The 57,671-nt window shown below is 65.9% G+C and carries 54 protein-coding genes and 1 pseudogene (2 of these 55 running past the window's edge); 12 read left to right on the top strand and 43 right to left on the bottom strand.

Annotation, left to right across the window (positions count from 1 at the left end; translation table 11 throughout):
* A protein-coding gene (locus WHH00_RS08960) for a M13 family metallopeptidase (protein WP_406638155.1) crosses the window boundary here: on the top strand, positions 1-41 show its end. 1,912 nt of this gene lie to the left of the window's left edge; the window shows 41 of its 1,953 coding nt (coding positions 1,913-1,953); its start codon lies off the left edge, out of view; it ends in the stop codon at positions 39-41.
* A gap of 97 nt (positions 42-138) precedes the next feature.
* Here WHH00_RS08960 and WHH00_RS08955 read toward each other — a convergent pair whose 3' ends face one another.
* The 5 genes from WHH00_RS08955 to WHH00_RS08935 form a co-directional block, all read right to left on the bottom strand.
* Positions 139-1,590 (bottom strand): LCP family protein, encoded by a 1,452-nt coding sequence (locus WHH00_RS08955; protein ID WP_406638536.1) that lies wholly within the window; start codon positions 1,588-1,590, stop codon positions 139-141.
* Positions 1,591-1,806: 216 nt separating this feature from the next.
* Positions 1,807-2,766: a GTPase Era gene (era, locus tag WHH00_RS08950; protein ID WP_400516164.1), complete on the bottom strand. Its 960-nt coding sequence runs from the start codon at positions 2,764-2,766 to the stop codon at positions 1,807-1,809.
* Positions 2,750-4,081, bottom strand: coding sequence for a hemolysin family protein (locus tag WHH00_RS08945; RefSeq protein ID WP_406638152.1), 1,332 nt, complete (start codon positions 4,079-4,081; stop codon positions 2,750-2,752). The genes era and WHH00_RS08945 overlap by 17 nt, the downstream gene beginning before the upstream one ends.
* Positions 4,078-4,551: an rRNA maturation RNase YbeY gene (gene ybeY, locus WHH00_RS08940; protein ID WP_231454280.1), complete on the bottom strand. Its 474-nt coding sequence runs from the start codon at positions 4,549-4,551 to the stop codon at positions 4,078-4,080. The genes WHH00_RS08945 and ybeY overlap by 4 nt, the downstream gene beginning before the upstream one ends.
* Positions 4,548-5,636, bottom strand: a complete 1,089-nt coding sequence (locus tag WHH00_RS08935; RefSeq protein WP_231454279.1) for a PhoH family protein — start codon at positions 5,634-5,636, stop codon at positions 4,548-4,550. Before WHH00_RS08935 ends, ybeY begins: the two co-directional genes overlap by 4 nt.
* 367 nt (positions 5,637-6,003) lie before the next feature.
* Here WHH00_RS08935 and WHH00_RS08930 point away from each other — a divergent pair, with 367 nt between their 5' ends.
* Positions 6,004-6,948, top strand: a complete 945-nt coding sequence (locus WHH00_RS08930; RefSeq protein ID WP_406638150.1) for a GerMN domain-containing protein — start codon at positions 6,004-6,006, stop codon at positions 6,946-6,948.
* 27 nt (positions 6,949-6,975) lie between these two features.
* Here WHH00_RS08930 and WHH00_RS08925 read toward each other — a convergent pair whose 3' ends face one another.
* The 3 genes from WHH00_RS08925 to hrcA all read right to left on the bottom strand — a co-directional run bounded on the left by WHH00_RS08925 (position 6,976) and on the right by hrcA (position 9,980).
* On the bottom strand, positions 6,976-7,755 hold the full coding sequence (locus WHH00_RS08925) for a 16S rRNA (uracil(1498)-N(3))-methyltransferase (RefSeq protein ID WP_406638148.1): 780 nt from the start codon (positions 7,753-7,755) through the stop codon (positions 6,976-6,978).
* Between the two features lie 2 nt (positions 7,756-7,757).
* Positions 7,758-8,885: a molecular chaperone DnaJ gene (gene dnaJ, locus WHH00_RS08920; protein ID WP_406638146.1), complete on the bottom strand. Its 1,128-nt coding sequence runs from the start codon at positions 8,883-8,885 to the stop codon at positions 7,758-7,760.
* Positions 8,886-8,966: 81 nt separating this feature from the next.
* Positions 8,967-9,980: a heat-inducible transcriptional repressor HrcA gene (gene hrcA / locus WHH00_RS08915; protein ID WP_406638144.1), complete on the bottom strand. Its 1,014-nt coding sequence runs from the start codon at positions 9,978-9,980 to the stop codon at positions 8,967-8,969.
* Positions 9,981-10,155: 175 nt separating this feature from the next.
* Here hrcA and WHH00_RS08910 point away from each other — a divergent pair, with 175 nt between their 5' ends.
* Together WHH00_RS08910 and WHH00_RS08905 are read left to right on the top strand one after the other, a co-directional pair.
* Positions 10,156-11,001: a DUF3097 domain-containing protein gene (locus WHH00_RS08910; protein ID WP_231454274.1), complete on the top strand. Its 846-nt coding sequence runs from the start codon at positions 10,156-10,158 to the stop codon at positions 10,999-11,001.
* Positions 11,002-11,153: 152 nt separating this feature from the next.
* A complete protein-coding gene (locus WHH00_RS08905; protein WP_350003213.1) occupies positions 11,154-11,573 on the top strand; it encodes a DUF4870 domain-containing protein in 420 nt (139 codons plus the stop codon).
* An 85-nt stretch (positions 11,574-11,658) separates the two neighbouring features.
* On the opposite strand, the gene hemW is transcribed toward WHH00_RS08905, so the two are convergent.
* Both hemW and lepA read right to left on the bottom strand, forming a co-directional pair.
* Positions 11,659-12,888, bottom strand: coding sequence for a radical SAM family heme chaperone HemW (gene hemW, locus WHH00_RS08900; RefSeq protein ID WP_231454272.1), 1,230 nt, complete (start codon positions 12,886-12,888; stop codon positions 11,659-11,661).
* Between the two features lie 36 nt (positions 12,889-12,924).
* Entirely contained in the window at positions 12,925-14,778 is a 1,854-nt protein-coding gene (gene lepA / locus WHH00_RS08895) for a translation elongation factor 4 (protein ID WP_231454271.1), read from the bottom strand.
* 177 nt (positions 14,779-14,955) lie between these two features.
* Here lepA and WHH00_RS08890 point away from each other — a divergent pair, with 177 nt between their 5' ends.
* The gene (locus tag WHH00_RS08890) at positions 14,956-15,510 is read left to right on the top strand and encodes a type II toxin-antitoxin system PemK/MazF family toxin (protein ID WP_231454270.1); all 555 of its coding nucleotides are present in this window, start codon (positions 14,956-14,958) and stop codon (positions 15,508-15,510) included.
* A 170-nt stretch (positions 15,511-15,680) separates the two neighbouring features.
* Positions 15,681-15,941 (top strand): 30S ribosomal protein S20, encoded by a 261-nt coding sequence (gene rpsT / locus WHH00_RS08885; RefSeq protein ID WP_011692086.1) that lies wholly within the window; start codon positions 15,681-15,683, stop codon positions 15,939-15,941.
* Between the two features lie 196 nt (positions 15,942-16,137).
* Here rpsT and holA read toward each other — a convergent pair whose 3' ends face one another.
* The 7 genes and pseudogenes from holA to WHH00_RS08850 form a co-directional block, all read right to left on the bottom strand.
* Positions 16,138-17,154, bottom strand: a complete 1,017-nt coding sequence (gene holA, locus WHH00_RS08880) for a DNA polymerase III subunit delta (protein ID WP_406638140.1) — start codon at positions 17,152-17,154, stop codon at positions 16,138-16,140.
* Positions 17,088-18,725 carry a ComEC/Rec2 family competence protein gene (locus WHH00_RS08875; RefSeq protein ID WP_406638138.1) on the bottom strand — a complete coding sequence of 546 codons (1,638 nt, stop codon included), beginning with the start codon at positions 18,723-18,725 and terminating at the stop codon, positions 17,088-17,090. The genes holA and WHH00_RS08875 overlap by 67 nt, the downstream gene beginning before the upstream one ends.
* Positions 18,726-19,203: 478 nt before the next feature.
* On the bottom strand, positions 19,204-20,133 hold the full coding sequence (locus WHH00_RS08870; RefSeq protein ID WP_406638136.1) for a ComEA family DNA-binding protein: 930 nt from the start codon (positions 20,131-20,133) through the stop codon (positions 19,204-19,206).
* A gap of 189 nt (positions 20,134-20,322) precedes the next feature.
* A pseudogene (locus tag WHH00_RS08865) lies at positions 20,323-20,412 on the bottom strand (DUF4193 family protein); the annotation flags it as partial.
* Between the two features lie 16 nt (positions 20,413-20,428).
* The gene (locus WHH00_RS08860; protein ID WP_406638134.1) at positions 20,429-20,755 is read right to left on the bottom strand and encodes a hypothetical protein; all 327 of its coding nucleotides are present in this window, start codon (positions 20,753-20,755) and stop codon (positions 20,429-20,431) included.
* 70 nt (positions 20,756-20,825) lie between these two features.
* Complete coding sequence (locus tag WHH00_RS08855; RefSeq protein ID WP_406638132.1) at positions 20,826-21,104, bottom strand: putative quinol monooxygenase; 279 nt, start codon at positions 21,102-21,104, stop codon at positions 20,826-20,828.
* 50 nt (positions 21,105-21,154) lie between these two features.
* Positions 21,155-21,526: a hypothetical protein gene (locus WHH00_RS08850; protein ID WP_231454264.1), complete on the bottom strand. Its 372-nt coding sequence runs from the start codon at positions 21,524-21,526 to the stop codon at positions 21,155-21,157.
* Between the two features lie 77 nt (positions 21,527-21,603).
* Here WHH00_RS08850 and WHH00_RS08845 point away from each other — a divergent pair, with 77 nt between their 5' ends.
* On the top strand, positions 21,604-22,368 hold the full coding sequence (locus WHH00_RS08845) for a nucleotidyltransferase domain-containing protein (protein ID WP_406638130.1): 765 nt from the start codon (positions 21,604-21,606) through the stop codon (positions 22,366-22,368).
* 52 nt (positions 22,369-22,420) lie between these two features.
* Here the strand turns inward: WHH00_RS08845 and WHH00_RS08840 are convergent, their stop codons facing one another.
* From WHH00_RS08840 to WHH00_RS08820, 5 genes are all read right to left on the bottom strand, one after another.
* On the bottom strand, positions 22,421-23,416 hold the full coding sequence (locus WHH00_RS08840) for a DegV family protein (RefSeq protein WP_406638128.1): 996 nt from the start codon (positions 23,414-23,416) through the stop codon (positions 22,421-22,423).
* Between the two features lie 55 nt (positions 23,417-23,471).
* Positions 23,472-26,000 (bottom strand): leucine--tRNA ligase, encoded by a 2,529-nt coding sequence (gene leuS / locus WHH00_RS08835; RefSeq protein WP_406638126.1) that lies wholly within the window; start codon positions 25,998-26,000, stop codon positions 23,472-23,474.
* A 389-nt stretch (positions 26,001-26,389) separates the two neighbouring features.
* Complete coding sequence (glpK, locus tag WHH00_RS08830; protein WP_350003192.1) at positions 26,390-27,904, bottom strand: glycerol kinase GlpK; 1,515 nt, start codon at positions 27,902-27,904, stop codon at positions 26,390-26,392.
* A gap of 53 nt (positions 27,905-27,957) precedes the next feature.
* Entirely contained in the window at positions 27,958-28,707 is a 750-nt protein-coding gene (locus WHH00_RS08825; RefSeq protein ID WP_406638124.1) for an MIP/aquaporin family protein, read from the bottom strand.
* Positions 28,708-28,797: 90 nt separating this feature from the next.
* Positions 28,798-30,627, bottom strand: a complete 1,830-nt coding sequence (locus tag WHH00_RS08820; RefSeq protein WP_406638122.1) for a glycerol-3-phosphate dehydrogenase/oxidase — start codon at positions 30,625-30,627, stop codon at positions 28,798-28,800.
* Positions 30,628-30,754: 127 nt separating this feature from the next.
* Here WHH00_RS08820 and WHH00_RS08815 point away from each other — a divergent pair, with 127 nt between their 5' ends.
* From WHH00_RS08815 to WHH00_RS08800, 4 genes are read left to right on the top strand one after another with little or no spacing between them, the layout of a single operon-like run.
* The gene (locus tag WHH00_RS08815; protein ID WP_231454257.1) at positions 30,755-31,729 is read left to right on the top strand and encodes a sugar-binding transcriptional regulator; all 975 of its coding nucleotides are present in this window, start codon (positions 30,755-30,757) and stop codon (positions 31,727-31,729) included.
* 10 nt (positions 31,730-31,739) lie between these two features.
* On the top strand, positions 31,740-32,609 hold the full coding sequence (locus tag WHH00_RS08810) for an aldo/keto reductase (protein ID WP_406638120.1): 870 nt from the start codon (positions 31,740-31,742) through the stop codon (positions 32,607-32,609).
* A 10-nt stretch (positions 32,610-32,619) separates the two neighbouring features.
* Positions 32,620-33,546, top strand: a complete 927-nt coding sequence (locus WHH00_RS08805; protein ID WP_406638118.1) for an alpha/beta fold hydrolase — start codon at positions 32,620-32,622, stop codon at positions 33,544-33,546.
* The gene (locus tag WHH00_RS08800) at positions 33,543-34,625 is read left to right on the top strand and encodes a glycosyltransferase family 4 protein (RefSeq protein WP_406638116.1); all 1,083 of its coding nucleotides are present in this window, start codon (positions 33,543-33,545) and stop codon (positions 34,623-34,625) included. The genes WHH00_RS08805 and WHH00_RS08800 overlap by 4 nt, the downstream gene beginning before the upstream one ends.
* Before the next feature lie 9 nt (positions 34,626-34,634).
* Here the strand turns inward: WHH00_RS08800 and WHH00_RS08795 are convergent, their stop codons facing one another.
* The 13 genes from WHH00_RS08795 to pyrR all read right to left on the bottom strand — a co-directional run bounded on the left by WHH00_RS08795 (position 34,635) and on the right by pyrR (position 49,815).
* Entirely contained in the window at positions 34,635-36,743 is a 2,109-nt protein-coding gene (locus WHH00_RS08795; protein ID WP_406638114.1) for a primosomal protein N', read from the bottom strand.
* Positions 36,744-36,910: 167 nt separating this feature from the next.
* On the bottom strand, positions 36,911-38,146 hold the full coding sequence (gene metK, locus WHH00_RS08790) for a methionine adenosyltransferase (RefSeq protein WP_406638112.1): 1,236 nt from the start codon (positions 38,144-38,146) through the stop codon (positions 36,911-36,913).
* A gap of 87 nt (positions 38,147-38,233) precedes the next feature.
* Positions 38,234-39,475: a bifunctional phosphopantothenoylcysteine decarboxylase/phosphopantothenate--cysteine ligase CoaBC gene (gene coaBC / locus WHH00_RS08785; RefSeq protein WP_406638110.1), complete on the bottom strand. Its 1,242-nt coding sequence runs from the start codon at positions 39,473-39,475 to the stop codon at positions 38,234-38,236.
* Positions 39,476-39,512: 37 nt separating this feature from the next.
* Positions 39,513-39,773 (bottom strand): DNA-directed RNA polymerase subunit omega, encoded by a 261-nt coding sequence (gene rpoZ / locus WHH00_RS08780; protein WP_139029262.1) that lies wholly within the window; start codon positions 39,771-39,773, stop codon positions 39,513-39,515.
* A gap of 15 nt (positions 39,774-39,788) precedes the next feature.
* Positions 39,789-40,385: a guanylate kinase gene (gene gmk / locus WHH00_RS08775; protein ID WP_350003174.1), complete on the bottom strand. Its 597-nt coding sequence runs from the start codon at positions 40,383-40,385 to the stop codon at positions 39,789-39,791.
* Positions 40,386-40,431: 46 nt separating this feature from the next.
* Positions 40,432-40,749: an integration host factor, actinobacterial type gene (gene mihF / locus WHH00_RS08770; protein ID WP_174174766.1), complete on the bottom strand. Its 318-nt coding sequence runs from the start codon at positions 40,747-40,749 to the stop codon at positions 40,432-40,434.
* A gap of 110 nt (positions 40,750-40,859) precedes the next feature.
* Positions 40,860-41,732 carry an orotidine-5'-phosphate decarboxylase gene (pyrF, locus tag WHH00_RS08765; RefSeq protein WP_231454249.1) on the bottom strand — a complete coding sequence of 291 codons (873 nt, stop codon included), beginning with the start codon at positions 41,730-41,732 and terminating at the stop codon, positions 40,860-40,862.
* Complete coding sequence (gene carB / locus WHH00_RS08760) at positions 41,725-45,039, bottom strand: carbamoyl-phosphate synthase large subunit (RefSeq protein ID WP_406638107.1); 3,315 nt, start codon at positions 45,037-45,039, stop codon at positions 41,725-41,727. The genes pyrF and carB overlap by 8 nt, the downstream gene beginning before the upstream one ends.
* Positions 45,039-46,346: a glutamine-hydrolyzing carbamoyl-phosphate synthase small subunit gene (gene carA, locus WHH00_RS08755; protein WP_406638106.1), complete on the bottom strand. Its 1,308-nt coding sequence runs from the start codon at positions 46,344-46,346 to the stop codon at positions 45,039-45,041. The genes carB and carA overlap by 1 nt, the downstream gene beginning before the upstream one ends.
* A gap of 4 nt (positions 46,347-46,350) precedes the next feature.
* Positions 46,351-46,869, bottom strand: coding sequence for a hypothetical protein (locus tag WHH00_RS08750; protein WP_350003166.1), 519 nt, complete (start codon positions 46,867-46,869; stop codon positions 46,351-46,353).
* Positions 46,869-48,206, bottom strand: a complete 1,338-nt coding sequence (locus tag WHH00_RS08745) for a dihydroorotase (protein WP_406638104.1) — start codon at positions 48,204-48,206, stop codon at positions 46,869-46,871. Before WHH00_RS08745 ends, WHH00_RS08750 begins: the two co-directional genes overlap by 1 nt.
* A complete protein-coding gene (locus WHH00_RS08740) occupies positions 48,206-49,231 on the bottom strand; it encodes an aspartate carbamoyltransferase catalytic subunit (RefSeq protein WP_406638102.1) in 1,026 nt (341 codons plus the stop codon). The genes WHH00_RS08745 and WHH00_RS08740 overlap by 1 nt, the downstream gene beginning before the upstream one ends.
* Positions 49,228-49,815 carry a bifunctional pyr operon transcriptional regulator/uracil phosphoribosyltransferase PyrR gene (gene pyrR / locus WHH00_RS08735; protein WP_406638100.1) on the bottom strand — a complete coding sequence of 196 codons (588 nt, stop codon included), beginning with the start codon at positions 49,813-49,815 and terminating at the stop codon, positions 49,228-49,230. Before pyrR ends, WHH00_RS08740 begins: the two co-directional genes overlap by 4 nt.
* 177 nt (positions 49,816-49,992) lie before the next feature.
* Between pyrR and WHH00_RS08730 the strand changes: the two genes are divergently transcribed.
* The gene (locus tag WHH00_RS08730; RefSeq protein WP_406638098.1) at positions 49,993-51,270 is read left to right on the top strand and encodes a PrsW family intramembrane metalloprotease; all 1,278 of its coding nucleotides are present in this window, start codon (positions 49,993-49,995) and stop codon (positions 51,268-51,270) included.
* 106 nt (positions 51,271-51,376) lie between these two features.
* On the opposite strand, the gene nusB is transcribed toward WHH00_RS08730, so the two are convergent.
* From nusB to mltG, 8 genes are all read right to left on the bottom strand, one after another.
* Positions 51,377-51,787 carry a transcription antitermination factor NusB gene (nusB, locus tag WHH00_RS08725; RefSeq protein WP_231456291.1) on the bottom strand — a complete coding sequence of 137 codons (411 nt, stop codon included), beginning with the start codon at positions 51,785-51,787 and terminating at the stop codon, positions 51,377-51,379.
* Positions 51,787-52,350, bottom strand: coding sequence for an elongation factor P (gene efp / locus WHH00_RS08720; protein WP_050054941.1), 564 nt, complete (start codon positions 52,348-52,350; stop codon positions 51,787-51,789). The genes nusB and efp overlap by 1 nt, the downstream gene beginning before the upstream one ends.
* A 180-nt stretch (positions 52,351-52,530) precedes the next feature.
* A complete protein-coding gene (locus tag WHH00_RS08715; RefSeq protein WP_350003155.1) occupies positions 52,531-53,049 on the bottom strand; it encodes a tetratricopeptide repeat protein in 519 nt (172 codons plus the stop codon).
* Positions 53,049-54,140, bottom strand: a complete 1,092-nt coding sequence (aroB, locus tag WHH00_RS08710; RefSeq protein WP_231456293.1) for a 3-dehydroquinate synthase — start codon at positions 54,138-54,140, stop codon at positions 53,049-53,051. Before aroB ends, WHH00_RS08715 begins: the two co-directional genes overlap by 1 nt.
* On the bottom strand, positions 54,137-54,703 hold the full coding sequence (locus tag WHH00_RS08705) for a shikimate kinase (protein ID WP_400516131.1): 567 nt from the start codon (positions 54,701-54,703) through the stop codon (positions 54,137-54,139). The genes aroB and WHH00_RS08705 overlap by 4 nt, the downstream gene beginning before the upstream one ends.
* A complete protein-coding gene (gene aroC, locus WHH00_RS08700) occupies positions 54,704-55,903 on the bottom strand; it encodes a chorismate synthase (RefSeq protein WP_350003149.1) in 1,200 nt (399 codons plus the stop codon).
* Positions 55,904-55,929: 26 nt separating this feature from the next.
* A complete protein-coding gene (locus WHH00_RS08695) occupies positions 55,930-56,790 on the bottom strand; it encodes a shikimate dehydrogenase (protein WP_406638094.1) in 861 nt (286 codons plus the stop codon).
* Positions 56,787-57,671 carry the 3' portion of an endolytic transglycosylase MltG gene (mltG, locus tag WHH00_RS08690; protein WP_406638092.1) on the bottom strand. Its footprint extends 762 nt past the window's final position, so 885 of the gene's 1,647 nt are visible here — the last part of the coding sequence; its start codon lies beyond the right edge, outside the window — the gene reads right to left on this strand; it ends in the stop codon at positions 56,787-56,789. Before mltG ends, WHH00_RS08695 begins: the two co-directional genes overlap by 4 nt.

The following is a 57,671-nucleotide window of genomic DNA, read 5'->3' as shown; positions in this document are numbered from 1 at the left end:
GCATGTGGATGCCGCCGGAGGAACGCGTCAGCATCTGGTAGCAGGACGTAAAGCGGGGCCCACCGGATTGAACTGGTGGGCCCCGCTTGATTCATTAACCGACGCTCTCCTGGCGCCGTTTCCGCTCCGTGCCGGCGGCTAATCCTGGACGATGAGCGCCGGGTTGGCCTGCTGGCAGGACGCATCCTTCGCCGTCTGGTTGACTATGTCCTCCGGGAGCGCGGCCGGAGCCCCGTACGTCACTCCCGTGGTGAAGTCTGTGCCCAGGTACACCTGGACGCCCGCGACGTTGGGGGCCGGAAGCATCTGCGCGGCAGGGATTCCCAGCACTGCGGCGACGTCCGCAGCCACGTCCGCGAAGTCCGTGCCGTAATAGACCACTGACTGTTCCACCGCTGTGGCCTCGAACTGGCCGGCCTGGGAGAAGCCGCCCGAGACCAGTGCCTGCACGATTTCCTGGGCGCGTCCGGGCACGCCGCTTCCGTTGGCCACGGTGACCGGCTGCAGGGATTTGTCGTAGGGCGGCAGCTGGGGTGCGGTCTCGGTTGGCGTGGCTGTGGGGGGTGCAGGCGACTCAGTGGGCGACTGTGTCGGTGCCGTGGGATCAGTCAGATCCACGTCCTGCCGGAGGGCGGCGAATAGCTGGGAACCATCGGGCTCGGCAATCTGCAGCCTGTTGGGGTCCGCCAGCGCCGGAGTGGTGGGCACGGCCACGAAGGCCACCTTGCTGATGTCGATGTCCTTGAGCCGGTTGCCGATGGTGAGCAGGCTGGGCACCGAGGCCAGCCCTTCGTCCACGGTCAGGTTCTGGGTCACGACGTCGGCGATCTTGAGCATCCGACCCGGATCGGACAACGTCCCGTCGTCCTTGATTTTGCGGGTCAGGGAGGACAGGAAGCCCTGCTGGGCTTTGATCCGGCCCAAATCGCCGCCGTCGGCAAATGCATGGCGCGTCCGCAGGAACGCGAGGGCCATTTCACCCTGGACCGCCGAGGTGCCCGCGGGCAGCCGAAGGCGGGAATCAGGATCGTAAACGGCGTCACTGATGCAAACCTCGACACCACCAACGGCGTTGGACAATTCCTTGACGGCGGTGAAGTCCGCCATCATGAAGTGGTCCACTTCCAGGCCGGTAAGCTGGTTGACTGTGTCCACGGCGCAGCCGATGCCGGCTTCAGCCATGGCCTCGTTGATCATCACGCCGCTGCGGGCGGGATAGACCTGGTTGGTTTCTTCATCCTTGCATTCGGGAATGTCCACCAGCAGGTCCCGGGGGAAGCTGACCACGCTGACGCGCTTGTTGTCCTCGGAGATGTCCATCATCATCATGACGTCCGACTTGCCATAGCCCTTGGAATCGTCCGCTGTGCCGTACTCGGCGTTTTCGCCGTCGCGGGTGTCCGAGCCAAGGATCAGGATCTGCATCCGCCCGGTGGCGTCGCTCACCTGCTCGTTGTTGCCGCCGCCGGCGTTCAGAGGAGCCCTGGAGATGTTGTTCTGAAGGCGCAGGAACCAGAAACCGGCGAAGGCGATCCCGCCAATCATGGCCACGGAGACTACGGCGGTGACGACCTTCAGCCACACCGGCATGGCGCGCAGGGAACCAAGGTGGCGGGCGGCTCCAAGGGTGCCCTCCTCCGCGTGCCGTGACACGGGTCCTCCGGTTGGCACTTCAGCTCCGTCGTCGCGCATATCGCGGCCTAGCCCCACGTGGTGAACCTTCCTCTAAATTCGAAATCCGGCCCATTTTAGTGGTCCAGGCTGGGAAATTGCCGGGCGGCCCAACGGCCGCGCCTCATGAAGGGCTCAGAAACCCAGCTTCACCAGCTGTTTCGGGTCCCGCTGCCAGTCCTTTGCCACCTTCACATGGAGGTCCAGGTAAATGCGGGTACCCAGGAGGGCCTCGATGCCTTTACGCGCATTGGTGCCGACTTCACGCAGCCGGCTGCCGCCCTTGCCGATGATGATCGCTTTTTGGGAGGGGCGCTCCACGTAGAGGTTGACCCGGACGTCGAGCATCGGGCTGTCCTCCGGCCGGTCCTCGCGGGGAACGATTTCCTCCACCACCACAGCGAGGGAGTGCGGCAGCTCGTCACGGACGCCTTCGAGTGCCGCTTCCCGGATGAGTTCCGCCACCATCACGGCTTCGGGCTCGTCGGTGAGTTCACCGTCCGGGTAGAGCGGCGGCGACGGCGGCATGTGGCTGATAAGGACGTCAGCGACGGTGTCCACCTGGAAGCCGTCGGTAGCCGAGACGGGAACGATGTCCTTCCAGCCTTCCTCCCCGAGCACTTCCCGGCCCAGAGCGGCCACGGCCAGGAGCTGTTCCGTCAGGGCCTGGCGGTCTACAGTGTCGGCCTTGGTGACAATGGCGATGACGGGTATGCGGCCCACTGCGGCCAGCTGGGCGGCAATGAACTTGTCCCCCGGGCCGATCTTTTCATTGGCCGGGAGGCAGAACCCGATCGCATCCACTTCCGCCAGTGTGTCCGCAACGAGGTCATTCAGGCGTTTGCCCAGAAGCGTGCGGGGACGGTGGAGTCCTGGCGTGTCCACAAGGATCAGCTGCGCGTCCTGGCGGTGGACAATGCCGCGGATGGTGTGCCGGGTGGTCTGGGGCTTGGCGGACGTGATGGCCACCTTCTTGCCCACCAGCGCGTTGGTCAGGGTGGACTTGCCCGCATTGGGCCGGCCCACCAGGACCGAGAACCCTGCGCGGAAACCGCCGAAATCGTCGTGGCTTTCGGCCTTATTTTTCTTGCTCACGTGAAACTCCCTGCTGGGTTGCTTCCGCCTCTTGGAAGAGGTCCTCAAGGTCAGTGTCTTCTTTTGCCATCCGCGCCGCAATGATGTGGCTGACGCGGTTCCGGCGGCCTTCGAGCCTGTCGGCCCGCAGGGACACGCCCTGCACTTCAACCGTGCTTCCCACGATGGGTACACGGCCCAGCGCTTTAGCAAGCAGGCCGCCAACGGTGTCCACTTCGTCATCGTCCAGTTCAATGTCGAACAGCTCACCCAGGTCATCGATGCCCATTCGGGCGCTGACCCGGTAGGAACCGTCACCAAGCTCCACGGCCTCGGCGCTTTCGGTGTCGTACTCGTCCACGATCTCCCCCACGATTTCCTCGATGAGGTCTTCCAGGGTGACCAGTCCGGCAGTTCCGCCGTATTCGTCGATCACAATAGCCACGTGCGTGGACTCCTTCTGCAACTCGCGGAGCAGGTCGCTGACTGGCTTCGATTCGGGAACGTACCGCACTTCCCGGGCAAGCGACTCCACCAGCGGCGGTTCCTCGTGGGGCGCGAGTTCGTGGATGACGGCGGCAACATCCTTCAAATAGATGATGCCCAGAATCTGGTCCGTGCTTTCGCCAATGACCGGAATCCTGGAGTAGCCGGAGCGGAGGAACAGGGACATCGCCTCGCGCAGGCTCGAGCCCGCCTCAATGGTGAGGATGTCCGTTCGTGGCACCATGACAGCGCGGACCAGCGTGTCACCGAAGTCGAAGACGGACTGGATCATTTCCGCCTCGGTGTCCTCGATCATGTCGGACTCACTGGCGCGTTCCACGAGTTCGCGGAATTCCTGCTCGCTGAAGAACGCCTCGTCGCCGCCGGGGGCCCCGGGTGCAGCCGTGCTGCCCAGCGTGACCAGCCAGCCGGGGATTGGCCCCAAAACCCAGGTCAGGAACCGGATCATCGGGGCGGTGGAGCGGACAACGGCCGCTGAATGGAGCCTGCCGAGCTGGCGCGGGGAAACACCCACAATCACGAAACCCAGCAGGGCCATGATGCCGGTAGCGGCAAGGCCTGCCAGCCAGACGTTGTCCAGCAGGCTGTAGAGCAGGACGGCCACCGCAACGGCGGACGCCATCTCAAACCAGATGCGCCAGAACCGCAGCGCCCTGATGTGGGCCACCGGACGGGAGAGGATCTGCCGCAGGGCGGTCCCGCGGCTCTTCAGCAGGGCTTCTTCCGCGTCGTGGCGCGGAATGAAGTTGAAGGCGGCCTCGGCCGCGGTCAATACGGCCGCAACAGCCAGGAAAGCCAGGGCCATTGCGACAAGGAGGAGAGGCGTCACTGGGTGGTCTCGGCGGGCGCTTCTTTGCCGGTGAAGCCGGACAGCAGCTCACGCTGGAGCCCGAACATCTCGGCCTTCTCCTCGGGTTCTGCATGGTCGTATCCGAGGAGGTGGAGGATTCCGTGAGTGGTCAGCAGGAGCATCTCGTCCTGCAGGGTGTGGCCGGCGTTCTTGGCCTGCACCCGGGCAACCTGCGGGCAAATGGCAATGTCGCCAAGCATGCCCTGGGGGGTGGGCCGGTCCGGTGTTCCGGGAGTCAGCTCGTCCATGGGAACGGACAGGACATCGGTGGAACCGGGCTCATCCATCAGCTCGATGTGGAGTTTCTCCATGGCGGGCTCGTCCACCAGCAGAACGGACAGTTCGGCCTGCGGATGGATATACAGCTGCTCAAAGATGTACCGGGACAACGCCACGATTTCCGCTTCGTCCACCTGGACGCCGGATTCATTGTTGACCTCGATGCTCACGCGTGTTCCCCCCGTTTGGCGGCGCCGGCCGAGTGCTTCACCCGGCTGCGCTGGGTTTCATCCCAGATGCTGTAGGCGTTGACGATATCGCCTACGAGCCTGTGCCGGACGACGTCTGCCGCATCCAGAACCGAGAAGCTGACGCCTTCTATGCCCTGGAGGATTTCCTCGACGATGCGGAGTCCGGATCGGGTGCCGAAAGGCAGGTCCACCTGGGTGACGTCGCCGGTGACCACCATCTTTGACCCGAAGCCGAGCCTGGTAAGGAACATCTTCATTTGCTCCGGCGTGGTGTTCTGCGCCTCGTCAAGGATGATGAAGGCATCGTTGAGCGTCCGCCCGCGCATGTAGGCCAGGGGCGCAACTTCGATGGTGCCGGCTGCCATCAGGCGGGGAATGGATTCAGGATCCATCATGTCGTGCAGGGCATCGTAGAGCGGGCGCAGATAGGGATCGATCTTGTCGCTGAGGGTCCCGGGAAGGAAACCCAACCGCTCCCCCGCCTCTACAGCCGGACGGGTCAGGATAATGCGGCTGACCTCTTTCTGCTGCAGTGCCTGGACGGCCTTTGCCATCGCGAGGTAGGTCTTGCCGGTTCCTGCCGGACCGATGCCGAAAATGACCGTGTTGGTGTCGATGGCATCAACATACGTTTTCTGGTTCAGCGTCTTCGGGCGGATGGTTTTTCCGCGGCTGGACAGGATGTCGTGGGTCAGCACGTCCACGGGGTTCTGCAGGGACTGGGTGCGGAGCAGCGCGACAAGCTGCTGCAGCACCGCCGGGCTGATCACCGTGCCGCGGGCCACGAGGCCGCGGACCTCATGGAGGAGGCGCATGATGCGGGGCACGTCGCTGGCGGGACCGGTGATGGAGAGCTCGTTGCCGCGGACATGGAAGTTGACGTCCGGGAACTGTTCCTCGATGTACCGCAGGGCCTCATCGTGGCTGCCAAGGGACTGGACCATTTGGTCGGAGTTGTCGAAAAGGACTACCTCGGTACGGCTGCCGGGGAGGGTATGGGGAAATTCCCCCGCAGCGCCTTCTCCCGTGTTGAGCCGGCGCTTGCCATTCGCTGATTCAGTCATAGTGATGGCCCGCAGGCCCGTGATCCCCTCAAAGTCCGGAACAATTCCCGCTGCCGGCGGCCGGGGACGTTGTACTTGGACGATGTACCGGTTGCGCCTTGACCAGCGATCCTTCCATCTTACGCCAGGACCGCATCAACGACTGAAAGGGGAATGGCCGGCGGCCTTCGGCAACATGGCAGGGCCGCTGGTTCCGCCATTAGGTATCAACTTCATATCGGCCTCATATCGTTCCCGTTGCAGTTCCTCCAGGAGGCCCGTATCCGTCCCTTCAGCTCCAGGCCCTGTGCCATGCTGGAAATCCAGCCACTGCTGGATCTGCCGCCTGGGGAGCGGCCCGCCATTCATGAAAGGACAGGCAACAAACGTGCCGGAATCTGCTGCGCCCCGCAGGGCAGGACGACCTGGCGGTTCTGTGCGCCCTGGCGTCCTGGCAGTGGTTCTGATGGCGGCTCCGCTCCTGGCGGGCTGCCTGGCCGAGCCGAGCCCCTCACCCACCAGCGCCTTGGGCTCCGGCCCCGCCGCGACCGGGACCGCGCCTTCCACGAGCGCGCCGCTGGAGACGACGCAGTCGTCCAACAAAGCGCCCGTCTACTGGATTGGCAGGAGCAACAGCAGCGTCTTCCTTTACCGGGAATTCCGGGATGTGCCTGAGCAGGAGAACCCAGTGACGCGGGCCTTGCGGGCGATGATGTCGGACAAGCCCCTTGACCCGGATTTCTTTACCCCCTGGCAGAGCCCAAGCCAGCTGGCCACGTCCATCTCGGGCAAGGACGTCATCACCGTGGATGTCTCCGAGGACGCTTTCAACAGCAACCTCGACGCCGACATGGCCGGCCGCGCTGTCCAGCAGCTTGTGTACACGGCCACCGCCGCTGCGGCGAGTTCAGGGCTTATCGATTCCGGGCAGCAGATCCGGGTGCGGATCCTGGTGGACGGGCACACCGACTACGTTGCTTTCGGCCACATCCAGCTGGGTGAGCTGATGACCAGGGCCACCGGCATGGTGGCCCCTGTCTGGATCATTGATCCGCAGGAAAGCTCAGAAGTTGCCGCCGGGAGTGTCAAGATCACCGGACGCAGCACCCTTTCCGGGGGGAAGCTCCGCTGGCAGATCCTGCGGGCGGAGGAGGACGGCACCAAGGTGCCGTTCCTGACCGGGGAGACGACGGCGGCGGAGCCGGGCCAGGCAGGCCTGTTTACGCTTGCCCTCACGCTGCCGGCCGGCGACTACGAACTAAAGGTGGCCCAGGCCGGCGCCGGCGATCAGCCGGACCAGAATGAGGACTCGCGGGCCTTCAAGGTCCGGTAGCTGCCCAGCCGGAAAACTCCGGCAGGTTCAGGGCAGGGGCGCGGTCCAACGGCCCAGGACATCGCTGGCAAGGACGACGGCGGCCGGCCCGGCGGTTGACGAGCGCAGGACATGGTGCCCCAGCAGGGCGGTGAGGGCGCCCTTGCCGCAGAGCCTTGTTACTTCCTTGGGACTGATGCCGCCTTCCGGCCCGACGATCAGCAGCACTTCGCACGGTTCCGTTCCATCCCGGCCTTGCCAGGTTTCCAGTACGGTGCGCAGGGGGCGCACGGCATCTTCATGGAGGATAATGGCCAGCCCTGCGGCCTCTACGAGTCCGGCCAGCGCGGCAGTGTCGACGGCGGGCCGCACCTCGGGGACCCATGCGCGGCGCGCCTGCTTGGCTGCTGCCGCCACCACCGACTGCCACTTCGCGTGGGCCTTAGCTGCCCGGTCGCCCTTCCACCGCACGATGGACCGTTCGGACTGCCAGGGTATGACGGCGTCGATTCCGAGTTCGGTGGCCGTTTCGATGGCGAGTTCATCCCTGTCGCCCTTGGCCAGGGCCTGCACCAGCACCAGCCTTGTGGCCGGACGCTCCTCCACAGCAACGGAGGTGCACTCCACCTCGAGGGCGGCGGGCGACGCCGCAAGCACCCGTCCGCTCATCCGCGTACCCGCGCCGTCAACAATGTCGACTGGCTCGCCCGGGGCGAGCCGCTTGACCGTGACAGCGTGCCGCGCCTCGGTCCCTTCGAGGACAAAGGCCCGTCCCGCCGTCATGTGGTCAAGGGACCCGGGCGGGGTGAAGAAGACAGGGTTGCTCACCGCTACAGGTTACCGAGCCGGTCCCGGAGCTTGGCGAACATGCCCCCGCCGGCTGCAAGCTTGCCCTCGGTGATCTGCTCACCGCGCATTTTGGCCAGTTGCCGCAGGAGCTCTTCCTGCGCGGCATCAAGCCTGGCGGGCGTTTCAACCTGCAGGTGCACCTTGAGGTCGCCGCGGCCGTAACCGCGCAGGTGGGTCACGCCAAGTCCGCGAAGGGTAATGATTTCACCGGACTGGGTTCCGGGCTTGACGTCGATCTCCTGTGCCCCGTCGAACGTTTCCAGGCTTACTTCGGTGCCCAGGGCGGCAGCCGTCATCGGGATGTGCAGGGTGGCGTGGAGGTCATCGTTGTCGCGGACGTAGGTGGCGTCGTTGTTGACGCGGATCTCAACGTACAGGTCACCGGAAGGTCCGCCGGCCGGGCCTGCCTCCCCCTGGCCGGAAAGCTGGATGCGCGTTCCAGTGGCTACTCCGGCGGGAACCTTGATGGTCAGCGAACGGCGGCTGCGGATGCGTCCCTGGCCGCTGCATTCGTTGCACGGATCCTTGATGACCGTGCCGAAGCCCTCACAGCTTCCGCATGGGGCCGCTGTCATGACCTGTCCCAGGATGGAACGGACGGCGCGCTGGACCTGGCCGCTGCCGCCACAGATGTCGCAGCGTTCCGGATGGCTGCCAGGCTGGCAGCAGGAACCCTCACAGGTTGGGCACGTAACGGCAGTGTCCACTTCGAGCTTCTTGTTGACACCGAAGACAGCGTCGCGCAGTTCGATCCGGACGCTGATGAGGGCGTCCTGCCCGCGCCGCACGCGGGAAGCCGGGCCGGTGGAACCGCCGGCGCCAAAGAAGGTGTCGAAAATGTCCTGGAACGCGAACCCCTGGCCGGCGTAGCTGCCTCCGCCGAAGCCGTTGTCCGTGCCGTTTTCGTTGCCCGTGGTGTCGTACACCCGGCGTTTCTGCGGGTCGGACAGGACTTCATAGGCGTGGGTTACAGCCTTGAAGCGGTCCGACGCATCCTCACCCGGGTTGACGTCCGGGTGCAGGGTGCGTGCCAGCTTGCGGTAGGCCTTCTTGATCTCTTCTCCCGTGGCCTCCGGTGAGACTCCAAGGACGTCGTAGTGGCTGCTCAAAGTTCGTATCTCTTCCTTGTTGTACTGCCTGCAGTTGGACTGCTGGAAATGCTGTGGGTGTCCAGTGGCCCGGGTTGGACCTCAGGGGCCCAGGATCCGGGAAAGGTAGCGGGCAACTGCCCTGACGGCGGCCATGGTGGTGGGATAGTCCATGCGTGTTGGTCCGAGCACGCCGATTTTCGCTGCGCTGTCCGGGCCGTAGCCCGTGGCTACAACCGATGCCTCGGCCAGCCCGTCGTAGGGATTCTCGCGGCCAATGCTGACAGCCACCCCGCGGTGGTCCTGCGCCATCTCGCTCAGCAGGCGGAGCATAACAACCTGCTCCTCAAGTGCTTCCAGCACCGGGCCGATGCTGAGCGGGAAGTCCACGTTGGACCTTGCCAGGTTGGCTGTGCCCGCCATTACCATGCGTTCCTCGCGGCTGCTCTGTGCCAGCGCCTCCAGGCCGATGGCGAGGGCATGCGCCGCCTGCCGCTGCCCCGGGGCGGCCATGGCCACCACCGCCGGCAGGGACAGGGCCAACTGGCTCAGCGGTGTTCCGGCAAGCGATCCAAGGAACCGGGACCGAAGAGCCGCCAGGGCTTCGTCCCCCAGGTCCTGTCCGACGTCGATAACACGTTGCTCCACCTTGCCGCTGTTGGCGATCAACACCACCAGCACCTTCCGCGGGGCCAGGAGGACGAATTCGATATGCCGGACCAGTGCCCTGCTCAGGTGCGGGTACTGGACCACTGCAACCTGGTTGGTGAGCTGCGACAGCAGCCGGACGGTCCGGTCCAGGACGTCGTCCAGGTCATCCGATCCTTCAAGCAGGGACTGGATGGCGCGGCGCTCCGCCTGGGACAGCGGCTTGACGGCGGAGATCTGGTCGACGAACAGCCTGTAGCCCTTGTCCGTGGGGATCCGGCCGGCGCTGGTGTGCGGAGCCGTGATCAGGCCCTCTTCCTCCAGGGCTGCCATGTCATTCCTGATGGTTGCGCTGGACACACCGAGATGGTGGCGCTCCACCAGGGCTTTGGACCCCACGGGCTCGCGGGAGTGGACGTAGTCCTCCACGATGGCACGGAGTACTTCAAGTTTGCGTGGCTCGCTCACACTCCACCTCCATCCAGGGTTCGGGGCGGCCGCGCCGCCCGCGCTGTGCCGCTCATCGTTTAGCACTCGACATGCCCAAGTGCTAACAGTCTATTATGCCTCTCCCCGTTGCTAGCATTGGTACCGCTCCGGGCGAAATTCCGGACCTGTGATCGAGCGCTAGGCGGAGTGAATCATGCAGTACCAGAACTGGGGTCCCCAGGACATGTCCGCTCCGTCAAAGGCTGAACTGCCTGAAGTTCCTGTTGAACGGGGAATGGTGCTGGAGGACGTCCAGTCCGGCTGGGTGGGCGCCGTGACACGCGTGGAGAAATCCGGGGGCATGCATGTGGTGGCTCTGGAAGACAGGCGCGGCAAATCAAGGTCTTTCCGCCTGGGCTTCGGCTTCCTCCTCGAAGGCCAGGCCATTAAGCTTCTTCCCCCGGCGCCGCGGCAGGCACCTGCCGCCACCGGCAGGACAGCATCAGGTTCAGTCCGGGTGGCCGGCCAGCGCGCGCAGGTCGCCAAGGCCAGCCGGATCTGGGTGGAGGGAAAGCACGACGCCGAACTGGTGGAGAAGGTCTGGGGAGACGACCTTCGGGTGGAAGGCATCGTCGTCGAACCCCTCCACGGCATTGACGACCTTGCCGCGGCAGTGGCAGACTTCAGGCCCGGTCCGGGCCGGCGGCTGGGGGTCCTGGTGGACCACCTGGTGCCGGACTCCAAGGAGTCCCGCATTGCGGACGCCGTGATGGCCTCACCGGGGGCTGCCGGGAACGTGCTGATCGTGGGCCACCCCTACGTGGACGTCTGGCAGGCGATCCGGCCTGCCGTGCTGGGCATCGAAAAATGGCCGGTGGTGCCGCGCGGGCAGGACTGGAAGACCGGGATCCTTGCCGCGTTCGGCTGGCCCCATGCCACCAAGGAGGATATTGGGCTTGGGTGGCAGAAGTTGCTGGGTGCTGTCCGCACCTACGCGGACCTGGAAGCCTCCCTGCTGGGGAGGGTGGAGGAAGTCATTGACTTCCTGACGGTTCCCTGACCGGACCGCCGCGCCGCCGTGCGCGGGGCCCCGGAGCAGCATCCGCGCCTCCAGCCAGTATTCTTGGTACTGCGGATCTGCGTCATTTGCAGTCCCTCTCAACTGATATGCATTCTTAGCCAGCACCATTGCACTTTTAGAAGGAACAGACTGTGGCAGAAAACGCACGCGATCACAGGGACACCCAGGGCGGCCAGGGCCGTTCGGAATACCATGGCGTTCCGGCGAATGCGCTGCCCCTGACAGCCAGCGAAGACCGGCAGTGGGCCACCATGGCGCACTTTGGCGGAATCCTTGGCTGCGTTCCTGCTCTTCTGATCTACCTCATTTTCCGGGACAGGGGCCCTTTCACGGCGCAGGAGTCCAAGGAGGCGCTGAACTTCAGCTTGCCTCCCACCATCGCCGCCGTGGTGGCGAACATCCTGGTGTTCGTGCCGGTGATCGGCAACATCTTCGCCGTGATTGCCACCCTCATCTGGATTGCCCTGACCTGTTTCTCCGTGGCGGCCGGCATCCATGTGAACAAGGGCCAGCCGCACCGTTACCAGTACAACCTGCGCTGGATTAAGTAGTCCCCTCCAGCTCCCAGCACTCGCAAGCTCGCGCCGGGGCCCTCGCCGGCGTGGGCCCACCGCCCGCAGCCCAGCACTGAACCCGCTAGTCCGGCAGGACCCGGCGCACCACGGCGTCAGCCAGCAGCCGGCCTTTCAGCGTGAGGACCAGCCGGCCTGCGAAGGCGGCGGCGGGATCAATCAGTTCCTCCGCGATGAGCCCGGCCACCTCGCGCCGTCCTGCGGTGCCCAGCGAGGAGATCTCGAGGCCGGATTGAAGGCGGACCTCAAGCATCACGCGCTCCATGTTCCGTGTTTCCCCATCCAGGGTTTCCCTGCCGGCCGCCGGTGACACTCCCTGCGCCAGGCGCCCCGCGTAGGCAGTGGGGTGCTTGACGTTCCACCACCGGACACCGCCCACATGCGAGTGGGCCCCCGGCCCAATCCCCCACCAGTCGTCGCCGCGCCAGTAGGCCAGGTTGTGGCGGCAGGCCTGTCCGGGCGTGCGCGCCCAGTTGCTGACCTCGTACCAGCCCAGGCCGGCCTTGGTGATCAGCTCATCGGCGAGCTCGTACTTGTCGGCGTGGTCGTCGTCGTCGATCCCGGGGACTTCACCACGGCGGATCTGGGCGGCAAGCTTCGTTCCGTCCTCGATGATCAGCGCGTAGGCGCTGATGTGGTCCGGCTGGTAGGAAAGCGCCGTCTCGAGCGAGTACCGCCAGTCCTCCAGGGACTCCCCGGGCGTGCCATAGATGAGGTCCAGGCTGACGGCCAGTCCGGCGTCGCGGGCCCACTGCACAACCTGCGGCACGCGGCTGGGCGTGTGGGTCCTGTCCAGGACCTTGAGGACGTGGGGAACAGCTGACTGCATGCCGAACGAGATCCGGGTGAAGCCGGCATCCTTGAGGATGGCAAGGGACTTGGGGGTGACGGAGTCCGGGTTCGCCTCCGTGGTGACCTCGGCGCCCTCCTCGATCCCCCACTGGTCGATGGCGCGTCCCAGGATCAGGGCCAGGTCCTCCGCGGGAAGCAGGGTTGGCGTGCCGCCCCCGAAGAACACCGTGCTGAGCGGCCGCGCGGGCAGACCTGATTCCGTGAGGACCCTGGCTGCCAGGGACACTTCCGAGGCTGCGGTGGCGGCATAGGCGTCCTGGGAGGCACCGCCGCCAAGTTCCGTGGCGGTATAGGTGTTGAAATCGCAGTACCCGCAGCGGACCGCGCAGAACGGGATGTGTACATAAAGCCCGAACGCCCGCTCCGCCGCACCATCGGCTGCCTGGTGGGGCAGCAGACCGTCCGACGGCGCCGGGTCGCCAAGGGGAAGAACGCTAGGCACTGCAGGGGCCTCCGGCAGTACCGGCTGCTGTAACCACTACTTCCTGGCCTTGTCCTTGGACTCGTCGGTGGTGAGCGCAGCGATGAAGGCTTCCTGGGGGACCTCGACGCGCCCCACCATCTTCATGCGCTTCTTGCCTTCCTTCTGCTTCTCCAGCAGTTTGCGCTTACGGGAGATGTCACCGCCGTAGCACTTGGCCAGGACGTCCTTGCGGATGGCGCGGATGCTTTCGCGGGCGATGATCCTGGAGCCGATGGCCGCCTGGATGGGCACCTCGAACTGCTGGCGCGGAATAAGCTCGCGCAGCTTGGTGGTCATCATGACGCCGTACGCGTAGGCCTTGTCCCGGTGGGTGATGGCGGAGAAGGCGTCAACCTGTTCGCCCTGGAGCATGATGTCCACCTTCACAAGGTCGGCCACCTGGTCGCCGTCGGCCTTCCAGTCCAGGGAGCCGTAGCCGCGGGTCTTGGACTTCAGGATGTCGAAGAAGTCGAACACGATCTCGGCCAGCGGCAGGCGGTACCGGATTTCCACCCGGTCCTCTGAGAGGTAGTCCATGCCGCCCATCACGCCGCGGCGGCTCTGGCACAGCTCCATGATCGCGCCGACAAATTCGTTTGGCGCCAGGATGGTGGCGGCCACCATGGGCTCGCGGACCTCGGAGATTTTGCCGGACGGGTATTCGCTGGGGTTGGTCACGTGGACCACCTTCTTGTCCTCCAGCGTCACCTCGTATTCCACGTTGGGTGCGGTGGAAATCAGGTCCAGGTTGTACTCGCGCTCGAGCCGCTCGCGGGTGATTTCAAGGTGGAGCAGGCCCAGGAAGCCCACGCGGAAACCAAAGCCCAGCGCGGCAGATGTCTCGGGCTCGTATACCAGGGCGGCGTCGTTGAGCATCAGCTTCTCCAGCGCATCGCGCAGCACCGGGTAGTCCGTGCCATCCAGCGGATAGAGGCCGGAGAAGACCATGGGCTTGGCATCCGCATAGCCGGGAAGAGAGTCTGCGGCAGGCTTGGCCATGTTGGTGACGGTATCGCCCACCTTGGACAGGCGGACGTCCTTCACACCCGTGATGAGGTAGCCCACTTCGCCGACGCCCAGACCCTTGGACGGTGTGGGTTCCGGTGAGCTCACACCGATTTCGAGGAGTTCGTGGGTGGCCCGGGTGGACATCATCTGGATGCGCTCACGGGGATGCAGCATGCCGTCCACCACCCGGACGTAGGTCACCACGCCGCGGTAGGTGTCATAGACGGAGTCAAAGATCATGGCGCGGGCAGGGGCATTGGCGTCGCCCTGGGGCGCCGGAAGGTCGCGGACGATCTTGTCCAGCAGCGCCTCGACGCCCATGCCGGTCTTGCCGGAAACGCGCAGGACGTCCTCCGGTTCGCCGCCGATCAAGCTGGCCAGCTCCGCCGCGTACTTCTCCGGCTGCGCTGCCGGAAGGTCGATCTTGTTAAGGACCGGAATGATGGTGAGGTTGTTTTCCATCGCCAGGTACAGGTTGGCGAGGGTCTGGGCCTCGATCCCCTGGGCAGCGTCCACCAGGAGGATTGCTCCCTCACACGCCGCGAGCGAGCGGGAGACCTCGTAGGTGAAGTCGACGTGTCCGGGCGTGTCGATCATGTTCAGCGCGTAGCTGGTGCCGTCCAGTTCCCACGGCATGCGGACCGCCTGGGATTTGATGGTGATGCCGCGTTCGCGCTCGATGTCCATCCGGTCCAGGTACTGGGCCTTCATGTCACGGGACTGGACCACGCCGGTGAACTGCAGCATCCGGTCGGCCAGGGTGGACTTACCGTGGTCAATGTGCGCGATGATACAGAAATTCCGAATAATGGCCGGATCTGTCGCGGCGGGCACCGGTGCGGTGCGGGCCATGGGAGACACGCAGGGGTCCTTACTCTTGGCATTCACACGGCCACCGCTGGGCGCGCCGTGGGCGGCCCGCGGACAGGCCGCACATTTTCAACCTCCAGTGTCCCACGTCGGAAGCTGCCACACCGCATCCTGGCCGGAGTTGCCGCCGTCATTCTCCCGTGCGTGAGGCAGCTATAGGGTGGCTGGATGGTTTTCAATCTCCGATCACTGCAGGACGCGGTCAGGACAGGACTGCGGACACTCCAAAGGGCGCGAAGGGCTGCCGGGGCAGCTGGCCGCCCCTCCCCCGGCCGGGCCACGCCGGCATCCGGCAATTTACAGGTTCGGAGCGGGGCCGCTACCGCCTACCCCGGGGATTTCCACGGCAAGTTCACCGTCAGGTATGTGGCCAGGCCCGATAGCGAGCCCGATCCGGGGGAAGTGGTGTGGGCCTGGGTGCCGTACGAAGAAGACCACAGCCGCGGAAAGGACCGGCCGGTCCTGCTGGTGGGCCGCAACGGCGGCTACCTGCTCGGACTGATGCTGACCAGCAGGGACCGGGTTCCGGATACTGCAGCGTCAGCGGACTACGTGGACATCGGAGTTGGAGGCTGGGACCGGCAGGGACGCCCCAGCGAAGCCCGGCTGGACCGCGTCCTCCAGCTCCGCCCGGACGGCATCCGGCGGGAGGGTGCCGTACTGGACCGCAACCGTTTCGAGCGGGTGGCCTCCTCCCTGCGACGGCGACACGGCTGGGACTGAGCTTCTGAAATGGCAGGAGCTGCCCCTGACCTGCTATTCTTTATAGCTGTGTGTCCGTGCAGGTCGACGGCCACTGATGGTTGGCCGCCATAGGTATCCCCACGCCGCTCAGTCAATGGCCAACCTGAAAGCCCTCTAGACCATTTCCGCATTAAAAAGAGAGTTCACACGTGGCGAATATCAAGTCCCAGAAGAAGCGCATCCTCACCAACGAGAAGGCACGCCTGCGCAACAACGCAGTCAAGTCCGAGCTGAAGACGGCCATCCGCGCCGTCAACACTGCCGTTGAGTCCACGGACAAGGATGCAGCTGCTGCTGCCCTGGTTGCTGCCAGCCGCAAGCTGGACAAGGCTGTTAGCAAGGGTGTCCTGCACAAGAACAACGCAGCGAACCGCAAGTCGGCGATCTCCAAGAAGGTCAACGCACTGTAAGGTTTCCAGTTCGTTTGAACTGATGGTTGTGGCCGGTACCCTCGGGTGCCGGCCACACATCTTTAAGCGCAGAGTTAGGTCCGTTGCCTGACCTCATGCGCGGACTAAAGCCTTGTAGCTTCCGGCCCGCTCACAAGCTTAGGAAATTCGGCTGACCGGCGCCCCGGGAAAGTTTCGCCGGGGGCCTGGTCGACGGTCAGCGGCTCTGGACAGACATGGCAATGACCGTAACCGCGTGCTCCACGGCATAGACGGGGTCGCGCGAAAGTCCTTTGACCTGCGCGTCGGCCTCGGCGGTGGCCTGGATGGACCGGACCAGCCCGTCCGGCGTCCATCGCCGCACGTCCCGCTGCGCCTGCTCAACCAGCCAGGGTTGCATGCCAAGCTCTGCGGCTATCTGGGCGGAGGATCCGGATGCGCCGGCAACCCGCGCAACCGTTCGGAGCTTTGCGGCCAGCGCGGCCACCAACGGTACGGGATCCGCTCCGGTGGCCAGGGCATGTCGGAGCGTGGACAGGGCCAAGGGCGCATTGCCCGCCATGGCAGCGTCAGCCACCTTAAATGCTGTCGCCTCGATACGGCCACCGTAGTAGCGGTCCACGATGTCCGAGGTGACGGTGGTTCCCGCGTCGGCGATGAGCTGGCTGCATGCGGCGGCAAGTTCCGAAAGGTTTGCTCCAACCGCGTTGACCAGGGCCTGGACGGCATCCTGCTCAATACGGCGGCCGCCCGCCTTGAATTCGGCCGCCACAAAGGCCACCTTGTCTGCGTCTTTCTTGAGCGGCTGGCAGTCCACCACCGGCCAGCCGCCCTTCTTGACGGCGTCCAGGAGCTTCTTTCCCCGGACTCCCCCGCCGTGCCGGAGGACCAGGACGGCATCGGGTTCCGTGTGTTCCACGTACCGAAGCGCATCAGCGAGGAAGGCATCGTTCATGGCTTCGACGGCTTCAACCTCGATGAGCTTGCTCTCGCCGAACAGCGAGGGACTGACCTGCATCAGCAGGGTGCCCGGCTCATAGGCAGCCGCGTTGATCCGGCTGACCTCCACGTCGGGTGCCGCCGCCCGCACCTGGGCGCGGATGCGGTCCATGGCCCTGATGCCCAGATACTCTTCCGGGCCGCTGACCAGCACCACCGCTGCAGGTGCTACGTCCCGCCAGGTGGCCGCATTGGATGCCGGGGAACGGGTTGCTCGCTTCTGCGCAGCGGCCATCGTGGGTTCCTTCCGGAAAGTTTTGTGGAGTATCCCAGCCTGCCACGTCCGGCTCCCCGCTCCAAGCCAGGGCCGGGCTGCCGCGCCATCTTCCACATCATTCCGGATGACTGCCGGAAGCCCCAGCGGCGGAGCGCCGGGACAGCCCTATCCTCCAGGGCTTCGATGAGCGAAACGAGACTCCGGTGACAGGACATTACCAACCCGCCGGCCTGGCGCGGCCGGGCACAAGCCCAGACGGTTCCATACGTCAGAACAGACAGGAACAGCATGGTCAGCAGCCCGTGAATGCCTTCCGGCCAGGGCAGCGATGCTCCCGGGAGCTGTGACGTGAACCTTGCCACGGCGGCGACGCCGGCACTGAACGTCCCGGCCACCGCGATGAGGGCCGTTGCAGCCCACGGGACAAGAACCACCAGGGGAACAGCTGCCGTCCCCAGCAATGTCACAGGAGCCACCAGGGGCGAGGCGATAACGTTTGCCAACAGCGAGTAGGTGGAAAACTGGGGTTGCAGGATCACGATCACCGGTCCGCAGAGCAGCTGGGCTGACAGCGGGACGGCCACCGCTGCTGCCGCCCAGCGCGGAACGAACCCGGGCATCCAATTGATGATTCGCCGGCCAAGGACAATGATTCCCAGGGTGGCCAGAACGGACAGGAGAAACCCGAAGCTGGACCCCAGGCCAGGGTCCATCAGCAGCAGGCCGATCACCGCAAGGCACAGGAAGCTGAGGCCCCGTCCGGACCGCCCGCCGGCCAGTGATACGACGGCGATGGCACCCATGAGGGCTGCCCGCAGGACGCTGGCATCCGGCCCCACGAGGAGCACGAAGAGCCAGAGGCCGGCGCCGGCCAGGGCAGCGGCGGGGAGGCGCGGCAGGCGCAGGCCCCGGCATGCCAGCAACAGTGCCCCAAGGACCAGGCTGCAGTTTGCGCCGCTGACGGCCGTCAGGTGCGTCATGCCCACCCCCTTCATGGCAGTCGCCAGTCCCTCGTCCAGCGCCGTGGTGTCTCCCGTGACCATGCCCGGCAGCAGGCCGCGGGGATCGGGGCCGAGGAAGGAGGACGCGGCCACGAATTGTTCCCGAAGTTCTTTGGCCGATCCCTCCAGGATTGGCACGGCGGTGGCCTGGCCCGGGCCTGAGGAGGCTGTGAGAATCGCAGCTTCCTCCGTTCCTGGCACTGGCGGCCGAAGGTTTCCCGTTGCGCGGACCAGCTGGCCGGTCACCACACTGCCCCAGTCGCCGCCGCCCATAACCACAAACTGTGCCCGGGTTCGGAGCAGGACACCGCCGGTGCTGACATCGCGGGTCCAGACAGGCACTGACCAGCGTCCCGGCGTTCCTGCCTGGCCCGGCGCACTAAGCGCCCGGGGGCCGCCGGCCACTTCGACGACGGCCACTACTGATTTCCCTGCAGCAACAGCCTCAGCCAGGGGCCCCTCGAACCGCTGGCTGGCTGCCGCAGCCGAGTGTGCGGCCGTGGCCGCCGCTAGGAAGAGTGCTGCCGCGCAGGTGGACAGGAAACTGCGCCGGGCGCGCGGGCGTTCTGTCCTTGGTGTGAATCGCAAGCGGCTCCGGCGTATCAACAGCATCCCTGCAAGAGCAAAACTACAACAGAGTGCCGCCAGTGCCAGCGGCTGCAGCCAAAGCCCCGCGATGGAGGCGGCCCATACGGCCACAGCCGGCACGGCGAGACGGACGTCGGAGCGGCGGCGGGACTCCTCGCTGCCGGCAGCTGCGTCTTTCCCTCCATTCCCCTTCGCTTTTCCCTGCCAGGCAGAACCCCGCACCCCGTCCCACTGCTCTTGGACACGCTTCCCAAAAGTCGCGGGAACCGTGAAGCTCCGGCGCTGTCCCGGCTCTGTTCCGGAACTCGATGCCGTCGCATCCCTGGTCCGCCGGAGGCCTCCTTCGGCACCAGTTGTGCGCGCTGGTCCGGGCATAGCTGTGGGCCCCCTGACTGCAGACTCCACATACCGCTGCCATGGGCTGCCCGTGGGCTTCTCCCTGAGGCTACCCATCAGACACACCCCTCACGTCGTCCCATCACACCGTCACCAGCGGCAGCAATGCCCCAAGCATCTTGGGTCCAACGCCGTCTACTGCGTCCAGTTCCTCGACGCTTTTGAAGGCCCCATGCTCGTTGCGCCAGTCCACGATGCGCTGGGCAAGCACCGGCCCGACCTTGGGCAAGGTATCCAGCTCCTCCACGCCCGCCGTGTTGAGGTTGATTTTCGCTCCCGCAGCGTTTCCCGCGGTACCAGCCTCGGCCACACTTCCGGCTCCGGGTTCCGGACCTGTGCCTCCGGTACCTGCTGCCGGTAATTGCTCGCCTTCGCGCGGCACATGGATCTTTTGGCCGTCCTCCACCACGAGGGCCAGGTTCAGCCGGCCAAGGTCCGCGCCGGGGATTGCGCCTCCAGCGGCCGTGACGGCCTGGTGCACCCTGCTTCCCGCCGGCAGCTGCACCACTCCGGGACTGGTCACGGCTCCGGCAACATGGACCACCACCGCAGCGGCGGTCTCAGCCTCCGCGTTCTCAACGCCCGGCCCACTGCCACCGGCCCCCTCATCTCTCGTAACGGTGGCCCCGGCTGAAGGGTTAGCGGCAGGGCTGCCGGGGCTTACGCCGCTGAGCGGAAGGATCTCCGGCCGGCCCGCCGCCACCTGCCACCAGAACCACGCCGCGGCAGCAACAGCAAGGACGCCAAGAAGAACCGCCAGGCGGGGGCCCAACCGCCAGCGGAGTGCCGGCCCCAGGGCGGTGGACGCGGTATCCGCGTCCTGTCCGGATCCCCCGGGCAACGCCGTGCCGGAAGCGTCCGGATCGTGGCCGCCGGCACCCTGGTACTCAAAGAGTTGATTCCCGTCGGGGTCCAGCAACAGGCCGGACGGCGCCTCGCCCAGGGCTGCCTGCAGCCGGGTCCTGGCATGGCGCGCCGAGTGACCTGCTGCTCCAGCGTCCCGGCGTGACATAGCTTCACGCTAGGGACCACTGCGCGGGGGCAACAGGGCAGCCGCATCATATGTGGAAAGGCTCCCTTCAGCCGGACCGGCAGCGGGCTGACCTCCATGCGGCAAACACTCCAGGTCAGCGGCGGGAGCGTGGATTCTTCGCGGATGCTGTCCCAGATGCGCTCCGGGACAGCCGGCCAGAACCGTTAGGCCCTCACATTCGACGCAGTAGGCATGGCCGTCCTTCTCGCGCGCCTTCTGCGAACGGTGCCGGACCAGAAAGCAGGAGTAACAGGTGAACCTGTGACGGGGCCTTTCAGAACACCTGCGACTCCAGGAATCCGTAAACAAACCAGATCAGGACACCTGAGCTGATGGAGAGGGCGATGGTGCCTGGAACGCGGCCCCGGCGGCGGACGAGACTGACAACGCCCAGGGCGATAGTGGCAAGAGCTGCGGGGAAGGTGACGGTAAGGAGGAAGTGGACCAGGCCAATCCCGGAGTCGACACCGTCCCCCGCAGCCCATACAGCCCAGAAGACTCCTGCCGTATTGAGCACCAGAATCAGCAAGGCAAGAAGACCTGCATTCAACTTTCGGGCACTTGATTCGGCGTCGTCTTGGCCATGGCCCTTCTCTGTCATCCCCATCCCTGTGACGTTACCTCCCGCAGAGACTATCTGGTCCGGGTCTGGAAGTGAACGCGGAGAAGACCTAAAGCCCCACAATCGTGTAGCGGCGCTCGATCCCGGCCGTGGCCCGCCCCCAGATGCTGCCCGCCACCCGGTCCTGGTGAAGCCTGAAAGCATCGGGGTCGCTGAAATGTTCGTCGACCTGCCAGACCAAGGGGTCGCCGGTAGGCGTCACGCTGAAGGAGACACAGCCGGGTTCAGCCCGGGTTAGCGTGACGTGCCGGTCGAGATGCTGGACGACGATGGCAACCTCGTCGCTGTCACGGCACACGAGCTGTCCGGTCAAATAGACATCAGTCACTGACCAATCCTCTCGTATTTCCCGGGCATCCCTATCCAGCCTTCCGGTGTTCATCCCCCGGTCAACTTCCGGGACTGTGCGAACGACCGGCGGATACCCACGATCCTGACGGCAACCCCCGTCAGGACCAGGCCAATTCCCAGCGCCATCAAAATCCATACCGGTACCGAGGCGGCATCGATGTTCCGGTAGCACTCCGCCGCCAGCCCGGTGGTCCGCATCTGGATGTCGGCCTCTTCAGCAGCACTGCTTTGCGGAAGCAGCGGGCTGCCGCACAGCGGCCCCACTGTCTTCATTCCGATAACAAAACTCAGGATGTGCAGGGCAAACCCGACGGCGATTATCAGAATCCAGCCGCGCCGCTGACTAAGCTCCTGGTTAATGTCCACAGTCGAGTTTCCCGGCGAATCCTGAACCTCCATGTTCAGAGCCTAATGGAAGTTCCCCACGGAGACGCCGTACGGTATCTCCACAGGTCATTTCCAGGAGGCGGTTCGACGTGGACGAATCAGTGTTAGTTGACTATGTGGCCGATCATCTGGCCGCTCTTCCCGGAGTGCTTGCGGTAACTCTCGGGGGGTCCCGGGCGACCGGCACCCACGGCCCGGCCAGCGACTGGGATTTCGCCGTGTACTACCGAGAACATTTCGACCCTGGTGACTTGAAGGACGTCGGCTGGCAGGGAACGGTTTCCGAGATCGGCGGCTGGGGCGGCGGAGTCTTCAACGGCGGGGCGTGGCTGGAAATCGACGGCCGCAGCGTGGATATCCACTACCGCAACCTCGACGTTGTTGAGCATGAGCTGGCCGAGGCGCAGCACGGCAGGTTCCACATTGAGCCGCTTCTGTTCCATCTGGCCGGGATCCCCAGCTATCTGGTTGTGGCCGAACTCGGCATCAACCGCGTCCTTCGCGGGGATGTGCCGCAGCCGGAGTACCCGCAGGTCCTCCGCAGGACCGCCCCGGGCGTCTGGATGGACCGGGCCCACATGACGCTCGGCTACGCGCGCCGCGCATACGCCACCAACGGGCGCCTGACGGAACTGGCCGGCGCCCTGGCCATCTCCGCTGCGATGGCAGCACACGCCGTGCTCGCCGCCCGGGGCGAGTGGATCACCAACGAGAAGCGGCTCCTGGAGCGTGCCGGGTTGCGCCACATGGACGAGCTCATCTTTGGGCTGGACCGGGAGCCACCCGTTCTTGGAGAAACCATCGATCAGGCCATCCAGCTCTTCAACGATGCTTTGGCCGAAGCAGTGCACTGATTGCCTTCTGCTCCGGCTCACACGGCCAGGGGCAAGCCACAGCCAATGCCTGCTACGAGGAAAGCGTTCCCGGAAAAGTGCCGGTATCCCCCGGTTCCTCCCCCACGATGACGGCCAGGACACCCAGCCCTGCATGGGCAGCAAGTACGGCCGGGAGGGAACTTGCCTGGGCCGGGGGGCACAGCGGCAATGCGCGCGCCAACCGTTCGGCCAGGCTCTTAGCCTCTTCAGGATTCCCAAAGTGGTGGACGGCGAGCCGAACGGCGGGGGCCGGCCGGGCACCGGCATCAGCGGCAACCATCTCTTCCAGCCGGGCTACCGCCTTTGCGGCCGACCGGACCTTTTCCAGCGGTACGATCTTGCCGCCCTCCACCGCCAGGATGGGCTTGATGGCCAGCATGGTTCCCAGCAGCGATGCCGCGGCGCCGATGCGGCCCCCGCGCCGCAGCTGCTCCAGGCTGGGAACGTAGAAATACACTTTGGTCCGCGCTGCCTGTTCCGCCGCGGCAGCGGCAACGGCGGCGGCATCACCGCCGTCGGCCGCGGCCCGGACGGCTGCCTGGACCGCCATGCCCTGGGCCATCCCGACGGTCCGCGAATCGACTACCTCCACCGGGATGCCGACCCGGGCCGCTGCAAGGCGGGCAGCATCCGCCGTCCCGGACAGTTCTCCGGAGATGTGGACAGACACCACCGCTTCGAAGCCCCGCTGCGAGGCCGCGCGGTAGGCCTGCTCGAACTGGCCAGGTGACGGCCGCGAGGTCTTTACGGACGTTCCACTGGCCAGTGCCAGGGCGATGGTTTCGGAGATGTCATCCTCGCCCTCGCCGTAGATCTCATCCCCCACCATTACGGGCATGGGTATCACGGCCAGCCGCCCGTCACCGCTGAGCCCAGCGGTCCAGTCAGCCGGCAGCGCCGCCGCGGAGTCGGTCACCACGGCAGTACGTACGACGGCGGCGGGCTGGCTCCCAGGGGCTTCCTGCCCGCGGCGGCGTGCCAGCAGGCGTGCACGGACCCAGGGCCAGGCGGCGTCACGGTCGGGCAAGGGGGCCTCCTGGGATCAAGCAGGCCGCCGGAGGGCTCCGGCGGCCTGGTCCGGCCTAGGCCGGGACGATGTTGACCAGTTTAGGGGCGCGGACAATGACGGTGCGGATGCCACGGCCGTCGAGGGCGCGCTGGACGTTCTCCGAGGCCAGCGCCAGCTCGCGCAGCTGGTCCTCTGTCACGGAAGGAGGAACCTCCAGCCTGTCACGCACCTTGCCCTGTACCTGGACGACGGCGGTGACGGTGTCCTGCACCAGCAGGGACTCGTCGTGCGCCGGCCAGCCCGCATTGGCCACCGAGGCAGGGTGCCCCAGCACGTTCCACATGTCCTCAGCCGTATACGGGGCGAACAGGCTCAGGATCACGGCAACCGCCTCCGCCGCCTCACGGACAGCCGGGTCAGTTCCGCCTGCGCCTGAATCGATGGCCTTCCGGGTTGCGTTGACCAGTTCCATCAGCTTGGCCACCACGACGTTGAACTTGTTGGCGTCCAGGAGTTCGGCGGCGTCTGCGATGGTCCGGTGCGTGACGGAACGCAGGGCGCGGTCACCGGTGGCCACGTCAACACCGGGCTCGCTGGCCACGTCCTGGGCCAGGCGCCAGGCGCGGGCCAGGAACTTCGCAGAGCCCGACGGCGAGACGTCAGCCCAGTCCACGTCGTCCTCCGGCGGGGAGGCGAAGATCATGGTCAGGCGCACCGCGTCCACGCCGTACTTGTCCAGCTGCTCCCCGAGGTCCACACCGTTGCCCAGCGATTTGCTCATCGCCTTGCCACCGTTGAGGACCTGGCCCTGGTTGAGCAGTGCGGTGAAGGGCTCGTTGGCTTCGATCAGGCCGAGGTCGTTGATGACCTTGGTGAAGAACCGGGCGTACAGCAGGTGCAGGATCGCGTGCTCCACACCGCCGACGTACTGCCCCACCGGCATCCAGTCGTTGATCTTCTGGGGATCGAACGGGCCCTCGGTGTAGTGCGGTGAGACGAAGCGGAGGAAGTACCAGGACGAGTCCACAAAGGTGTCCATGGTGTCCGTGTCGCGCTTGGCCGGCCCATGGCAGGTGGGGCACTCGACGTTGACCCAGGCCTCGGCCGCGGCCAGGGGCGAGGTGCCCTTCGGTGACAGGTCCTCGCCGCGCAGGTCGGAGGGCAGCGTAACGGGCAGCTGCTCATCCGGGACCGGAACTTCGCCGCAGGACGGGCAATGGATGATCGGGATGGGAGTACCCCAGAACCGCTGGCGGCTCAGCAGCCAGTCCCGGAGCCGGAAGTTCACGAACTTCTCGCCCGTGCCCTGCTTCTCCAGCACGGCGATCGCGGCCGGAATGGCCTCGGCCTTGGGCAGGCCGTCCAGGTCGCCTGAGTTGATCAGGGTCCCCTCGCCCGCAGTAGCGGTACCGGACACGGCCGGATCTTCCTCGCCGGTGTCCAGGACGGCCCGTACGGGGAGGTCAAACTTGCGGGCGAAGTCCAGGTCGCGCTGGTCGTGGGCGGGCACGGCCATGATGGCTCCGGTGCCGTAGTCGGCCAGGACGTAGTCCGCCGCCCATACCGGCAGCTTCTCGCCGTTCAGGGGATTGATGGCGTACCGGCCGGTGAAGACGCCCGTCTTTTCGCGTTCGGTGGACTGGCGTTCAATTTCGGAGAGCGCCTTGACCTGTTCGCGGTAATCGTCCAGGGCGGCGGCGTGCTCGTCCGTGACGAGCTCGACGGCGAGCGGCGCGTCTGCGGCCACCACGAAGAACGTTGCGCCGTACAGGGTGTCCGGGCGGGTGGTGAAGACCGTGACCTCCTTGGCGGGCCTGCCGCCGTCGGCCTCAATCACAAAGTTGACGTGCGCACCCTCGGACCTGCCGATCCAGTTTTTCTGCATGGCCAGCACGCGCTCAGGCCAGTGGCCGCGCAGCTGCTCCATGTCATCGAGCAGCCGGTCCGCGTACTCCGTGATCTTGAAGTACCACTGGTTGAGGGACTTCTTGGTGACGGTGGTGCCGCAGCGCTCGCAGGCGCCGTTGACTACCTGTTCGTTGGCCAGGACGGTCTGGTCCTTGGGGCACCAGTTGACCGGCGAGTTCTTCCGGTAGGCCAGGCCGCGCTCGTAGAAGCGCTTGAACAGCCACTGGGTCCAGCGGTAGTACTCCGGGTCGGAGGTGTGCAGCCGGCGCGACCAGTCAGCCGAGATGGCGTACCGCTTGAAGGACGCCGCCTGGGTGTCGATGTTGGCGTAGGTCCACTCGCTGGGATGGGCGTTGCGCTTGATGGCGGCGTTTTCGGCGGGCAGGCCAAAAGAGTCCCAGCCGATCGGGTGCAGGACGTCGTAGCCCTTCTGGCGCAGGTAGCGGGCCACGACATCGCCCATGGCGAACGCTTCCGCGTGGCCCATGTGCAGGTCACCGGACGGGTACGGGAACATGTCCAGCACGTAGCGGCGCTCGCGCGACCCGTCGTCGACGGGGGTGAAGACCTTAAGGTCCTCCCACACCTGCGGCCATTTGGCCTCCATCGCCGTGAAGCTGTAGGTGCCCTCCTCGGGCACGTCCGCTGACACTGTTGCTGCTGTTCCGTTCTCTGTCTCCGGCTGAACGCCCACTGCTGCCCTCTTCTGTTCTGTTACGGCATCGGTGCTGCCATAACGGCCTGATCCTCCTGCTGCCACCGGAAATGCTCCCGGACACACAAAAGCCCCTCACCATGGAGGGGCTGCCGCACGCTATCCGTTGTTTGGGATACCGGGCGGCTGGCTAAGCAGAAGGATCGCACGCATGCAACCACTTTAGCGCACCTATATAGCCTCCAGTCGCAAACGAGCGGCTGAGGCAGCAGCGAAGACCCTTCGTAGATAAGGGTGACTACAGCGAACGCAAGGAAGGCGGCCCCTCGCCCGGGTGTGGTGGGCACCGCGAAGCGGGCGGGGCAGGGGCCGCCTTCCTTGCGTGGTGAGACGGGGGCCGCCGCAACCACGAACTGCTGTCTAGCTGGCTACTTCACGTCCTCGTCGACCCAGTCCATGGATTTGGTGACGGCCTTCTTCCACAGGCGCAGCTGGCGGTCCTGCTCGGCCTGGTCCATCTGCGGCTCCCAGCGCTTGTCCTCGGACCAGTTGGCCGAGCACTCCCCCAGGTCCTTCCAGAAGCCGACGGCGAGGCCGGCCGCGTAGGCAGCACCAAGGGCGGTGGTCTCCACAACCTTCGGCCGGATGACGGGAACGCCCAGGATGTCCGCCTGGAACTGCATCAGGGCATCATTGGCCACCATGCCGCCGTCGACCTTCAGCTCGGTGAGCGGAACACCCGAGTCCGCGTTCACGGCGTCCAGCACCTCGCGGGTCTGGAAGGCGGTGGCCTCCAGCGCGGCACGGGCGATGTGGTTCTTGTTCACGAACCGCGTCAGCCCGACAATGGCGCCGCGGGCATCCGAGCGCCAGTACGGCGCGAAGAGGCCGGAGAACGCGGGCACGATGTACACGCCGCCGTTGTCCTTCACGGACGCGGCGAGGGTTTCCACTTCAGGGGCGCTGCTGATCATTCCCAGGTTGTCCCGCAGCCACTGGATGAGCGAGCCGGTGACGGCGATGGAACCTTCCAGGGCGTAGTGCGGGGCAGCATCTCCGAGCTTGTAGCCGACAGTCGTCAGCAGCCCGTTCTTGGAATGGACGATCTCCTCGCCGGTGTTGAAGATCAGGAAGCAGCCCGTGCCGTACGTGTTCTTCGCCTCGCCGGCCTCGAAGGCTGCCTGGCCGAACGTGGCCGCCTGCTGGTCGCCCAGGATGCCGGCAACGGGAACTTCCCGCAGGAGCTGGGAGGTGTGCACGGTGCCGTACACCTCGGAGGAGGACTTGATCTCCGGCATCATGGTCCGGGGAACACCGAAGATGCCAAGGATCTCGTCGTCCCACTGCAGGGTTTCCAAGTCCATGAACAGCGTGCGGGAGGCGTTGGTGACGTCGGTGACATGGACTCCGCCGTTGACGCCGCCGGTCAGGTTCCACAGGACCCAGGAGTCGGTGTTGCCGAACACCAGGTCACCGGCTTCGGCCTTGGCCCGGGCACCCTCCACATTGTCGAGGATCCACTTGATCTTGGTTCCGGAGAAGTAGGTGGCCAGCGGCAAGCCCACTTTTTGCTTGAAGCGGTCAGCCCCGCCGTCCTTGGACAGCTGGTCCACAATGTCCTGGGTGCGGGTGTCCTGCCAGACGATGGCGTTGTAGACGGCCTCACCTGTGGTCTTGTCCCACACCACGGCAGTTTCGCGCTGGTTGGTGATGCCGACGGCGGCAATGTCGTGCCGTGTCAGGTTCGCCTTTGACAGGGCGGAGGCAATGACCTCGCGGGTGTTGTTCCAGATTTCGGCGGCGTTGTGCTCAACCCAGCCGGCCTGCGGGAAGATCTGTTCGTGTTCCATCTGCCCCGAGGACACGATGCTCCCGCTGTGGTCGAAGATGATGGCACGGGTGCTGGTGGTTCCCTGGTCGATGGCGATTACGTACTGGTTCATGATGGACGTCCTTGTCTGTATCGGTGCTGTGGGCAGGGTATTGGTTTAGGGGGTCAGGATGCGGCGGTGACGATGATGGGAGCGATGTTGGCCACGATGCCGCCGAGGGCGCCGCCAACCAGCGGACCTACCACCGGGATCCAGGAGTATCCCCAGTCGCTGGAGCCCTTGCCCTTGATGGGCAGCAGGGCGTGGGCGATGCGGGGACCGAGGTCACGGGCCGGGTTGATGGCGTAGCCGGTGGGGCCGCCGAGGGACACGCCGATGCCGACGACGAGCAGTGCGACAGCGAGCGGACCCAGGCCTGAGGGGGTTCCGCCGAAGGTAAGGATGACGAACACCAGGACGAAGGTGCCGATGATTTCGGTGACCAGGTTCCAGGGTGTGGACCGGATGGCGGGACCGGTTGAGAAGACGCCGAGCTTGCTGGCAACCTCCGGCTCCGCATCAAAGTGCTGCTTGTACGCCAGCCAGCAGGCCACGGCACCAAGGAAAGCGCCCAGCAGTTCGCCGCCGAAGTACGTCAGCGTCGAGGCGAAGTCCACCGGCACGCCCGGCGCGTATTCGGCTTTTCCGTTGACCAGCAGCCCGAGCGTGACGGCTGGATTCAGGTGGGCACCCGATTTCGCGGCAACGAAGACGCCCGCGAAGACAGCGATGCCCCATCCCCAGGTGACCATCAGGAACCCACCGCTGTTGCCTTTAGTCCCCCGCAGGGCAACGTTGGCGACGACGCCGCAACCCAGGAGGGTCAGCATCGCCGTTCCGAATACTTCGGAAAGGAAAACTATTCCAAGAGACATCTTTGACTCCTTTATTTTCTGATGGAGGTCCTTCGTGGGTTGAAGGACCGTGGGCCGGGGCGGGTTGCCGCCCCGGCCGGCAGCCGGGTGCTAGGCGACCAGGCTGTGGGTTTCTACACGGTGGAACCTTTGCAGCACATCTTGCGCGTGCTTGATCTCCGCAGCGCGGACCGCGGCGTTCCAGCCAAGGGGAACCGCGAGCACATCCGCCACCTCATTCAGCAGTTCGCCCGTTACCAGGCCCCTGAATGCCAGGGAAGTCCGGCGGATGAGGACGTCCACGAGGTGCCCCACCTGCTCGTTGGCGGCCATGAACTCCAGTTCACGGACGCTGAGCTCGCGGGTGGAATGCAGCAGCCTGTCGGGTCCGGCGTCGAGGTACTCCATGACGGTTTCGGCACGGGTCCCGTACCTGGTCAGGAGTACCGCGGTGCGGTCGGCGTCACGGCCGGAGGCCATGTGCGCCTTGATCCATTTCTGCACGCCGGGCTCGTCAGCGGGGAAGCCTGCGCCGCCGCCGATGGGGAGCTGGGCGGTGGAGACCTTGCGGTCCATCCCGATCTCGGCCAGCACGTCGTTGGTCATGTGTTCGGCCAGTGCACGGAAGGTGGTCCACTTCCCGCCCACCAGGCTCAGGACCACGGCGCCCTTTCCGTTTCCGTCCTGTCCGGGTTCGCGGCGCTCGATGCGGTAGTCGCGCGACACGAAGCCGGGCTGGGTGGCGTCATGGCGTGGCAGCGGCCGGACGCCGGAAAAGGTGTAGACGATCTGGTCACGCGTAACGGCGATGTCCGGGAAGACGTGGCCCACCAGGTCAAAGAAATACTCGATTTCCTCGTCGGTGCAGACCGCGTCCTGCGCCATGTCAGCGTCCACGTCGGTGGTCCCCACCAGGACCCGGTCCCCCATGGGGTAGATCAGGACGATGCGTCCGTCCGTGTGCTCGAAGAAGATTTCCCTGCCGCGGCAGGCTTCCAGCAGCGCAGGGTTGTCCAGCACGATGTGGGAGCCCTTGGTGCCGCCCATGAAGGCAGAAGCCGTGCCCATTGCCTCGTTGGTCAGGTCCACCCAGGCGCCCGTGGTGTTCACGATGACGTCTGCGGTGAAGTCGAATTCCTCACCCGTCAGTTCGTCCCGCAGCCGGACGGTGCTTCCCTTGCCGGTGCCCGGATTGGGCTTACCGGTCATGGACTGCAGGGAAACGTAGTTGCTGGCACGGGCCGTATACCCCTGGGCGTTGCCTTCGCCCACAGCCGCGCGGCCGGCCTTTTCCCCGTCCTGGAGGACGTCCAGCGTGAGCCGCTCCGGGTTGTGCACGGAAGCGTCAAAGTAGGTGGCGGTGTACTTGACGTCGGGGCGGAGGGCCGGCAGTTCCGCACGGGCCCGCTGGCCGCTGCGGAACTGGTGCCGCGGGACGGTGCCGCCGTCGCGGGAAAACGAGTCGTAGAGGCTCAGGCCAAGCTTGATGAGGAAGGCGCCGCGTTCCTTGGGCTTGCCCTGCTGCTTGTGCGTCAGGAAACGCAGGGGGGCCGACAGCACACCGGAAAAAGTGCTGAAGATGGGAATGGTGGTCTGCAGCGGTTTCACGTAGTGCGGAGCAATGCGCAGCAGCCGGTTGCGTTCCACCACTGATTCCTGGACCAGGCGGAATTCGCCGTTCTCGAGGTAGCGGATGCCGCCGTGGATCATGTGCGAGGAGGCCCCGCTGGCTCCCTGGCAGTAGTCTCCGCGTTCAACGAGCGCAACGTCCACACCCTGCAGCGCGAGGTCACGGAAGGTTCCTACGCCGTTGATGCCGCCCCCAACCACCAGCACCTTCGCGTGCGGCCGGCGCCGCAGATGGTGGACGGAACTGCGTTCGGCTCCCGGCTTCTCCGCAGGTGCTGCCGAAGGTCGGCCGGTTAAATCCTTGGGTCCCAAAACGACTCCCTTGGGGCTTTGTGTGGCGCGGGCAACCGAGTGGGCGGGCCCGCCGTTCTCCACTATTGTTTGGACTAATGGAAAATGGAGTCAAGCACTATGCACAAACGTGCACGAGGGAGGGGTAATGGACCCGTCAAGACACTCTGAGGCCCTCCGAGCTGCACAAATGTATTATCTGCAGGACCTGACCATGGATGCGATAGCCCGCGAACTGCGGACCTCCAGATCCACCGTGTCCCGGCTTCTGTCCTCCGCACGCGAATCCGGACTGGTCCAGATCCAGATCCGCAACCCCCTGGACACCGGCCCGGAGCTCGAGGGCAGGATCCGGCACCGCTATGGCGTCGACGTCCATGTGGTGCCGGTCCTGGAAACACTGAATGAAGCCGAGACCCTGGACCGCGTGGCCATGCAGGCAGCGCGGACCATCGGGCCACTGGTGGACTCGAACGCCATCATCGGCGTTGCCTGGGGATCCACCCTGAGCGCAGTCAGCCGCCACCTCACCCGCAAGATCACCCATGACAGCGTGATCGTGCAGTTGAACGGCGCAGGCAACATGCACACCACCGGCATCACCTACGCCAGCGACATAATGCGGCGGTTCGGGAGCGCCTACGGGGCAAGGGTGGAACAGTTCCCCGTACCGGCCTTTTTCGACCACGCCGCCACCAAGACCGCCATGTGGAATGAGCGCAGCGTGCAACGGATCCTGGAACTCCAGGCCAAGATGAGCATTGCCATTTTCGGTGTGGGATCAGTGGATGCGGACTACCCCAGCCACGTCTACGCCGGTGGATACCTGGATGAGACGGACCTGAACATCCTGGCCACGTCCGACGTCGTGGGTGACGTTGCCACCGTCTTCTTCCGCGGCGACGGATCCTCGGACGGCATCATCCTCAACGAAAGATCCACGGGGCCTGCCCTCGCCGAACTGCGGCAGGTCCGGCGAAGGATTTGCGTGGTGTCCGGGGTCTCCAAGATCAAAGGGCTCCGCGGCGCCCTGGCCGCCGGCCTGGCCACCGACCTGATCCTGGACGAGGCCACCGCGCGGCGCCTGGTGGATTTCGAGGGCCTCACGGCGGCCAATGGGTAGAGTCGTGGCTATGAGAACCTCACCGCGGCTCAGCCTGAACAACGGCGTGCTGATCCAGCAGCTCGGCTTCGGACTGTACAAGGTCCCGGCCGCGGACGCGGAAGGGCTCGTTGCCACCGCGCTCGCTGCCGGCTACCGCCACTTTGACACCGCAGCTATGTACGGCAACGAAACCGGAGTGGCCCGCGGGATCAATTCCCAACTGGGCGGGTACGCCGGCAGCGGCGGCTCCGGCGAGCTGTTCCCGGCGTTGTCCAGGGAAGACGTGTTCATCACCACCAAGGTGTGGAACGACCACCACGGCTACGACGCGACGCTGCGGGCCTTCGACGACTCCATGGTCAACCTCGGCCTGGATTATGTGGACATGTACCTCATCCACTGGCCCTGCGCCAGGCGCGGGCTGTTTCCCGATACCTACCGGGCCCTGGAGACCCTGTACCGGGAAGGGAAGGTCCGTGCCATCGGCGTCAGCAATTTCCAGCCGGCCCACCTTGACCGGCTGCTCCAGACTGCAGAGGTGGTTCCCGCCGTCAACCAGATTGAGCTGCACCTGTGGCTGCAGCAGGCGGAACTGCGCACGCTGCATGACGGGCTGGGCATCAGGACGGAGGCATGGAGCCCGCTGGGCCGCGGACAGGTCCTGGCGGATCCCGTTGTCCACGCCTGCGCTTCTGAACATGGCAAGACGCCCGCCCAGGTAATCCTGCGCTGGCACATGCAGCTGGGGAACATTGCCATTCCGAAGGCCAGCACCGAGGGCCGCATCCGGGAAAACCTCAACATCTTCGACTTCGAACTCTCGGACCGGGACATGGCTGCGCTTGCAGGCCTGGACCGGGGGCACCGCACCGGCTCGCATCCGGACCACGTCAATTAAGGCAGCACCGATGACCACAGCACGGCCCGGGCCTGCCTCGCCGGCCTACTTCAGCCATGGACTTGCCTCCCGCACGTCGTCCTCCTCGGTGGAGATCGACGGCGGGAAGGTTGCCTTCTGGACGTACGAGCCGGTGCACGCCGGTCCGGAAACGCGAACCATCCTGGTAATCCATGGCTTCCGCGGAGACCACCACGGACTCCTGCGCGTGGCAGACCAGCTTTCCGAGATGCGCATCATCATGCCTGACCTGCCCGGATTCGGCGGCTCCGACGCGTTCACGTCCGGCCGGCATTCCGTGGAGCAGTATGGCTCCTTCATTACCGGATTCATGGCGGCCCTTGGCCTCGGCCCCGAGACGGTCCTGCTGGGACACTCCTTCGGCTCGATCATTGCCGCGCACTTCGTGGCCGACCATCCGGGATCGGTGAACCCCCTGATCCTCATCAACCCCATCGCGGCACCGGCGCTGGAAGGGCCAAAGGGCGTGATGACCCGGCTCGCGGTCCTCTACTACCGGCTTGCCGCGCGCCTTCCCAGGCATTTGGGACTGGCTTTGCTGCGGAGCCCGCTGATAGTCCGGATCATGAGCGAAACCATGGCCAAGACCGCCGACAGGAACCTGCGCCGTTTCATCCACGGCCAGCACAGCGCCTACTTCAGCGCTTTTGCCAGCCGTGACAGCCTGCTTGAATCCTTTACCGCGTCCGTCAGCAGCCACGTGGCCGAGGTGGCCGGCCGGCTCACCCTTCCGGTGCTGCTGATCGCCGGGGAAAAAGATGAGATCGCCGTCCTCCCCGACCAGCGCCGCCTCGCTGCGCTGCTGCCGGACGGCGAACTCAAGGTCATTCCCGGCGTCGGACACCTCATCCATTACGAAACGCCCGAACCGGCGGCCTCGTTCATCCGCAGCTTCCTTAAGGACCACCGCGCGTGAAGATTGTCATCGACGCACGTTTTACCCGGACCGACCACCACGACGGCATCAGCCGCTACGGGGCGAGCCTGATCGCAGCCACTGCGAAAATCGCGGACGTATCCATGCTGGTCTCCGACGTCCGGCAACTCCCCCTGCTCCCCGATGTTCCCTACACGCTGATCAGCAGTCCGTTGTCGCCGAGGGAGCTTTTTGTGGCGCGCACCATCAACAGGCTTGGCGCTGACGTGGTGGTGTGTCCCATGCAGACGATGGGCACCTGGGGCCGCAAGTACGGCCTGGTGCTGACGCTCCACGACCTCATCTACTACGAGCACCCTGCGCCGCCGGGGTTCCTGCCGGCACCGGTCCGGCTTCTGTGGCGGCTTTACCACAAGGCGTTCTGGCCGCAGCGCCTGCTCCTCAACCGGGCCGACACCGTGGCCACCATCAGCCGCACCACCGAGGCGCTGATCGCAAAGTACCGCCTGACGCGCCGCCCCGTGAGGATTATCAGCAACGCCCCCCAGCCGGAGCAGGAGCACGGGCCCCGGCCAGCCGGCGCCGGGGAAGACCGCGCGCTGGTCTACATGGGCTCTTTCATGCCGTACAAGAACGTCGAAACCATGGTGGCGGGAATGGCGGGCCTGCCCGGTTACACCCTCCACCTGCTGAGCCGCATCACGCCCCAACGCCGTGCCGAACTGGAAAGGCTGGTTCCACCAGGGGCGCACGTGGTGTTCCACAACGGCGTCACGGACGGGGAATATCACGAATTCCTGCGCTCGGCTGCGGCGCTGGTAAGCCTTTCACGGGCCGAAGGCTACGGGCTTCCCCTGGTGGAAGCCATGGCGCTCGGCACTCCCGTTATTGCCAGCGATATCCCCATCTTCCGGGAGGTCGGCGGGGACGCCGCCCTCTACGTTGACCCTGCATCCCCCCGGCAGTTTGCCGAAGCCGTGCACACACTCCAGGACAACGCCCGCTGGGAGGAACTGTCGCGGCGCTGCGTTGCCCGTGCCCGGGAGTTCAGCTGGGACGAGTCGGCACGGCAGCTGGTGGATGCAGCCCACGAAATCGTGGTCCGGCGCCGCCGCTAGGGTACCGCCCTAGAGGACGTCGATGCCGTCCAGCCGGAGCTGGAAGGGTTCGCTGGAGCGTTTGGCCGCGGCTGCAGCCCTGGTGACACGCAGGACACGGGTGACGGCGCCGGCCTGTCCATAGGGGAAGAAGAGCAGGGTGCGCACATCCTCCGCTGAGCGGCGGGGCGATGGCGGACCGTTCAGCACCACGGGTACCGGTCCGGCTGTCCGCAAGGTGATTCCCCCGGAGGCCAGGTCCGCTGCCACGGCCGCCGTGTAATGCTCGACGGCGGCGCGCGGCCCGGTAACGGACGCGGTGCGGACCGCGGGGGGAAGCTGCAGCTCCGCCCGCAGCGACAGTTCCCGCTCCGCATAACCGGCCGGATCCCAGCGAAGCAGGGCACCCACGGCAGCTGTATCCGCGGCGGTGACCACCACCAGCCCGCCGTCCGATGCAGGACGCACCAGCGCGGCCGCATTGAACCACCGCCGCACGGTGTCCTCGCCGGCGCGCAGTGTCTCACGGCGCAGGAGGGAATCGCCGTCCAGGAGCAGCGCTGCCGCGTATCCCCCATCCGCCACGGGTTCGGCACCCACCGTGGCCACCACCAGTGCCTTGCCCGAACCGACGGCAGCCTTCACCTGGTCCCCCGAGGAAGTGACGACGGCCTTGCCGGGAAAGGCGCGGCCGAGCTCCTCGGCTGTCCTGATGACTCCGGTGGCGCCCTTGCGCAGGCGCCGGCCGCCGCAGTGCACGCAGTGCCAGTCCGGCGCCGGCGTGGAGCACCAGCGGCATTGAGGCATTGCGGACGTGCCGCTGGCGCCTGCTACGGCCAAGGGTCCCTGGCAGCTGCCGCAGCGGGCCGGCTCGCGGCACATCTCGCAGGCGAGCGACGGCGCATATCCGGCGCGGGCCACCTGGACAAGGACCGGTCCACGCTCCAGCCCTTCCTTGGCGGCCCGCCATGCGGCACCGGGCAGGCGGGCGATCCTGGCCAGCGGATCCCGCTCCTGCTCGAAGCTGTCAGCAGTGTTGACGATGCGCGGGACCGTCCTGCGGACGTCAGGGCGGCCGGCTTCGACAGCACGCGCCCAGCCTGCCGCTACCAGCCGCTGGGCCTCCGTGCTGCGGGAGTGGCCCGCAAGGAGGCAGGCGGCATCTTCCTGTTCGGCCCGCAGGAGCAGCACCTCGCGGGCGTGCGCATACGGGGCGCGTTGCTCGATGTGGAGGTCGTCGCCGTCGTCCCAGCAAACCACCAGGCCCAAGTCCTGCACAGGGGCAAAAGCTGCAGACCTTGTCCCGATGGCAACCCGGGCGGTCCCCGCCAGGAGCCGAAGGAAATTGCGGTAGCGCGGGGTGGGACCGTCATCGGCCACCAGCCGGGCAACGGCGTCTTCGGGCAGCAGGGCATGGAGCGCCTCTTCAAGGCGGTCGAGGTCACGGTAATCGGGTACCACCACCACGGCGCCCCGCCCTGAAGCGTAGGCGGCGGCCACCGCTTCCGCCAAGAGCCGGGGCCATCCCGCCGGGCCGTATCCCTGCAGCGGGTTCAGTACGGCCCTTGGGGAACCGCCCCCGGCCAGGTGGTGGAGGAAGGCCTGGCCGTTCTGATAGGCCGCCCAGGCACCCGGCAGGGTGGCCGGCGCGGGACCGGCTTGAAGCTGTGTGGCCTCGCGCGGTTCTGCCTTGTCCGGCGCTGCCGGCGCGTCCGGTTCCGCCGCGACGAACTCCTTTTCCAGTTTCGCGACCCGGGGCGGGACAGCGACCCGGAGGACGTCGCTGACCGTGCCGGCGTAGCGTGCGGCGACGGAAGCTACGAGCTCCCGGACAGCGGGCGTGAGCACGGAAACCGGGGACACAACCTTTGCCAGGGGCACCAGGGTGTGTCCGGCGTCGGATTCGGCAACGCGTTCCATCAGGAAACCGCTGAGGTCCTGGCCGTTGAACTTGACCTTGACCCTGACGCCCGGCATGGCAGCTTCGTCGAGGGTGTCCGGAACCCCGTAATCGAAGAGCCGGTCCAGGTGCGGCAGTGAGGATTCCACCAACACCCGGGCTACGGGCAGGTGCTTGGCCAGCTGCGGGCCGGCGGGCCGGGCGGTGGACGGAAAGCCCTGCAGGAGTGAGGGCTGCACGGCACCGGGGAGGTCCAGGGACGGCTGGACAGGACTGTCAGCAGCGATTGCAGTAACCTCCGTTCGGCTCCCTGATGGACTAGCCCAGCCAAGCACAGGGCACTGACATGTTGCCGGAGGCCGAGATACAGGCGTAGTTACAGGCAGCCAGTCCGGCGGTGCGGGGCCTAGGCGTTGAAGAACGCCTTGAGGTCGTCCACGCGGTCCAGCCGCTCCCAGGTGAAGTCAGGCTCGTCGCGGCCAAAGTGTCCGTGCGCCGCGGTCTTGGCGTAGATGGGCCGCTTCAGGTCCAGTGCGTCGATGATGGCTCGGGGGCGCAGGTCGAAGATCTCCGCGATGGCGGCACTGATGCGGGCCGGGTCAACCGTTTCCGTGCCGAACGTTTCCACGTAGGTGCCCACCGGACGTGCCTGGCCGATGGCGTAGGCGATCTGGATTTCTGCACGTTTGGCCAGCCCTGCGGCAACCACGTTCTTGGCAACCCAGCGCATGGCGTATGCGGCGGAGCGGTCAACCTTGGACGGGTCCTTGCCCGAGAAGGCGCCGCCGCCGTGCCGGGCCATGCCGCCGTAGGTGTCCACGATGATCTTGCGCCCGGTCAGGCCGGCATCACCAACGGGGCCGCCGATCACGAACTCACCGGCCGGGTTCAGGATGTTGCGGACGCGGGAGAGATCGAGGTTGGCCCCTGCCAGCACCGGCTTGATGACCACCGAGGCAAGGTCCGCGCGGAGCCGCTCGAGGCTCGCGCCTTCGGCATGCTGGCTGCTGATGACAACGGTTTCCACGGAGACCGGGACATCCTTGTCATAGCCCACCGTCACCTGGGTCTTGCCGTCGGGGCGGAGGTATGCCAGTTCGCCTGATTTGCGGACTTCGGTGAGCCGCTCGGAGAGCCGGTGCGCCAGCCAGATGGGCAATGGCATGTAGGAGGGTGTTTCGTCGCTGGCGTAGCCGAACATCAGGCCCTGGTCGCCGGCGCCCTGGAGGTCGTAGTCGTCTTCCTGCCGCCCTTCGCGGGCTTCGAGCGAGTTGAAGACGCCGCCGGCGATGTCGTTGGACTGCTGGCCGATGGACACGGACACCCCGCAGCGGGCGCCGTCGAATCCGTTGGCTGATGAATCGTAGCCGATGCCCAGGATGGTCTCGCGCACGATCTGGGGGATCTCGACGTAGGCATCAGTGGTGACCTCGCCCGCAACGTGCACCAGGCCCGTGGTGGCCATGGTCTCCACCGCAACCCGCGATTCGGGGTCCGCAGCCAGCAGCGCATCCAGGATGGCGTCACTGATCTGGTCGCAGATCTTGTCCGGATGGCCTTCGGTAACCGACTCGGAAGTGAAGAGCCGCAGCGCGCTGGGGGTGGCTTCGGACGTGTGGGGAAGGTGCAGCGGTAAAGTCACTCAACTACCTTACTGGTTGGAATCCGGACTCCCCGAAGGGAAGCCTCTGGAGATGTCTCCGTACTAAGCAAACGTGGCGTGGAACACTCAGGGTCGCGGCGACACAGAATTCAATTCATGGCCGATCCGGCTGATGACGGCTGCGGAAACCTCCGTCTTGGTTCCGGACGCCTCCTGTGGTTCGGAGCCGGAGCGGGCCAGGATGACAACGGAATTGGTGTCCTGCCCGAAGACCCTGTCCGTGCCCACGTGGTTGACCACCAGCAGGTCGCAGCCCTTGCGCTGCAGCTTCGCCCGGGCGTGCGCCAGGACATCACCGTCGCTGTCTCCGGTCTCGGCCGCAAAGCCGACAATCAGCTGCTGCCGCCCGCCCGGGGCGGCACTGTTCCGGAGTTCCACGAGTTCGTGCAGGATGTCCGGGTTGCGGACCAGCGTGATGACGGGGTCGTCGCGGTCGTCGCGCTTCTTGATCTTGGTGTCGGAAACAGCCGCGGGGCGGAAGTCTGCAACGGCCGCGGACATGATGACGACGTCGGAGTCGGCTGCCGCCGCAAGCGCGGCTTCGCGAAGCTGCAGGGCAGTTTCCACGGGAACAACCTCGACGCCGGAGGGCGGGGGAACGTCCATGTGGGCTGCCAGCAGGCGGACGGTCGCGCCGGCGTTCCGGGCGGCTACGGCGAGGGCGACCCCCTGCTTCCCGGAGGACCTGTTGCCCAGGAAGCGCACCGGATCCAGGGGTTCGCGGGTTCCACCGGCACTGATGGTGACAATGCGGCCTGCCAGCGGCAGCTGGAAGTCCGCCTGTCCTTCCACCAGCGCCATGGCGGCATCGAAAATAGCATCCGGTTCCGGGAGCCTGCCCGGACCGGAATCAGCCCCCGTGAGCCTGCCGCTGGCAGGTTCCAGGACGGCGGAGCCGCGGCTTCGCAACGTTTCCACATTGGCTTGGGTTGCCGGGTGCTGCCACATCTCGGTGTGCATGGCCGGGGCAAACAAAACGGGGCCGCGGGCCATCAGCAGGGTGTTGGTCAGCAGGTCCCCGGCCTGTCCGGTGGCCGCTTTTGCCAGGAGGTCGGCGGTGGCCGGGGCAATGACGATCAAGTCAGCCTCGTGGCCCAGCCGCACGTGGTTGACCTGGTGGACGTCGTCGAAGACGCTGTTGCTGACCGGGTTTCCGGACAACGCCTCCCACGTGGCAGTGCCAACGAACCGGGTGGACGCCTCGGTTGGGATCACCGTGACGTCGTGGCCGGCTTCAGTAAAAAGCCGGAGGAGCGATGCCACCTTGTAGGCGGCAATCCCTCCCCCGACTCCGAGGACTATGCGCACGTGACCTCCGTCAACAGCAAGTCAGTTCGGCGGCAGTTTACTCTGCCGGCTGGATCGGCGTGGAAACCAGCTTGCCTTCGTTGATTTCGCGCAGTGCGATCGAAAGCGACTTCTCGTTCAGCTTGGTGTCAACCAGCGGGCCGACGTATTCGAAAAGGCCCTCGTGCAGCTGGGCGTAGTAAGCGTTGATCTGACGAGCACGCTTGGCACCGAAAATCACCAGGCCGTACTTGGAATCGGCTGCCTCGAGCAGCGAGTCGATCGGCGGGTTGATGATGCCTTCAAGGTTCGTGGACACGAATTCTCCAAAGTTCTAGCGGGCTGACGGTTCCGGCGCTCCATGCGGGTGCGGGGTCAGCCCCATGAGTGAAACAAGCTCGTCCGCTGCCCGGCGAACGTCGTCATTGATGACGGTGTAGTCGAACTCCGGTTCAGCAGCAAGTTCCAGTTTAGCGGTTTCCAGCCGGCGCTGCTGTTCCTCCGGTGTTTCCGTGCCGCGGCCCACCAGGCGGCGGACCATTTCGTCCCAGCTGGGCGGGGCCAGGAAAACAAACTGTGCGTCCGGAACGGCGGCCTTCACCTGCCGGGCACCCTGCAGGTCAATTTCCAGGAGCACTGACCGGCCCTCGGCGATGGCCTGGTTGACGGTGCTTTTCAACGTCCCGTAGGTGTTCTGCCCATGGACCACGGCCCATTCCAGGAGTTCACCGTCGGCAATAAGCTGCTCGAACTCTTCCTTGGACTTGAAGAAGTAGTGGACGCCGTCCTGCTCGCCGGGGCGGGGCGCCCGGGTGGTGGCGGAAACGGACAGCCACACCTCGGGATAGTTGTCGCGGATGTAGGTGGACACGGTGCCTTTGCCAACAGCCGTCGGACCAGCGAGGACTGTCAGTCCAGGTTTCTTGCTCACGTATTCCTTTGCCGGGGTTTGGGGTGGGCGGACCTGGCGGCCCGGCCTAACTCTCGTCTATAAAATCTACCAGCGCGCGGCGCTGGTGGATGCCCAGGCCGCGGACCCTGCGGGAGGCCGCGATTCCCAGCTGGTCCATGATGGCTGCCGCCCGGACCTTTCCGATGCCGGGGAGGGCCTCAAGGAGTTCGGAGACCCTCATGCGGGCCAGCGCTTCGTCCTGCAGCGCGGAACTGATGATGTCCGCGGCGGACCTCTCGCCGTTTTTGAGGCTTTCCTTGGCCGCCGCACGGGTGGCCCTGGCTGCTGCTGCCTTATTTAGGGCCTCAGCCCGTTCCGATGCGGATAACGGTCGCAGGACCATGGTGCACACCCCCGGATTCGGTGGACGGGTCCAGGGGCGACCGCCCTTGGACCTGTCCTGAAACTACCCTTTGGTGCTGCCCGAATCAATGCATCCGGAGAAACGGACCACTATTCGCCGCGGAGCCCATCCAGGGTCCGTTGCGCCGCATCCCGTAGTCCGCGCCGCTCCGGCCCGGCGGACAGGATGTCCCTGCTCGAGGTGCCCAGGACCTGCGGGTACGCTGCGCCAAAGGTTGCGCGGAGGTCGGCCGGTGTTGCACCCTGCGCGCCGAGCCCCGGGGCCAGGACCGGGCCGCGCACGGCGGCCAGGTCCAGGTCCAGCTCGGACAGGGCAGACCCCACGGTTGCCCCGACCACCAGTCCTACGGAGCCGAGGCTCCCCTGGTAACGGCGGTTCTCCACCGCAGCCGCCTGTGTGATCCGGCGGGCAACGGAGTCCGCTCCCCCGACGTGCTGGACGGACGCGCCCTCGGGGTTGGACGTCAGGGCAAGGACGAAAACGCCGCGGCCGGTCTCGGCTGCCAGGTCCAGCGCGGGGCGCAGCGACTCGAAGCCAAGGTAGGGACTGAGCGTGACTGAATCCGCCGCCAGGGGCGAATCGTCCCGGAGCCAGGCGTCGGCATAGGCCGCCATGGTGGAGCCGATGTCGCCCCGCTTGGCGTCAGCGATGGTGAGCACCTGCTCGTCGCGTGCTTCGGCGAGGAGCTCCTCAAGGACAGCCATCCCCGCGGAGCCGTGGCGTTCGTACAGCGCCACCTGGGGCTTGATGGCGGCAGCGAGCGAAGCCACGGCCTCCAAGACCGTCAGCGAGAAGCGCCTCAGGCCGGCGACGTCGTCGTCCAGCCCCCAGCCCTTCAGCAGGGCAGGGTGCGGATCGATGCCGACGCACAGCGGGCCGCGGGCGGCCATGGCGGCACCCAGCCGGGAGCCGAAAGACTCCCGGCCGGGTGTTTCAGGGGATGGCACTGCCTGCTTAGGCATGCTGCAGCGCCACCCTCTGGGACTCAGCCAGAGCTGCGGCATGCTCCTGCAGGCTGGTGACGGACCACTCGTAGGTCCGCATCGCCTCGATCGCCTGCACGGCGGCGTTGAACTCCGCCACCGTGGTGATGCACGGAATGCCGATGGAGGTGGCGGCTGCGCGCAGCTCATAGCCGTCACTGCGGGCCTCGCCGCCGGACGGCGTGTTGAAGACCATGTCGATCTCGCCGGCGATGACCAGGTCTGCGATGGTGCCTTCGCCCTCGGCGCTGCTGCCCTCTGCCACCTTCCGGACAGGGGTGGCCTGGATGCCGTTGCGGCGCAGGACGTCCGCGGTGCCGCCGGTGGACACGATTTCGAAGCCGAGGTCCGAGAGCCGCTTGACACCCATGATCACGGAGCGCTTGTCCCGGTTGGCCACGGAGACAAAGATCTTGCCTTCGGTGGGCAGGGCGTTGTTGGCTGCGGCCTGGCTCTTGGCGAACGCGGTGTCGAAGTGCTTGTCGATGCCCATGACCTCGCCGGTGGAGCGCATTTCGGGGCCGAGCAGGGAGTCAACCACCTTGCCCTCAAGGGTGCGGAAGCGGCTGAACGGCAGGACTGCCTCCTTGACGGACACCGGGGCGTCCAGGGGAAGAGTGGAACCGTCGCCCACCTCGGGCAGCATCTTGTAGGCGCTGCGGAGCTGGCCGATGGTCACGCCGGTGCCGATCAGGGCAGCTGCCTTGGCCATCTGCACACCGGTGGCCTTGGAGACGAACGGCACCGTGCGGGAGGCGCGGGGGTTTGCCTCCAGGACGTACAGGACGTCGGAGGCCAGGGCGAACTGGATATTGATCAGCCCGCGGACGCCCACGCCTTCGGCGATGGCGCGCGTTGCGGTCCGTACCCGTTCCAGGACGTTGGTGCCCAGGGTGATGGGCGGCAGGACGCAGGCGGAGTCGCCGGAGTGGATGCCGGCTTCCTCGATGTGCTCCATGATGCCGCCCAGGTACATGTCGGTCCCGTCGAAGAGGGCGTCGACGTCGATTTCGACGGCGTCCTCCAGGAAGCGGTCGATCAGTACCGGGTGGTCCGGGGTGATTTCCGTGGCGTTGGCAATGTAGCGGGAAAGGTTGGGCTCGTCGTAGACGATCTCCATGCCGCGGCCGCCCAGCACGTAGGACGGGCGGACCAGGACCGGGTAGCCGATTTCGTCGGCGATCTTCTTGGCGTCCTCGAAGGACACGGCGGTGCCGTTCTTCGGGGAAATCAAGCCGGCCTTGTCCAGGACGCGGGAGAACATGCCGCGGTGCTCGGCGAGGTCGATGGCCTCCGGGGACGTGCCCAGGATCGGAACGCCGGCGTCCGCCAGCTGCTGTGCCAGTTTGAGGGGGGTCTGGCCGCCGAGCTGGACGAACACGCCCATCACGCCGCCGGTGCGTTCCTCAGCCGCGATGACCTCCAGCACGTCCTCGAGCGTCAGCGGCTCGAAGTACAGGCGGGTGGAGATGTCGTAGTCGGTGGAGACGGTTTCCGGGTTGCAGTTGACCATCACTGTCTCGTACCCGGCCTTGCGCAGCGCCATGGAGGCGTGCACGCAGGAGTAGTCGAACTCGATGCCCTGGCCGATCCGGTTGGGGCCGGAGCCGAGGATCAGGATGGACGGCTTGGAGTGCAGCGCAACCTCGTCCTCCTCGTCGTACGCCGAGTAGTGGTACGGCGTGTAGGCGGCAAACTCCGCCGCGCAGGTGTCCACGGTCTTGTAGACCGGACGGATGCCCAGGGCCTGGCGGACGCCGCGGACCACGGCTTCGGAGTTGTGCGTGAGGGCGCCGATCTGCTCATCGGAGAAACCGTGGCGCTTGGCGCGCTTCAGCATGTCCGCCGTCAGCGCACCGGCCTGGCGGATTTCGCGGGAGATTTCGTTGAGCAGCTGGAGCTGGTCAAGGAACCAGGGATCGATCTTGGTGGCCTCAAAGAGGTCCTCCACGGTGGCGCCGCCCAGGAGCGCGCGCTGGACCTGGTGCAGGCGTTCGGTGGTGGGACGCTTGGCCTTCTCGATGAGCTCCGGAACTTCCCATTCGGGAACGGAGCTGAAGTCCAGCTGCGAGCCCTTCTGCTCCAGGGAGCGCAGGGCCTTCTGCAGGGCTTCGGTGAAGTTGCGGCCCATGGCCATGGCCTCACCCACCGACTTCATGGTGGTGGTCAGCGTGTTGTCCGCTGCCGGGAACTTCTCGAACGCGAACCGCGGAACCTTGACCACAACGTAGTCCAGGGTCGGTTCGAAGGACGCCGGGGTCTTCTGGGTGATGTCGTTGGGGATTTCGTCCAGCGTGTAGCCCAGGGAGAGCTTGGTGGCGATCTTGGCGATCGCAAAGCCCGTGGCCTTCGAGGCCAGCGCCGAGGAGCGGGAGACGCGGGGGTTCATCTCGATGACCACCACGCGGCCGGTGGCGGGGTCGATGGCGAACTGGATGTTGCAGCCGCCGGTGTCCACGCCCACTTCGCGGATGACGGCGATGGAAATGTCGCGCAGCCGCTGGTACTCGCGGTCGGTGAGGGTGAGGGCCGGCGCCACCGTGATGGAGTCGCCGGTGTGGACGCCCACGGGGTCGAAGTTCTCGATGGAACAGACCACCACGACGTTGTCGTTCTTGTCCCGCATCATCTCGAGCTCGTATTCCTTCCAGCCGAGGATGCTCTCTTCGAGCAGCACCTCGCTGGTGGGGCTGTACTGCAGGCCCTGGCCCACGATGCGGCGGAGGTCGTCCTCGTTGTAGGCCAGGCCGGAGCCCAGGCCGCCCATGGTGAAGGAGGGGCGGACCACCATGGGGTAGCCCAGGTCCTCGGCGGCCGTCAGGGCCTCGTCCATGGTGTGGATGATGTGGCTGCGGGCCGACTCGGCGCCGCAGCGCTCCACGACGCCCTTGAACTTTTCGCGGTCCTCGCCGAGTTCGATGGCGGCGATGTTGGCGCCGATGAGCTCCACGTTGTACTTCTCGAGGACGCCGTTCTTGTCCAGGGCGATGGCGGTGTTCAGCGCGGTCTGTCCGCCCAGGGTGGGCAGGACGGCGTCCGGGCGTTCCTTGGCGATGATTTTCTCCACCACCTCGGGGGTGATGGGTTCGATGTACGTGGCGTCGGCGAACTCGGGGTCGGTCATGATGGTGGCCGGGTTGGAGTTGACCAGGATGACCCGCAGGCCTTCCTCCTTGAGGACGCGCAGCGCCTGGGTTCCGGAGTAGTCGAACTCGGCGGCCTGGCCGATGACGATCGGGCCGGAACCAATGACGAGGACGCTCTTGAGATCTGTACGTTTCGGCATTACTTCTTGTCCTCAGTCTTGTTGTCGGAATTTTTCGGCGTTGCCGGGCCTGCGCCTGTGTTGTCCGCCTGCGCGGGGTGTGCGGAGTCCACGGGCTCCTTGGACAGGTTCGCGGTCCTGCCGTCCCGGGTGCCCTCCATCAGCTCGATGAAGCGGTCGAACAGGTAGGCGGCGTCGTGCGGACCGGCCGCAGCCTCCGGGTGGTACTGCACGGAGAAGGCGGGGATGTCCAGGCAGGCGAGCCCTTCCACGACGTCGTCGTTCAGGCTCACATGGCTGACCTCCACGCGGCCGTAGCGCTCCTCCGGAGCCATCGTGGCGCCGTCGAGCGGTGCATCCACGGCAAAGCCGTGGTTCTGGGAGGTGATTTCCACCTTGCCGGTGCGGCGGTCCATGACGGGCTGGTTGATGCCGCGGTGTCCATAGCGGAGCTTGTAGGTGCCGAAGCCAAGCGCGCGGCCCAGGATCTGGTTGCCGAAGCAGATGCCGAAATACGGCAGCTTCTCGTCCAGGACGGAACGGAGCAGCTTGACCTGTGCGTCTGCCGTGGCGGGGTCACCGGGACCGTTGGACATGAAGAAGCCGTCCGGGCTGACGGCTTTGACGTCCGCCAGGGTGGCGGTGGCGGGCAGCACGTGGACGCGGACGCCGCGCTCGGCGAACCGGACCGGAGTCATAGCCTTGATGCCAAGGTCGATCGCCGCGATGGTGAAGCGGGGCTCACCCTCCCAGCCGTGGTCCTTCGGCTCCACCACGTAGGCCTCGTCAACGCTGACTTCCTCGGCAAGGCGGGAGCCCTCCATGGGTGCGCTGGCCAGGACAGCATCAACCAGTTCCTTGTCCGTAGCCTGGGCGGCCTCCCCGGAGAAGATGCCGGCGCGCATGGTCTTGTGCTCGCGCAGGTGGCGGGTGATGGCGCGGGTGTCCACACCCTGGATGCCCACGATCCCCTGGGCCACCAACTCCTCGTCCAGTGAGCGCTCGGAGCGCCAGTTCGAGGGGCGGCGGGCGGCGTCGCGGACAATGTAGCCCGCAACCCAGATGCGCCGGGACTCAGCGTCCTCGCTGTTCACGCCGGTGTTGCCGATGTGCGGGGCCGTCTGGACCACGAGTTGGCGGGCGTAGGAGGGGTCCGTGATGGTTTCCTGGTAGCCGGTCATGCCCGTGGCGAAGACTGCTTCTCCGAGGGCGGTTCCGGTGGCGCCGTAGCTGCTGCCGCGGAAGATGCGGCCGTCTTCGAGCACCAGCGCAGCTGGAGCGGAAACAGAAGTTGATACTGGGGCGGTTGTTGCTGTGTTTGTTGTCACTGTCTTACTTTCCACTGTTGGCGTCAGCCGCCGGGGCTGAAGAAATCAAATCCTGAAGTGCTTCGAAGAGCCGGTCCTTGTCCGCCGCGCGGCGGGTGCGGAAGCCGGAGTCCAGTTCGTGGCTGCCATGCACCCACGCCAGCACCACGAGTCCGTCCTTTTCCACGAACTTACCTGCCATGCCGCTGTCCTGCCGGACTCCGGTGAGCGACGCGGCCGGTATGTAGAGGGCGGGCGCACCGGACCGGTCGAAAAGGACGCCGTGCGGAAACACCTCGAGTGTGGCATTGGTGCGGATGCCCAGGCCGTGCACGGCGATCCGGTCCAGCCAGTCCCCCGCGGTGGTGGTGGCCACGTACTGGCCTTCCGCGCCGGCGATCGGCTCCCCCGGTTCGGCGGGCACCGCAGGCAGCCGGTCGACGTCGGACTGGCGGCGGAGCCTGCTGCGCCAGCCGATGGCGAGGAGGACAAAGACGACGGCGATGATCGCCAGCATCGCCAGTCCGGGAAGGATTTTGTCCATCAGGCGACGCCTGCGGTTGCGTCGGCGTACGGGTAGGGCGTGTTGAGTTCACCGTCAAGGACGGTGGGGTGCCCCTTGAAGAACGTGGCCACCACTTTGCCGGGCAGTTCCCGTCCCTTGAACGGCGAGTTCCGGCCCATGGTGGCCATCCGGAACGGATCAACGGTCCAGCGCGCCGCCGGATCCACCAGGATGACGTTGGCGGGCTCCCCCGCTGCCAGCGGCCTGCCCTGGTCGGCCAGACGGCCGATCTTCGCCGCGGCGGTGGAGGTGACGCGTGCGAAGTCCGCCCACGTCATGAGGCCGGTTTCGATCATGGTGTGCTGGACCACCGAGAGGGCGGTTTCCAGCCCGGTCATGCCCATGGCAGCCTGCGCCCACTCGCACTCCTTGTGCTCGCTGGGGTGCGGGGCGTGGTCCGTACCCACGACGTCGATGGTGCCGTCCGCCAGGCCTGCACGCAGCGCCTGGACGTCCGCGTCGGTGCGCAGCGGCGGATTGACCTTGAAGACGGGGTCGTAGCTGCGGACAAGGTCATCGGTCAGCAGCAGGTGGTGCGGGGTAACCTCCGCCGTGACGTTGATTCCGCGCTCCTTGGCCCAGCGGATGATTTCCACGGAGCCGGCAGTAGAGACGTGGCAGACATGCAGCCGGGAGCCGACGTGCTGCGCCAGCAGGACGTCGCGGGCAATGATGCTTTCCTCGGCGACGGCGGGCCAGCCGGCGAGGCCGAGGACCGCGGACACCTCGCCCTCGTTCATCTGCGCGCCGGCGGTAAGGCGCGGCTCCTGCGCGTGCTGGGCCACCACGCCGTCGAACGCCTTGACGTACTCCAGGGCGCGGCGCATCAGCACGGGGTCGTGGACGCAGATGCCGTCATCGGAAAACATGCGCACGCGTGCCCGGGAATCGGCCATGGCGCCCAGCTCGGCCAGCTGCTCGCCCGCCAGGCCCACGGTGACCGCACCGACCGGCCGCACGTCCACCCAGCCTGCTGTCCGGCCGAGGGTGTAGACCTGCTCCACCACGCCTGCGGTGTCTGCCACAGGCGTGCTGTTGGCCATGGCGTGCACCGCGGTGTAGCCGCCGAGCGCCGCTGCGCGGGTGCCCGTCTCCACGGTTTCGGCGTCCTCGCGGCCGGGCTCGCGCAGGTGGGTATGGACATCCACCATGCCTGGCAGTGCCACCAGGCCTGCGGCATCAATCACGGTGGCCCCGTCAACTGACAGGCCGGTTCCGGTCTCGGCGATGACGCCGTCACGGATCAGCAGGTCCGCCGGTTCGCCGCCCAGGATCGAGGCGCCGCGGATCAGGTAGGTTCCGGTGTTGCCTGCCATCAGTTGCTCTCCTTGGTGGGATGGGTGCCGGCGTACGCCAGGGCGGGGGTGGCGGCTGGTTCGCGGGTATCCCCGGAAAGCAGCAGGTAGAGGGCGGCCATCCGCACCGAGACGCCGTTGCGGACCTGGGCCAGCACGGTGGAACGGGGTGAATCGGCGGCCGTAGCGGAAATTTCCAGGCCCCGGTTCATGGGGCCCGGGTGCATGATGATGGTGTCCTTCATGCCCAGGGTGTCCAGGGCTTTCAGGCGGTTGTCATCGAATCCCCACCGCCGGGAGTATTCACGGGTGCTGGGGAAGAAGGATGCGTTCATGCGCTCGCCCTGGACGCGCAGCATCATGACGGCGTCTACGCCCTGCTCGAGCGTTTCGTCCATGTTGTAGCTGACCTTGCAGGGCCACTTTTCGACGCCGATGGGAAGCAGCGTGGGCGGCGCCACCAGGGTGACTTCCGCTCCGAGGGTGCGGAGCAGCCAGACGTTGGAACGGGCAACCCTGGAGTGCAGGACGTCGCCGGCGATGGCCACGCGCATGCCCTTGAGGTCCGCGCCTTCGGAGCCGGTGCCGGCCAGGCGGGACCAGTGCCGGCGCATCGTGAATGCATCCAGCAGGGCCTGGGTGGGGTGTTCGTGCGTACCGTCGCCCGCGTTGATCACGGCAGCGTCAATCCAGTCCGTCGCTGCGAGGCGGTGCGGTGCGCCCGAGGCCCAGTGGCGGATGACGACGGCGTCCGCTCCCATGGCTGACAGCGTCTGGGCAGTGTCCTTGAGCGACTCACCCTTGGACACCGAGGAGCCCTTGGCCGCGAAGTTGATGACATCCGCGCTGAGCCGCTTGGCGGCAGCTTCAAAGGAGATCCGGGTGCGGGTGGAGTCCTCGAAGAAAAGGTTGACCACGGTGCGTCCGCGCAGGGCCGGGAGTTTCTTGACCTCGCGGTCCCCTACCGCGGCCATCTCCTCAGCGGTGTCGAGGATCCGGATTGCATTGGCCAGGCTGAGGTTTTCGGTGGAGAGCAGGTGTTTCATGAGCGGCCCTCGATGACTACCTCGTTGACCGGCGTGCCGCCAGGGGCAGTGTCGGTCTCAGCCAGCCGGACCCGGACCTTTTCGGCCGACGATGTGGGCAGGTTCTTGCCCACGTGGTCTGCACGGATGGGCAGTTCGCGGTGGCCGCGGTCGATCAGCACGGCGAGCCTGACGATGCGCGGACGGCCGAGGTCGATGAGCGCGTCGAGTGCGGCGCGGATGGTGCGGCCGGAGTACAGGACGTCGTCAATGAGGACAACCACCTTGTTGTCGATTCCCGTCCGGGGCAGTTTGGTGGGGTACGGCGGCCTGGTCCCCTGGTGAGAAAGGTCATCGCGGAACATTGTGACATCCAGCTGGCCAACGATGGCGGCGGCATCAACGCTGCTGTCCGCGGCGGCGATTTTTTCGGCGAGCCGGAGCGCCAGCGGGTAGCCGCGCCGCGGGATGCCCAGCAGGACGAGGTCCTGGGATCCCTTGTTCGCTTCAAGGATCTCATGGGCGATACGAGTGAGGGCCCGGTCAATGTCCGCCTGGCTGAGGACAACCCTGGCTGGAACCGGTGCGCTGGTGACAGATGTCAACGCTCGTCTCCCCTTTCCCCGCCTCACAGGACGGAATTAAAAAAGGATCATGTGCGTTTCAAAATTACCACACGGGTTTCCCGGAGCCCCTGCCGGAATGACGCGGTACTGATCACACTGCAACGGCCCGGTACCGCGGTCCTTGGAGGGGCCGCGGCTCGCACCTAGGCTTTCGTTATGCCGATAAATCCCCGACACCCTGCCTCCGGGCATCCCGACGATCCCTGGCTGCAAGGAACTGCGCCGCTCCCGGGCGAAGCCAACCCTAGCTGGATGGGGCACGTGGAGCCGGGGAACTACCGCCCGGCTCCGGGGCACGTTGGCAGGCCGGTGGACACGGTATTGCCGCCACAGGTCCAGGGAGCCGTGGTGAAGGGCAGCCGGTCCCGCAGCGGCCTGGTGGGATTGACTGTCGGCGGCAGTACCCTTGCCTTCCTCAGCCTGTTCCTGGTGATCCCGTTCCTGCTGTCCAACACAGGGCCGGCCGGGTTCCTGGTGGGCTTCCTCGCATCCCTGGTGCCCCTTTCCGTGGTTCTTTTGGCCGTGCACATCATCGACAAGTGGGAGCCTGAGCCGAAGCGGCTCCTTTTCTTCGCCTTTACCTGGGGCTCGGCGGTGTCCATTGCGGTCACCCTGCTGATCCAGCCGTTCTTTGTCCTGGCGTTCCAGTTTTCCGACGAAGCCGACCTTCAGGCGTATATGGCCACGGTGCAGGCGCCCATCGTGGAGGAGTTCGCAAAGTCCCTGGGGCTGCTGATAATCCTCCTGCTGGCGAGGAAGCACTTTGACGGGCCGGTGGATGGTGTGGTATTTGCGTTCACCATCGCAGGAGGTTTCGCTTTTACGGAGAACATCCTGTATTTCGGCCGGGCCGTGGCGGAGTCCGCGGATCCCGCCAGTGATTTCGCCCAGGTCTTCTTCCTCCGCGGCGTCATGTCCCCCTTTGCCCACGCCATCTTCACCGGCACCACGGGGCTGGTCATGGGGTTCGCGGCCCGGCGCTGGCATGTGGGGGCCTCGGTGGCAGCCTTTTTCGTGGGGCTGCTGCCGGCCATGTTCCTGCACAACCGCTGGAACAGCATGGGGCAGGGCTTCCTGGCGGAGTACATCATGGTCCAGGTGCCCATCTTTTTCCTCGCCGTGGGCGGCATCATCCTCTTGCGGGTGGCGGAAAAGCGCCTGACCCGGCAGCGCCTGCTGGAGTACTCCGCAGCCGGCTGGTTCACGCCGGCGGAGGTGGAGCTGATGGCCACCCTGGGTGGCCGGCGCACTGCCTTGGGCTGGGCTGGAAGCTACGGCAAGAAACGGCAAATGAAGGAGTTCTTGAAGGCCGCCACCCAGCTGGCCAACACACGCCAGCGTATCCTGAGCGGCCGTGACGTCCAGCTCCACCAGGCCGAGGAGCGGCAGCAGCTGCAGCGCATCCTGGCCCTGCGGGCCGCCGTCGCACGCTGAAATTTTTCCGTCCAGCCAAGCGGACCTTAACAGCGGAAGGCCGGCCGCCACATGCGTGGCGGCCGGCCTTCTGGTGTTGCTGTGTACAGCTGGGTGTAACTGCTGCTCAGGCGAGCAGCGACGGCTTCAGCTGCTGCAGCCGTCCCAGCAGGCCGTTGATGAACTGCGGTGATTCGTCGGTGGACAGCGTCTTCGCCAGCGCCACAGCTTCGCTGACCGCGACGCCGTCCGGGACGTCGTCGTTGTACAGAAGCTCCCAGGTCCCGATGCGCAGGATGATGCGGTCCACGGAGGGCATCCGCTCCAGGCTCCAGCCCTGGGAGTACGTCTCCAGGAACTCGTCGATGGCTGCCTGCTGGGAGACAACGCCCTCAACGATTTCGATGGTGTAGGGATTAACCACCTGGTCCGTCTTTTCGCGCCGCGAGCGGATCACGTCAAAGGCCGAAACCGAGCGCTGCTCAGCTTCGAAAAGAACATCCAGTGCCCTGTTACGGGCTTTACCGCGGGCGCTCACTACTCGGTGACCCGGCCCAGGTAGCTGCCGTCGCGGGTGTCCACCTTGACCTTGGTGTTGTTCTCGATGAACAGCGGCACCTGGATCTCGTAGCCCGTTTCCAGGGTTGCGGGCTTGGTGCCTGCGGAGGAGCGGTCGCCCTGCAGGCCCGGCTCGGTGTAGGTGATTTCGAGGACAACGCTCGGGGGCAGTTCGATGTACAGCGGGGTGCCCTCGTGGATGGCGATGTTGACCATCTGGTTCTCAAGCATGAAGTTGGTGGCGTCGCCCACGGTGGCTCCGGAGACCGTGATCTGGTCGTAGTCGGAGGTGTCCATGAACACGAAGTCCGCACCATCCTGGTACAGGTACTGGTAGTCGCGGCGGTCCACGGTGGCGGTCTCGATCTTGAGCCCGGCGTTGAACGTCTTGTCCACAACCTTGCCGGACATCACATTGCGCATCTTGGTGCGGACAAACGCACCACCCTTGCCTGGCTTGACGTGCTGGAATTCAATGATGTTCCAGAGCTGGCCCTCAAGCTTCAGGACCGTTCCGTTCTTGATGTCGTTAGTGGTTGCCACTGTTTCCTCTGGTTTCTCTGTCTGGTCGCGTTGTCAGACGTTGTATGCCGGGCAGACAGACCAAAAGGGCTGCCGGCGCGTGTTTGTCAAAAATCGGGAGGTTAAAAATTCAAGAACCATTCTACCGGTAAATTGCGGGCACCTTTGGGCCAAGGCCGCAAGCGGGGATCCCGGCAGCGTTCAGCAGGCAAGCTCCAGCACGTCCCGGGCACGCTGCAGCGCCACTGTGGATGAGTAGATCTGCGCCGCGTCGGCGGACTGTGCCACCCGAAGGTCCAAGGCCCGTGCAAAGGATTCAACGGCCGCAGACGTCTGACCGGCGCTGTACTGGGTCTTGCCCAGGAACTGCCACACAAGGGCCTCCCGCGGCGTTCCCTGCACCTCGGCAAGAAGCTGGCGGAACAGTTCAACGGCGCGGTCCAGCCGGTTGGAGACGCGAAGCACTTCAGCCTCGAAGGTGCGCAGCCGGAAGGACTCCGGATCCTTGAAACGCGCCTCTGCAAGCAGTTCGGCGGCCTCGGACGCATGTCCTTCCACCAGGAGAACAAAAATATGGTCGGCGGGGTCCGTGGATACCGCCAGCGCCGCCCGGCAGGCGTCCTGGTTCACAATTTCCGGCAGCAGGGATTCCGGGTTGATCCGGATGCCCGGGAAACCGGCATCCGGCCAGTCTGCCGTACCTCCCATGTCGCCCTGCATCAGGAAGCAATTTCCTGGTAGGCCGCGAACAGCAGCGAGGTGTCCGGGACGTCAAGGATCCCCGGCTTTGCAACGCCGTCCAGGACGACGAACCGCAGCAGGTCCCCGCGGGACTTCTTGTCCCGGCGCATCCCGTCAAGCAGCCCCTGCCAGCGGTCCCGCCGGTAGGTGACCGGCAGCCCCAGGCTCTCAAGGATGCTCCGGTGCCGGTCGGCGTCGGCATCGCTAAGGCGCCCAACGCTGCGGGCCAGTTCGGCGGCGAACATCATGCCCACCGAAACGGCGGCACCGTGGCGCCACGAGTACCGCTCAACCAGTTCGATGGCGTGGCCCAGGGTGTGCCCGTAGTTCAGGATTTCCCGGAGCCCGGATTCCTTCAGGTCCTCGGAGACCACCTTCGCTTTAACGGCGATGGCACGTTCAATCAGTTCACGAAGTACGTCGGACTGGGGATCCACTACTGCCGTGGGGTCCTTTTCCACGAGGTCCAGGATCGCGGGATCGGAGATGAAGCCGCACTTGATGACTTCCGCCATTCCGGAAATCATCTCGTTCCTCGGCAGAGTCTCAAGGGTGTCCAGGTCAGCCAGGACCGCGGCCGGGGGGTGGAATGCACCCACGAGGTTCTTGCCCTCCGCGGTGTTGATTCCGGTCTTCCCGCCCACGGACGCATCCACCATGCCGAGCAGGCTGGTGGGCATGTGAATGACCTTGACGCCGCGCAGCCAGGTGGCGGCGACGAAACCGGCGAGGTCCGTGACCGCACCTCCCCCGACGGCAACAATGGCGTCGGAGCGGGTGAAGTCGTTCTGCCCAAGGACCTGCCAGCAGAAGGCGGCCACCTGGATGTGCTTGCCCTCTTCGGCGTCCGGGATTTCCGCAGTCAGCGAGGTGAATCCGGCTGCAGCCAGTTCGTCGCGGACGGTGTCACCGGTCAGCCGCAGGGCACGCGGATGGATCACGAGAACACGGCGGACGCGTTCCCCCAATAAACCGGGCAGGTCACCGAGCAGCCCCCGGCCGACGACGACGTCATAATTCTCGGCAGCGGTCCCGCCGGTGACGCTGATGACTGTTGATTGGGTGCTCACTTTTCAACTTCCTGTTTGGCAGCTGCGTGGTCGCGCAGTGCTGCTTCGAGCCGGCCGCCCAGCTCGGAAACCGAGCCGTGGCGCACGTCCAGGGTGATGTCTGCAAGCCGTTCGTAAACCGGCTTGCGGGTGGCGAACATGGCCGTCCAGCGGCCCATTGCGTCCCCGGCCAGCAGCGGGCGCCCGGAGTTCCGGGCAATGCGGCCGGCGACAGTTTGTGCGTCGCATTCGAGGTACACAACGGTGCAGCGGCTGATGAGCTGCTGTGTCCCGGAGTCGAGCACCGCCCCGCCGCCCAGGGAGATGACGGTGACGGTATCGTCTGCCGCTTCGACGACGGCGGCTACCGTCCGTGCCTCGATCTCACGGAACGCGTGCTCGCCGCGGCCGGCAAAGATGTCCGAAATGGATCCGTGCCCTGCAACGATAACAGCGTCTGTGTCGACGAAGGGAACTCCGAGCTGCAGCGCCAGCTGCTGCCCGATGGCCGATTTTCCGACCGCCATAGGCCCGATCAGGACGATGGGCCGCCCTGCGGGTCCGGTCTTGCTGCGGTGGGGCACTTACTGGCCGATCGAGTCCAGGGACGCCGGAATGTTGTCCAGATAGCCCTTGATGTTCCGTGCGGTTTCGGCCACTGAGTCGCCGCCAAATTTCTCGGTGACTGCCTCGGCCAGCACCAGGGCGACCATGGCCTCGGCCACCACGCCGGCAGCCGGCACAGCGCACACGTCCGAACGCTGGTGGTGCGCCTTGGCGGGTTCGCCCGTGCTGACGTCGATGGTCTTCAAGGCGCGCGGGACGGTGGCAATGGGCTTCATGGCTGCGCGGACACGCAGGACGTCGCCGATGCTCATGCCGCCTTCGATGCCGCCGGCACGGTTGCTGGTACGGATGATCCGGCCGTCGGCGTCCCTGACGATTTCGTCATGGGCGGCAGAGCCGCGGCGGGATGCGGTCAGGAAGCCGTCACCGACCTCCACTCCCTTGATGGCCTGGATTCCCATCAGTGCCGCGGCAAGGCGGGAATCAAGCCTCCGGTCCCAGTGGACGTAGCTGCCCAGTCCCGGCGGGAGCCCGTAGGCAAGGACCTCTACCACGCCGCCCAAGGTTTCGCCCTCCTTGTGCGCCGCGTCCACCTCGGCCACCATGGCGTCGGAGGTTTCCCGGTCGAAGCAGCGCAGTGGATCGGCGTCGAGCGCAATGACGTCGGCCGGCACGGGGAGCGGGCGCCCTTCGGGAACCGTGACGCTCGCAATGCTGACGGTGTGGCTGACCAGCTCGATGCCGAGGTGCTTGAGGAATTGCGCCGCCACGGTGCCCATGGCCACCCGTGTTGCAGTTTCGCGTGCGCTGGCACGCTCCAGGACGGGCCGGGCCTCGTCAAAGCCGTACTTCTGCATACCCGTGAAGTCCGCGTGGCCGGGACGGGGGCGGGTCAGCGGCGCGTTCCGTGCCTGGTCCGCAAGGACTTCCGGATCCACGGGGTCGGCAGACATGATCTGCTCCCACTTGGGCCATTCGGTGTTTCCCACCTGGATGGCGACGGGCCCGCCCTGCGTCAGCCCGTGGCGGACGCCGCCGAGGATGGTCACGACGTCCTGCTCGAACTTCATGCGTGCTCCACGGCCGTAGCCCAGCCGGCGGCGCGCCAAGGAGTCTGCGATGTGCCCGCTGGTGATTTCCACACCGGCGGGGACGCCTTCAATAATTCCCATCAGAGCCGGACCATGGGATTCACCGGCAGTCAACCAACGCAACATATCTTCCATCCTGCCACGGGGGGCGGTTACAAAGCCCGTCGGGGAAGGCCGACTGAGGCGCACATCACATCTATGACGGCCGCATTGACGTCATCGCCGCGGCGGGTAAAAAGGCGTACCTGTTCCACTGCCTGGTACAGCAGCATCTCCAGGCCGGGCACCACGGTTCCGCCTCCGGCCTGCCATACGGAGGCGAGCAAACTGGGCCACGGATCGTAGGCAACGTCCAGCAGGACACCGGGCAGGCTGGTCTTCAGGGAAGCCAGGTCAGCCGCCAGTCCGTCCGCCGCACGCGGCGGGAGGGTGGAAATGACGACGTCGGCCGCTGACGTGTGGCGGGCCGCCTCAGCCAGGGTGAGGATCTCCAAGGAGAAGTCCAGGCCCGCCGCAGCAGCGCGGACATCGGCCGTCCGGGATGTGTCCCTGACGAAGACCCGGGCATGGGTGGCACCAAGCTCCTTGAGCGCCGCGACGGCCGAAGCGGCCGTTCCCCCTCCCCCAAGGATGACCGCGGCCGGAGCCTCACCGGCGCCCGCGTGCCGCAGTGCATTCACGATGCCGGCAACATCGGTGTTGGAGCCAACGGCGCGCCGCGTGCCCCCGTCCTCCTCAAACGTGACGGTGTTCACCACGCCCAACGTCCTGGCAACCCCGCGGACTTCATCCACCTGCCCGAGCATGGCCGTCTTCAACGGCATTGTCACTGAGAGGCCGCGCCAGCCCGGCTGGTCGCGGATCTGCCCCATCAGGGATGGCAGCAGTTGCTCCGTGACGTCGATTGCCGTGTAGCTGATCCCGATCCCAAGCTGGCCGTAGGCAGCCAGGTGCAGTGCCGGGGACTTTGAGTGGCTTATCGGATGGCCCAGGACGGCAGCCCGAAGGCTCACGTGCAACGTCCCACGTTGGCCGTGCACCAGGCGTTGTACTGCTCAACGTAGCGGTTGTGTTCATCCAGCGTCTTGGAGAACTTGGTCTCCTTGGTGTCCAGGTTGATGGTCACCCAGTACAGGAAGTCATTGGTCTTGGGTTTGGCGGCAGCGTCGATCGCCGTCTTTCCCGGAGACCCGATAGGTCCTGGAGGCAGGCCGGGGTTCGCATAGGTGTTGTATGGATTGGACTTGTCCTGGCGCTGTTCGTCAGTGAAGTTGTAGCTCTTCGTTCCCAGTCCGTAGGTCACGGCGGAGTCCACCTGCAGGAAGCCGCCGGTCTGGTCGTTGGGCTTGAGCCGGTTGTAGATGGCACCGGCCACGTCCCCGTACTCCGCCTGGCCGCCCTCGGCCTGGACGATGCTGGCGACGATCACGGCCTCGTACTGCTTGGCCGGGTCCGTGATGCCCTGCGACACAAGTTCGTCAGTTGTGATCTTAACCAGGGACTGGAGGATGTCCTTTGCCGGAGTGCCAAGGGGGAAGCGGTGCTCCCCCGGCGCCAGGTATCCCTCGAGGTTTTTGGCATTGGCCGGAAGACCGAACTGCGCCGGCTCGTTGCTGAGGGCCTGCAGGTCCTGGAAGGAAATCCCGGACCCCTGCGAGATCGCCTGCAGTGACTCCCCAATGCGCAGTCCGGCGCTGAGCGCGAAGTAGATGACTTTTTCCTGGTCCTTGCCCAGGAGGACGTTCACGGCGTCGGAGTTCTTCATCTCCGACTTGAACGTGTAGTCACCCGGGGAAAGGATGCCGCCGGATGCGCTGAAGCTCTGAAGGAACGTGTCGGCGTTGGCCACCACCCCTTCGGTTTCCAGCTTGGAGGCGACGGACCGCGTGCCTTC

The sequence above is a fragment of the Pseudarthrobacter quantipunctorum genome, assembly GCF_045291495.1.
GTDB lineage: Bacteria > Actinomycetota > Actinomycetes > Actinomycetales > Micrococcaceae > Arthrobacter > Arthrobacter quantipunctorum.
The sequence above is the reverse complement of the archived record's forward strand: the minus strand, read 5'-3'. Positions and strand labels throughout refer to the sequence as shown.

Bases quoted from the DNA above. Each gene is read 5' to 3' on its own strand.
- WHH00_RS08955 (WP_406638536.1), bottom strand. From the start codon at position 1,590: ATGCCGGTGTGGCTGAAGGTCGTCACCGCCGTAGTCTCCGTGGCCATG.
- WHH00_RS08935 (WP_231454279.1), bottom strand. From the start codon at position 5,636: ATGACTGAATCAGCGAATGGCAAGCGCCGGCTCAACACGGGAGAAGGC.
- WHH00_RS08910 (WP_231454274.1), top strand. From the start codon at position 10,156: ATGCAGTACCAGAACTGGGGTCCCCAGGACATGTCCGCTCCGTCAAAG.
- WHH00_RS08890 (WP_231454270.1), top strand. From the start codon at position 14,956: ATGGTTTTCAATCTCCGATCACTGCAGGACGCGGTCAGGACAGGACTG.
- holA (WP_406638140.1), bottom strand. From the start codon at position 17,154: ATGGCCGCTGCGCAGAAGCGAGCAACCCGTTCCCCGGCATCCAATGCG.
- WHH00_RS08870 (WP_406638136.1), bottom strand. From the start codon at position 20,133: ATGTCACGCCGGGACGCTGGAGCAGCAGGTCACTCGGCGCGCCATGCC.
- WHH00_RS08860 (WP_406638134.1), bottom strand. From the start codon at position 20,755: ATGACAGAGAAGGGCCATGGCCAAGACGACGCCGAATCAAGTGCCCGA.
- WHH00_RS08850 (WP_231454264.1), bottom strand. From the start codon at position 21,526: ATGGAGGTTCAGGATTCGCCGGGAAACTCGACTGTGGACATTAACCAG.
- glpK (WP_350003192.1), bottom strand. From the start codon at position 27,904: ATGAACCAGTACGTAATCGCCATCGACCAGGGAACCACCAGCACCCGT.
- WHH00_RS08825 (WP_406638124.1), bottom strand. From the start codon at position 28,707: ATGTCTCTTGGAATAGTTTTCCTTTCCGAAGTATTCGGAACGGCGATG.
- WHH00_RS08815 (WP_231454257.1), top strand. From the start codon at position 30,755: ATGGACCCGTCAAGACACTCTGAGGCCCTCCGAGCTGCACAAATGTAT.
- WHH00_RS08810 (WP_406638120.1), top strand. From the start codon at position 31,740: ATGAGAACCTCACCGCGGCTCAGCCTGAACAACGGCGTGCTGATCCAG.
- WHH00_RS08805 (WP_406638118.1), top strand. From the start codon at position 32,620: ATGACCACAGCACGGCCCGGGCCTGCCTCGCCGGCCTACTTCAGCCAT.
- mihF (WP_174174766.1), bottom strand. From the start codon at position 40,749: ATGGTCCTGCGACCGTTATCCGCATCGGAACGGGCTGAGGCCCTAAAT.
- pyrF (WP_231454249.1), bottom strand. From the start codon at position 41,732: ATGCCTAAGCAGGCAGTGCCATCCCCTGAAACACCCGGCCGGGAGTCT.
- carB (WP_406638107.1), bottom strand. From the start codon at position 45,039: ATGCCGAAACGTACAGATCTCAAGAGCGTCCTCGTCATTGGTTCCGGC.
- WHH00_RS08750 (WP_350003166.1), bottom strand. From the start codon at position 46,869: ATGGACAAAATCCTTCCCGGACTGGCGATGCTGGCGATCATCGCCGTC.
- WHH00_RS08745 (WP_406638104.1), bottom strand. From the start codon at position 48,206: ATGGCAGGCAACACCGGAACCTACCTGATCCGCGGCGCCTCGATCCTG.
- WHH00_RS08740 (WP_406638102.1), bottom strand. From the start codon at position 49,231: ATGAAACACCTGCTCTCCACCGAAAACCTCAGCCTGGCCAATGCAATC.
- WHH00_RS08730 (WP_406638098.1), top strand. From the start codon at position 49,993: ATGCCGATAAATCCCCGACACCCTGCCTCCGGGCATCCCGACGATCCC.
- WHH00_RS08715 (WP_350003155.1), bottom strand. From the start codon at position 53,049: ATGCAGGGCGACATGGGAGGTACGGCAGACTGGCCGGATGCCGGTTTC.
- aroC (WP_350003149.1), bottom strand. From the start codon at position 55,903: ATGTTGCGTTGGTTGACTGCCGGTGAATCCCATGGTCCGGCTCTGATG.